Source organism: Chryseobacterium jejuense (assembly GCF_900100075.1).
Taxonomy (GTDB): Bacteria; Bacteroidota; Bacteroidia; order Flavobacteriales; family Weeksellaceae; genus Chryseobacterium; species Chryseobacterium jejuense.
Genome location: NZ_FNEG01000004.1, coordinates 403,700 through 461,370 on the forward strand (window position 1 = coordinate 403,700; position 57,671 = coordinate 461,370).

Below are 57,671 nucleotides of genomic sequence, written 5' to 3' on the forward strand. Positions count from 1 at the left end.
TGGTTTGGATTGTTGTGGGGAATAATATTCTATTTCAGAAAAAGGACAATACCTTCGAAAATAAAATAGATAAGATGTAATATGATTGTAGTCATTCCCGTAACACTGTCGCAAAGATATGTCAGGAGTAGTCTTACAAAAAACAATAGGTTATCCATTTTCGTGAAAATGGCAAGACAGAATATGAAAAGCTATACCTCTTTAACTATTTTCGCGAAAATGAACATTTTTATCTAGTTGATTTTCAGCATCAAGATGTTTAATATAGGCTGATGGTGAAAAATCGGTAACCGCTTTGAATACTGCAGCAAATTTACTGTGTGAAGAAAAGCCACATTCATCCGCAAGGATACTGATCTTATATTGTCTGTACTTCTCATCATTGATAAGCTTATCTACAATATAGTTGATTCTTAGTCGGTTGACATAAGTTTTAAAGTCTGAACTTTTATGTTGATTGATAACATATGAAAGGTACTTGGTATTGGTATTCAATTCCCCTGCTAAAAATGAAAGAGACATGCCCTTATTGTTGTAAAGATCACCTTTTTCAAACTCATCAAGAAGTTCGAGCAGTTTAGTTTCAGTTTCGGAAGTCATTAAAGAGTCATTTCTCTTTCGGTCTGCTTCAGAATCTTTCTCGTCTATTTCTTCTACTGATATATTTGAAAATTCAGAATTTACAGGTTGTCTTACCAAAGATCCTTTGTAGCTGTTAGCCACATTCATTTGAGTTCTTATTATATTTCTCAGCTTTGTAAACTGTCTTTTCTGTCTTGTTTTGAAAAAAATAATTAAACCTACCAGTGAAACAAACAAAATAATAATAGCGGCATTCTTGGCTACATTCATTTGTCCGTTTCCTTTGTTAGTTTTAGTTACTATATCTTTAGTTTTTCCGGAAAACCCTTGATTACGGGCTGCAATACTGTCATAGGCTCTCACATATTTTACCGCATATAAAGAAGCTTTAAAATTATCTCCTATTCCTTCATAATAGTCATTGATATTGGAATAAACGGCTTTCTTCAATTTCAGACTTCGGGAAGTATCAGCAATTTTTTCGGCTTTTTTCAGATATACTTCAGCATCTTTCCAGTTCTTTTGTTTTACACGAATTCCTCCCAGTCCGTTATAAATTAATCCAAGAGTACAGCTTCCGGTTTTTAACAAACTCTCTGCTTTTCTATAATAATCTTCAGAAACAGTGTAATCATTAAGTTTAAAATAAACATCTCCCAATAATTGATAAGAAGTCGCCTCAGTTCTATCTTCGTCGTGGCTGTTTATATTTTCAAAGTTCTTAAGAGAAAATTCAATGTATTGTATTGCGTTTACATAATTTCCAACTTCCATTTCATAAAAAGCCATTTCCTGATTCAGTATTCCTTCTGCTTCATTACTTTCCTGAAAATCAGAAATTTGTTTGGAGGCCTCCAGTCCTTTTGTAATATATTTTTTAGCTCTTTCGTATAACCCTACCTGTCTATATTGTTTCGCTAGTAATTTGCATACACGGGCCATCCATTCTTTATCATCCGCCAGTTCCACTAGTGAATGGGCATTTTCACTATAGCAAATTGCTTTTTTAAGATCTCCCCCATGATGATAAAGTTCTGAAGAAATCATGAGGCTTTTCACCTTTTCCAGCGGTTTGTGAGTCGACAAATAAAGAGAATCAGCAGTATTGATTGCTTTGGGTAAATCTTTATACGCTGTGATAGAGGAAATCCTTTCGCATGCTTGATCGAAATCGTTTTTTTTCTGGGCAGATATGGAGATTGCTGTGGCCAGCAAGAGCAAAAGTTTCAATAGATTATTAGACATAAAAAAACAAATTATTATTCTTATAATAATTCATCATTTTCTCACGAGGTGTCTTTTTGTTTTCTACAAAATTAGTAATATTTTACTTTTAATTAAAATATTCTATTGAAATTTAATCATTTAACTAAAACAATCATTTACATTAATTTTAACAATAAGTCTAAAACAATAGATGTTTTTCTTTCATATAAGCCTATACCTATATTAAAAATAAAGTTCTTCAATAATTATTTTCAATGTGAATAACTTAAATGTCATCATATTTATTACATTTGCAGGAAACAAAACGTTTTTTATGAAAAAGATAGTAATACTTTCTACTCTATTTATAGGTGCATTGGCATGGGCACAGGGCATCAAATTTGAGGATGGTAATTTTGCCTCTATCCTTGCCAAAGCTAAAAAAGAAAACAAACTGATCTTTGTAGACGCTTATGCATCATGGTGCGGACCATGTAAACTGATGGTAAAAAATATTTTCCCTTTGAAAAATGTAGGTGATTATTATAACTCTCATTTTATCAATGCTAAAATTGATATGGAAAAGGGTGAAGGAATTGAACTTGCCAAAAAATACAATGTAAAGGCCTTTCCTACCTATTTATTTATTGACGGAAATGGGGAAGCTATACACAGAACCTTGGGATATGTTGAAGAAAAAGACTTCATCCAGTTTGCAATGGATGCCAACGACCCAAGTAAAAGACTTACTTCTTTAAAACAACAATTTGAAAAAGGAGAAAAGGATCCTTCATTTCTAAAAAACCTGGCAGAACTTACCATCTATAATGATGCAGAGTTTGCTGAAAAAGTGCTGAATCGTTATTTTCAGGTAAAGCCTACGATGGATGCAGAAGATGCTCAATTGCTTATTTCCGGTATACAAACTACGGAAAGTCCTTTATACAAGATCTTTCAGGATAAAAAAACAGAGATTGTAAAGCTTTTTCCTGATGACAGGTATGAAAAATTTAATCAGAACTTCCAAATGAGTACGATTACTAAAAAGGCTTATAATCCTGATACTAAAACTTGGGATGACCAATACTTTATTACAGAAGCTCAGAAATTTGTAAGCAAAGAAAATGCTGAGAAATTATTAAAAAAACTAAAAGCCAGCAGAGCTTTAAAAAACAAAGATATTGCGCTTTTTGAAAAACTGACTTTAGAAGTATATCAAGATTACTCTAAGGCAGGTTCTAATGAATTAAATTCAGCAGCTTGGAACTTTTTTGAGAACATAACTAATAAAACCTCTTTGGAAAAAGCGGTAGCATGGGCACAGGATTCTGTAAAGAAGAAAGAAAGCTTTGCCAATGCAGATACGCTTGCTAATCTTTACAATAAGATTGGAGATAAGAAAAATGCAAAAATGTGGGCTGAAAAATCCATTGAGCTTGCAAAAGCTGAAGGGCAAGACTCTTCTGATACTGAAAAGCTGCTAAAAAGCCTTTAATGTATAAGCAGAAATATAAAATAAAAACCGCAGAATGTTCTGCGGTTTTTTATGTGTATTGGATGTGTATTGTATAAACCACCCCATCAAAAATTCTTACAGAAGAGAGGAATGATTACGCCTTCAATAATATACGTCATTAGTATTCAAAAAGAACACTTCCCCAGGTGAATCCGCTTCCGAAAGCTGAAAGAAGTACTAAATCTCCTCTCTTGATTTTCCCTTGTTCAACTGCTTCACTTAAAGCAATTGGAATAGAAGCAGCCGTTGTATTTCCATATTTCTGAATGTTATTGAAAATCTTCTCATCCGGCAATCCGAATTTCTGCTGTACAAACTGAGCAATTCTAAGGTTCGCCTGGTGAGGAATAAACATATCAAGATCTTCCACTGTTTTTCCAGCTTTGTTTAAAGCTTCCATCATCGTTTCCGGGAATCTTGTTACCGCATGCTTGAATACAAAGTTTCCGTTCATGATAGGATACACTTCTTTATTCGTTACATTTTCCGGTTCTTTTCTCATTCTGTCACTCCATCCAAACTTAGAACCTGGGAACTGTGTACACAATTCATCTGCATATTTCCCTTCAGAATGCATATTTACAGCTAAAATATCTCCTGCGTTTTCATCTTCTGTTGCTGAAAGCACAACTGCTCCTGCCCCATCTCCGAAAATCACAGAAACCCCTCTACCTTCATCAGAAAAATCCAACCCAAAAGAATGAACTTCTGCTCCTACCACAAGGATATTCTTATACATTTCTGACTTAATGAAAGCATTGGCAACACTCATAGAATATACAAACCCTGAACACTGGTTTCTTACATCTAGTGCTCCGATGGTATCACATCCAAGCATATCCTGAAGCAAAACTCCACATCCTGGAAAATAATAATCCGGAGAAAGGGTTGCAAACACAATATAGTCGATATCTTTAGCTGTTAAACCCGCTTTCTCAATAGCCTTTTCAGAGGCTTTAAATCCTAAGTAAGCAGCAGTTTCCTGAGAATCATTTCTGTTTTTTCTATGTCTTCGCTCCTTGATGCCTGTTCTTTCCGTAATCCATTCATCATTGGTAGTCATTAGTTTGGCTAGATCATCATTTGTAACAACGTTATCTGGAACATAAAATCCCACACCTTTTATTGTACTTTTAATCATATAGTTTTATAATTTTGGCAAAGATAAAACTTATTTAACACATAGTTTTTCAAAATATTAGTATTTTTACTTTATGCCAATTGATACGATATACAGAAGCTCCCAATGCGAATGGGTAGATGTAGAGGCTCCTACTGCAGAAGACCTGAAATTCCTTCATGAACGATACGAAATCAACAACCTTCTTCTGGAAGATACCATGGATCCCAATCACCTTCCCAAATATGAGGAAGACGGGAATGTAAAATTCTTTCTTCTCCGTGAAAGTACAGAACTGGAAAGAAAGAACCTGAATACCATCAGTGATATCAGCACAAAAATTGCGATTTTCATCCTGGATAAAACCATTATCACTATCCACAGAATGAAAACCAGAAGCATTTCTGAAACCAAGAAAAAGCTAACGCTCACCCAGGAAGAAGTAACGCCTCAGAAAACAGCTTTAATGATCGCGATATTGATTATGAAAAGTTTTGATGATGAATCGATAAGCTTACTGGAAACCATGGACAATATTGAAAATGAAATCTTCCTTAAGAATACCAATCATACCAGCCAGATCCGAAGGCTATACAAACTGAAAAGAAAATCCGGACTGAATTCAAGGGTTTTGGTTATTTCCACAGATGCTATAGATAAATTCAAGCTATTGAACCTGCAGGATTCTGAAATTGTGGATTTAAAGGATAAGCATAAGGATGTAGTAGCTGATTTTGACCATCTGAATATTCAGATTACCAACCTTATCTCTATGTTCTTGGCTCTTTCGGATCAGAAAGCCAATCAGGTGATGAAGGTTTTAGCAATCTATTCGGTGTATTTCTTACCGATTACCTTTATTGCCGGAGTTTACGGGATGAATTTTGATAATATGCCGGAACTTCATCACAAATATGGCTATTATTTTACGATAGGAGGTATGGCTTTGGTTGTCATCAGTACGTTTATCTATGTGAGACGGAGACAATGGTAGATAGATGTTGCTGAATTTTATTTCCCACAGAGGTCACGGATTATACAGATGGCTATGTATATCTGCTTAATCCGTAAAATCTGCGAGAACCTCATCTCATAATATCCTTATGAAGGCCCTCAAACGTTTTTGGCTTTGCTATCAAATCAATGCTATCAATCTTTACTATAAAACAGTCTTACGGTTTCCAAATAAGTAGTAATTTAGAGATTGCTTCACCTACAGTTCGCAATGACAAAAACCTGAGACTATGAAAACTGAAGATCTTAATACCATTCTGCAAGATGATTCCCTTTCTCAGGCATCTAAAGATAAGCTTGTGGCTTTACATGGGTATATTTCTCCTAAGGAATTTTCTGATCTTTTAGATACAAAAGGTAATCAGTATATAGAGTTTGTACAGGAAGGCGGTGGTGTTTGGGGAAGTGCTTTGGTGGGTTATCTTTATGGATTGGAAATCTTCGGCATCCGATTTCTGAAAGTAGCAGGAACGAGTGCCGGAGCTATCAACACCATGCTTATTGCAGCCTGCAAAACAAAGGAAGAACCGAAAAGTAAGCTTATTAACGATATCTTGTTCAGCTGGAATTTTGCTGATTTTATGGATGGGAAAACGTATGTAAAGACAACCCTGCACGGAATGTTGAACAATAAAAATTTCTTTAAGATTAATGCTGTAATTGCTGCTATTTTTTTCATTATTCTTGTCAGTATTCCTTTTGCCACTCCTTCAGGAAGTATTCTGAGTGCCAAACTGATGTTTTTAATTCCATTGATTCCTGCGGTTATTCTTTTTTTCTGTGTTAAAAAATTATACAACAACTTCAGAAAAGAAAACAGCGGACTTAATCCTGGAAATGTTTTCCTGAATACGATGAAAACAGCTTTGGATAGCTTTGGAATTAAAACAGTAGCAGACCTCAATGAGAAATTCATACAAAAAGAACAGGACCTGAACCTCAACTACCGCTATGGAAACGGGCAGGAATATTATAACATCACTTTAGCAGGTATTGAAAAAATCAGGGTTAAAAATCTGGAACATATCGACCAGACAAGGTATAAAATCTATTATGACAGTGCTGTTAATAATGATTATTATAAAAACAACCCGTTTTATCTTCTCCGATCTGAATATGTTGTGATTACCACAGATATCAATGCCAAAATAAAAGTAGAACTGCCTACTATGGCTAATTTATATTGGTCTGAGGAAGAACTGAAGCATATCAGCCCGGCAGAGTTCGTGAGAGCCTCCATGTCTGTTCCTTTTTTCTTTGAACCTTTTCAGAAGAGAATTAATAAGGATGACAGTTCTGTAAAGTATGCCTGGAAATTCTGGATGAATACCAAGCAGGAAGATATAAACCCTGTTGGAGTTTTTATTGATGGCGGCAGTATTTCCAATTTCCCTATTGATCTGTTTCATGCAGACGAAGTTTTTTATCCGAGAATGCCTCTTTTCGGGGTACAGCTGACCAGTGATTCTGATCTTCTTTCTGAAAAGGGAAAAACCAGTGAGGAAATTCTCAAAACGCCCTTCAGCTATGCAGGAAACATCATCAGTACTTTACAGGGATTCAATGACAAAGTGTTTCTTACCAAACATAGTTTCTACCGTCTTTACAGTATCCAAACCGTTAACTGTGGTACCAGCAGCTGGCTCAATTTCTTTATGAAAAAGGAAGAAAAAGAGGATCTTTTCAACAGAGGTTTTCAGGCAGCCCTTGATTTTCTGAACCAATTTGATTGGGAGAAATACAAGTATGAACGTATGATGCTTACCATGAAGGAGAAAAAAATACTGAAGGAAGAGGATACGCCGACAGTGGGGTAAGGATTTTTTAAGTATTTTAGCTGGAAAGCAAAATGAACCATGAAATACATCTGTGAATGCTGTGGCGAGGAAAAAGAAGACTGGCCTGCATTAGCCTACAATTCCCCTTATTTTTATTCCTGCTTATCTGAGGAAGAACAGGAAAATGCTGAGCTTACTTCAGATCTATGTGTAGTTAAAGCACCAGAAGATACTCATCGATTTATCCGAACTGTTTTAGTACAGGAAGTCACTGATGACTGCAGAGACCTTGAATATGGAATCTGGGTTTCTTTAAGTGAAAAGAACTTCAATGAATATGTAGAAAATTACGACAATAAAGAATTTAAAGCAGAATATTTCGGATGGCTTTCCACTTACTTACCCGATTATGATTTTCAGGAAAGTGTTCCTACCACAGTGGTTGTTGACAATTCTATTGGACGTCCATTTGTTTTTCCACATCAAAGTTATGAGCATCCTTTTGTAAATGACTTTTATACTGGAATTACGAAGGAAGAAGCTGAAAAGAGAATCAATAGGGTTTTAAATAGTAAAATATGACCCGTTTTTATAAATATATTTTATTAATAGGATTTTCGATGATTTTCCTATCCATCATCATGTTTTTATTATCTGTAGGGATGTTTGCTGCAAGAGGTAACTATTCACAGTTTATGATCAAACTAAGCGAAATATCTTTTGTTTTCTGGTTTCCTTTTTTAATTATAGGAATACTTTTGACTGTATTAGGAATAGGAATCTATCTGAAAAAGACCTCCAAATAGACTCCCATTATTTTTATAGATTATCCAAAAAATCAAGATATGTTGGAACACTTCTCTCAATCCATTCATCTGAAGAATCTCTTTCTATTCCATAATAAACGAAAGGTTCTTCATATTGTGCTTTTATATAATCAAAAGTAAGTTCATAAGGACGGAACAGTTCCTTCATAGTGTATTTGTATTCTCCGGTCGCACTATAACCTTCTTCATCAATTCCCGCAGTAACGGCTAATGACATTTTCTTTCCTGCCAGTTTATAACCACTGTTGCTTCCATAGGCCCAACCATATAAAACCACCTCATCCAGCCATTGCTTCAAAAGTGGCGGACTGCTGAACCAGTAAAATGGAAATTGGAATACAATATTGTCATAAGATTCCATGAGCTCCTGTTCTTTGGATACATTAATTTTACCATCAGGATAAGCTTTATATAATTGATGAACAGTATATTTTTCCGGGTGTTTTTCTAATTCTTCAATCCATCTTTTATTGATGACAGATTTTTCAATTTCAGGGTGTGTAACAATAATTAAGGTCTTCATTATGTTTAAATTTCTATCGCAAAATTACGATAAGCAACTTACATTTCGTACATTAGCAACCAATTGTAGGGTACTATAAAAAATGTAAGTAATGACTAAAATAAAGGAAACCTCAACCAATTTCGCCAATAAAAAAGCCCTTGCAGACGAATGTCCCGAGGTTTATGCATCAAATATTATCGGTGGGCAATGGGCACTCGCCATCTGTTGCTATCTTATCAATGGCAAAATGAGATTTGGTGAGCTTAAGAAACGGCTTCAGAACATCACAGAACGCATGTTAACCCTCCAACTTCGTAGATTGGAAGAAGATAAAATCATTACGAGAACTGTATATGCTGAAGTTCCGCCGCGGGTAGAATATGAACTGACTGAAATTGGCAATAAGCTGAAACCTATTATCCTTGAGTTTGAAAAATGGGGAATAGAACACAAACAGTTAATCGAAAAAACCTCTGAAAATAAATAAAATAAATTCAACAAGAACAACAATTAAAAAGTAAATTATACTTCATTTTATTATTTTATGTAAATTTAATAACCAATTCACACACAAAATAATATCATGAAAAATCTAACATTCTTACTCTCCCTCGCAGCAGTAATTCTTTGCTACACTTCTGTACATGCACAAAAGATTTCTGATGGTCAAACCTTAGAAGTTAATGGCATGGATGTTACCTTCAATATTCTCAATAAAGAAAGTGTTGAATCTGGTGGCAAGCAATATGACCGCTATAAAGTTTCAGCATCTGTAAAAAATAAATCGGATAAAGCTTACAATATCAGACTATCTGCTTTTCCACAGATTGTAAGCAATATTGGTCTTGTAGAACTGGATTGTATGAATGCTACCGGAGCAAGGCTTACCTCTAAAAAGATTGAACTGAAAATGAAGGCCCAAATGATCAATGTAACGTATTCTGCTTATGACAAATCCGGAAAATTTACCACCAGCACGATTCCTGTTACCGGAAGTTATTATTTTGATCCCGGAGATACCATTAGTGACAATGCTATTTTTATTGTCCCACAAGGTGAAAAACCTGATGTTACTGTGAGAGGTTTAAGATAAGAATGCTTTGACAGAAGCATTTTGAACCTATTTTCTATGTACCTATGTGGTAATTATTTTTTTCACCACATAGATCCATAGATATTTTGTCAAGAAATCATTCGTCTATTCGTGACCTATAAAAATGAGAGTACAAGCGTATTGATGTTGTACATTCTACTTCTCTTTCCACAAAGGTTTTTGCTCTAATACTTTTGCATGAATCGGACAAGTCTCATGATGAGCTCCTTTCAGGTATCCTGTGCTCATCAGGAATTCATTTACAATCTCACCGCCTGTAAATTTGAATGTTTTCTTAAACAGTTTCATCCATTCCGGTAATGTTTTAGGATAATGATGCTCTATCCACTTTTCAAATGAACCGAATTCTTTTTGCAACTCAATGATTGTTTTTGCATTTTCAATAGCAGCATTCACTTTAAGTTTATTTCTAACAATACCGCTGTCATTCAAAAGTCTTTCGCGGTCTTCTTCCGTATACGCTGCTATTTTTTTAATATCAAAATTATCATAGGCTTTTCTGAAACTTTCTTCTTTCTTTAAAACCATCTCCCAACTTAAACCGGCCTGATTAATCTCGAGAATTAGCCTTCCAAACAATTCATTATCATCATGAATCGGAAACCCATAATAATTGTCGTGATAATTTTTGTGCAGTTCTTTTCTGCTTTCAGGCTGCATTCCTTCTATTGCTAAACAATAACTCATTTAAATATATTTTCTGTTTTAGTTAAGAATTTTTCCAAAGCTTCTTTAAGATCAATTCCTGTACGGTCTGCCAGGACGATCAGCCACCAGATATTTTCTGCTAATTTATGCTCCAATTCTTCTTCAGCATCTTTTTTTAACCATGTTTTCTGATGAGACATCACATTTCTCCCTATTAATCCTGCATCGGTAAGGTAAGCAAGTGCATCCTCCTCTAAGGTCCATTCTGTTCCGTTGCTTTTTATTTCCAGCTGATGATACATTTCCCTGATATCTAGGGAACGTTTTATGATTTTGTCAAAGTTATTTGTATCCATATTTTCCTATTTTATATAAAAAATTTCCAGAGGGTAAAGATAAATCAGGATGGTGACAACTGTCCGTCAGTAGTGTTTTTTAATTTTTAAATTTAATAATAATTCAAATCACTTTTATTTCCTTCTTATCAGAGAATGTTTAGTAATTTAGGCGGCTCAAAATGTCAACTATGAAATCATTTCTATCACTTCTGTTTTCCTTATTCTTAATTTCTGTACATGCTCAGAATATCTATTCAAAAGTGTATGGAAACCAACAAAATCCTGCTGTTATTTTTATTCATGGCGGACCCAGTGGAAATGCTACTCTATTTGAAGGAACAACAGCTCAAAAACTGGCTGATAAAGGCTTTTATGTGATTGTATATGACAGACGTGGTGAAGGCCGATCTAAAGATGAAAATGCCACCATGACTTTCAAAGAAAGTTTTCAAGATCTGAATCAGCTGTACAACACTTATCATATCAAAAAAGCACATATTGTTGCCCATAGTTTCGGAGGAATCATCGGCACTTTGTTTACTAATCAATTTTCGGAAAAGGTACAGACTCTTACCCTTGCAGGAGCATTATTTACCCAGCAGGAAACCTATAATCATATTTTAAAACAAGCCAAAGAACATTTTAAAAATGATAAGGCTCAGCTACAGGAGATTTCTGAAATAGAAAATCTGGATAAAAATTCTGCCGCTTATCGAAAAAGATGCTACGAAATTGCCAGTAAACTTAATTTCTTCAATATGCCCGATCCTACTTCGGAAAGTAAAAGCCTGAGAACGGAATATGAAGCCAGTGAATTCTATAGAAATAATATCAGAAACCACAATTCTCCTATCAAATTCTACCATAATGAACCTTTGAATAACCTTGATAATACAACCATTTTAAAGGGGATCAAAAGAAAAGGCATTCCTCTTTTTGCAGTGTATGGAAAAAATGACGGCATATTTTCCGAAAAACAGCTCAACCATCTTACAAATATTGTAGGAAAGAAAAATTTTAAGCTTATTGATAACTGTTCCCACTATTTATTTGTAGATCAGCAGGATGAATTTTTAAAATTTATTGAGCTAAAATTAAAATAAAGTGTAGTTTTGCAGGAATGTCGAACACCAGAATCCATATCAGAACTTATAAAGCAGTCATTACGATGCTTATTTTGGTGTTTTCGTTATCACCATGTTCTGTGAAGAGAGATGTTCTTGATATTTTTGACATTCAATACATCAGCGGTTTAAATAAGGTAAAAACAACATCCGGACTTTCCTCAAACTGCGATATATCTTCTACTTCCTCAAGAATTTCCATTTCCAAAGCAGATGCTAAGGTTAAACAAAAAGGATCTTTTCTGAATTTTAATGTAAGTGCAAAAAATGCAGGGGAAGAAAATTTTAATTTCAATAAATACTCAGGCCGTACTACAGGAAACAGCCCACCGAAGTATATTTTATTTAAAAGACTGAAATTAAATCTGGTTTAAAACTTTTTAATCCAGGACAATCAGTTTTTTATAATACAATATACCTTTAATGAAACAAACTACAAACAGCCAGTCTTATGATCTGGCCGGATTATACACTTTATCCCTTCGAATGGTGATCGGATGGACTTACTTTTCAGCCTTCTGGCGCAGACTTATCCTTGAAAACAAGCTTATTCCTGATGAAAAGGGATATATCGGGGAAAAATTCAATCATTTTTTACCGAATGCTCTGGGTATTAAACCCATTATAGAATATCTGGTTACGCATCCGGATGCTTTACAAAGATCTATGATGATTTTTACAATTATTGAAGCAATCGTAGGATTATTTATCATTCTGGGGCTCTTTACCCGACTGATGAGTATAGGAATTTTCAGCCTTGCCTTAGGAATTTTATTAGGTTCCGGATGGCTGGGAACAACCTGTCTGGATGAATGGCAAATTGGTGTTCTGGGAGTTGCGGGAGGCTTCGTCTTGTTTCTTTCAGGAAGTAGCTCCTATTCTCTGGATAATTATTTAATAAAGAAAAACAAAGCTTTTACTCAGAAAAAATGGTTTCAATGGCTGGGTTCCGGAGTTCTGCCTATTTACAGACCTAAAGTTTTTGTACTCACAGGTTCTCTACTGATTTTCGGACTTACGCTTTACACCAATCAATATTTTCATGGTGGTGTTTGGGGAACTCTGCATAATAAGTCGGTAAAACCCAAGCTTGAAATTTCCAATATTTCTCATAATAATTCAGATTTAAAATTTGAGGTTTACAGAACGGAAGGTGCCGATGTGTATGGCTCTTTCCTCATTGGAATTCATATTCTGGATAAAAACGGAAATATTTTAAAGGAAATGGATCATAAAGAGCTTTCAAAGTTCTCCAAAGACCATATCAAAAACCATTATGTAGCCAAAGTAAAGCCAGGGAAACACAGTCTTGTTATTCCATTGGGTGCTAAAGCAGATATGAATATTGGGATTGATGATATTCTTCAAAAAGACGCGATCCATACTTTAAAACTGATTGACATCAGCGGGATTGAATGGACTGAACATATAAAATAAATAAATCAGTTAAGAATATCGAAGTGAAGTCATTTACCATTTCTCTATAAGCCTAGGTTTTATTTTTTACCACATAGTCACATAGAATATTGTGGTAAAAATAATATGAAATATTTCTTTTCTATTGAAAATTTATAGAGGTATAATTGAATGGATAATTTCAGACTTATTTTAGGTTTTGGCTAAAGCCAGATGAATGGGTATTTATAATGAGAGCGGGCTAAAGCCCGCTCCTATTGATATGGATATTGTATGGATATTTGACGTTTGATAAAAGGTAAAGCTCGCCCCTATTAAGGTTGATATCCGTGTGGATATATAAAGTGAAAAATAGTTGTTTAACGACAAGATCTTTTATCTTTTATCTTTTATCTTTTATCTTTTATCTTTTATCTTTTATCTTTTATCTTTTATCTTTTATCTTTTATCTTTTATCTTTTATCTTTTAAACAAAATCTATTTCTTCGCCACAATCACCTCATACACACATGAGCTGTCCGGGTCAAGTTTCAGAACTTTCACTTCAAATAAAACATCCAGTCCCATAGTATCGCATACTCCCTGTATAAAAGGTTCTATAACCGGCCACTTCAGCAGTCCTGCGATATGGAGACTTTGTGTGATTTTGTGGTAGCGGTCTACTCCTTTAATCAGTAGTTCAACTCTGTGGTCATTTAATTCTTTGAAATCAAAATTATATTCGGGACTGGATGTAAAAATTGCACCTATCAAGATTTTTGCGACTGCCGGAATTCCTGGCTGCAAATTAGATTTAGTTTCAAAATTTCTTAAAGTCATTCGTGATCCAAGATCATACATAAAGGACGTGGAAAGTTCATTCACTGCTTCTTCCCCGTAAAGTTTCCCTGCCTGTTTCAATAATCCACCATAAAAGGCTCCAGTAATATCTGAAAGGCGTTGGGTTAATTCTGTAAATGTTGCAGGAAAAAAGTCTGAGATGATCTGATCCTGATCCATTTCAGAATGGTAAACATCATATTTCCTGAAATCTGATAATGCCATAAAGGTTTCCGGCAATTGTATCTGGTTCATATAAACGTTAAGTTTTAAGGTTATTAGTTAGTGAATATGGGATACATTATAGTGTAATAAGATTTTGTGATTAAAAAGCATTGTCTAAAAAGTATATCACAAGGAATCAATCACATCTTCGGCATCAACTTCTCGAAAGCAAAAAGTATTGTCTCTATTGCAAAAAGACATCAAAACTTCATAAAGATGTAGTGAAACAGATCGGTGTACATCAGGAAATAGTACTCCGGATATTACCTCCTGAAGAGGAGTTCTTGAGGTGAGGGAATGTATTCATATTTTTTTCATTTGGTATTGTAAAGCTAAAAAAAATAAACAAATTCTCCAATAAGTGATTTTATTTTTAACAAAAAGAAATAATGAACTTATGAGATAGAAAACAGAAGACTGGAAAATGGAAGGGATTAGCCAAAGAAACACCCATCAATTGTATTGTCTTTTACATCGTCTTTTAAACAAAAAAAAACCTCCGAAAAATCCGAAGGTTTTAATTAAAATTTAGTGCATGGCTTCACTCAAATCTATTTTTTCTTTACTCTTTCTTTCTTTTACGAGTAAGATAAACGGAATACATATCAGGAATACGATTCCAAGGTAGAGAAATACATCCATATAAGATAGTACAGTGGCTTGTTTGGTTACTGACATATCAAGCATCTTATAGGCTGCATTCATTGCTGCATCAGGAGTCATCCCTTTTGCAATGAAACTAGCCTTCAATGCTGCCAGTCTTTGCTGAACATCAAAACTGTTTACATCTAAATGGGAAATCAGATTATTTCTGTAGGTCTGACCTGCATTCGCAATGAAAGTGGTAATAGCCGCAATCCCAAAGGATCCTCCCAGCTGTCTCATCATCCCCGTAAAGGCTGCTCCCTGACCAATCTCCTGTCCTTTCAAAGTACTTAATGACAAAGAGGTGATTGGGATAAACAATAGTCCTAAACCTGCTCCTCTTACAATCAACATCCAGAAAAATGCTTCTTTGCTGGTATCCGGTGTCAGAATTTTGTATCCCCAGAAACTATAAACAAAGAAAATAAAGAGTCCTAATGATACCAAAATCTGCTGTTTTGCTCCTTTTGCCAATAGTCTACCAATAATAGGCATCATAAAGGCTGTTGTTAATGCAGCCGGAATCATCAATGCTCCAGACTGAAGTGCCGTCCAGCCCAAAATACTCTGAGTATACAACGGAACAATGAATGTGGAGCCATAAAGCCCAAATCCAAGTACAAAAGACATCATGGTACCAATTCTTAAATTACTATTTTTAAGTACCCTGAGCTCAACGATTGGATATTTAAAGGTAAGTTCCCTCCAAAGAAATAAGATAAATCCTAAAACAGCAGCTACTGTAAACGCTACAATCATTCCGCTGGCAAACCAGTCTTCTTCATGCCCTCTCTCAAGAATGAATTGTAATGAACCTACTGTTACTGCCAGTAATGCAATTCCTATCCAGTCAACATCCGAGACTTTACGTTTTTCCGCATATTTTGGACTTCTTACAAACTGCAGCGTCATCAAGGTTGCTGCAATTCCAATCGGAATATTAATATAGAAAATATATGGCCAGCTGAAATTATCAACGATATATCCTCCAAGAGGTGGACCTAATGTAGGACCGATAATTACTCCCAGACCATAAATAGCCTGAGCCATACTTCTTTTTTCAATCGGATAAGATTCCGTAATAATCGTTTGTGAAGTTACCAATAAGGCTCCTCCACCGATTCCCTGCATCAATCTGAAGAACACGAGTTCCCAGATATTGGTCGCATTTCCACATAAAAATGAAAATATGGTAAATATAATGATGGATGCCGCAAAGTAATTTCTACGCCCAAACTGCTGGGAAAGCCAGCTCGTCATTGGTACTATAATTACGTTACCAATGGCATAAGCCGTAATTACCCATCCCACTTCAGAAAGTGTAGATCCAAGATTCCCCTTCATTTCATTCAAGGCAACATTAACAATCGTGGAGTCTACAATTTCAAGAAGGGCACAAAGTATAGCAGTAATCGTAATGATCACTCTCCGCGCTCCATATTCTACTAATGAATCTTGCATAAGTTTTTTACGATGTTAAAAGTCAATGGTCAATTTTGTTTCATTATTTGATAAAGCAATTCTTGACTCTTAACAATTTTAAGTGTTATTTCAATGAAACCTCAGCCTTCACATTCATCCCTGTTCTTAATCTTTTTGCAATATTCTTATCAAGATTTACAAAATCGATTTTTACAGGAAGTCTCTGCACTACTTTTACGAAGTTTCCACTTGCGTTATCCGGAGGAAGAATAGAGAATGTTGCACCAGTAGCCGGAGAGAATGAGCTTACTACCCCATCAAATTCTTTATCAGGGAAAGCATCAATTTCAATTTTTACTTTCTGTCCTTCTACCATTTTGTCTACCTGCGTTTCTTTGAAGTTCGCCACTACCCATTTCTGGTCGTTTTTAACCAAAGAAAATAACTGAGCACCTGCCTGAAGATATTGGCCAGCCTGTGTAGATACTTTACCTACATGTCCGTCTTCAGAAGCAAGAATGACGGTATATGACAAGTTTAATTTTGCATTTTCAACATCTACTTCTCTTTGTTTTGCCACAGAGCCTGCAACACTGATTTGTTGAGAACTTGCAGCTGTTTGAGAAGAAGCAATAGTGGTTTGCTGAGCAATCTGATTTCTCTGATCAACTAAAACCTGTAACTGTTTATCCGCAGATTGTTTTGCTGCTAAAGCCTGCTCATATTGTTGTTCTGTAATAGAATGATCTTTTACAAGATTAGCATACCTCTTCAGATCCTGAGAAGTTTTCCAGACATTTACTTTCGCTGCTTCAATTTGTGCATTGGCAGTTACTACAGCAGCTTCAGAAGAACTGATATTTTTTGAAGTGGCATTCGTAGTAGCTTCTGCATTTGAAATATTGCTTTTCGCTGTAGATAAAGCAGCCTGAGCCTGCTCAAGTGCCATCTTCTGATCTCTGTTATCTAAAATAACCAAAGTATCTCCTTTCTTTACAAACTGATTGTCTTTTACTTTTACTTCAGCTACATATCCGGAAATTTTAGAAATTACAGGTGACATGTTTGAAGTGATTTGAGCATCATCAGTTTCTTCATGATACTGTCCGTAGCTATAGGCTCTGTAACCGTAGATTCCTCCTCCGATTACTACGGCTGCTAAGATGATAGGAAAAACTAAACTTTTTTTCTTTTTAGTTTCAACTGCCTGTGTATTATTATTTTCCATTTTGGTTTCGATCTGATTATTTAATTGTTAAAGTTCCTGTTGTTTGCAATAGTTTTCTGTATGCTAAAGCAGCGTCTGCCTTGGCATTGATTACGCCAACGTTAGCAGCAATCTGAGCAGCGTCTGCATCCAATAATTCCGTCATGGTTGCAAGGCCGTTGTCATATTTATTTTTTGTAATTCTGTAGTTTTCATTAGCCTGTTCAGCAGATTTTTCGAAAACAACAATTCTCTTTTTAGAAAAGTCTGTATTCTGATATTCTCTGTTCACATCAAGCTTAATGTTATCATTCAGTAATTCATCTGTAGCAGCCAACTGCTTTTCTCTCGCCTGAGACTGTCTTAGTGATGAATTTTCTTTCCAGATATTGGATAAATTATAAGAAATCCCAACTCCTACATTAATCGCATTGTATACGGTAAGAAACTTAGGAATATCCGCGGCCACATATCCTCCCGTGAATGCCAGAGAAGGAAGATTTTCTGCCTTAGCAGCCTTCGTTCCCAACTCTGCTGCTTTTCTCTGTTGAACTAAAGCCTGAAGGTCCTTACGGTTTTCTCTGGCTTCGTTTACATAAAAATCAACCGTTTTTACTTCTGAACCTTCTTCAATATAGTTCTGGTCTATTTCAAGTTCTGTAGTTTCAGGAAGTCCTAATAACAAGTCCATATTGATGTTAGCAATATTGTAATTGTTTTTAGCTTCCAGCAGTTGAAGTTCAATATTGGAAGTCTGAAGGTTTGCTTTCAATCTGTCATTTCTGGCGATCAGTCCATTATTTTCCATTTTAAGGAAAGTTTCATCTCTCTTTTGAGAAGCAGTAAGATTTTCTTCAAAAACCTTGATGGACTGATTGGCTTTAAACAGGTTGTTATAAGCCTGGGCAACATTATAAGCAATGGCAGTTTTGTCATTTTCAGTACTTAATTTTGATGCTTCAACCAGATATTTTGCCGACTGAATTCCGTATTTAATTCTTCCACCACTGTAAATAGGTACGCTAAGGTTAGCGGAACCATACACTACCTGATGAATTTCCGGGCCTCCTGCTCCTCCTGACATACCAGGAAGTTTGATGTCCACATTCGGTTTTATTGGAAGATACATATAGCTTCCTGAAATCTTCAATTCAGGAAGCTGTCTGTTTTTAGCTTCCAAAAGATCAGCGGTAGCCTCCTCGATCTTGGCTGCATCGATCTTGAGATTCTTGCTGTTCTGGATTCCCAGCTGCACAGCTTCGTCAAGAGAAAGGGTCTTTTTCTCCTGAGCATTTGCATTTGCTATTCCTACGAATAGTGATAATGCAATCACTGAGTTATTTATTCTCTTCATAACCTAAAAGGTCTTTTAGTAAATGTTTTATGTGTCTATTAAGTTCTGTATAAAATTTTTCGTCAAAAACATCCTCATCATCCGTATCATTCAGGAATTCCTTATACATTTCCTTGGCATTGAATGCATAAAATAAGGTTCCGCTTATGGTGGAATGAAGCAGATAAATAGGAGGATTTTTTGTAAAAACGCCACTCTTCAGTCCGCTTTCCAGTATTCGGGAGTACATCGAGAGGAATGACATTTTGGTTTCTTTTAAAAACTCTACGATCTGCGGATTACTGGTATGAAGCTGTTCCCGCTGCATAATTCTGTAAAAGCATTTCTGAGTTCTTATTCTGTTAGAAAACTGATCTATTATTTTTTCAATCTTCTGCCACTCATTAAGGTCTGTTCTTTCTACAATATCTCTTGAGAAAAACTGTCCTTCATTCATTCTGTATTCAACCAATTTCTCATAAAGCTTTTCTTTCGATCCAAAATAGTAAGAGATCATCGAGATATTCACATTTGCAGCCTTGGAAATTTCACGGGTTGAAGTTCCATCGAAACCCTTTTCAGCAAAGAGTTTTTCAGCAGCAAATAATATATTTTCTTCTTTTGAAATCATATCACTTCCATTTTTTCAGGGGGCAAATTTACATAAGTTTTTCATAAAATCAAACGATTGATTGATTTTTTTAATGTAGATTTAATTTATATTTACAAAAAACTAAATGTATGGGCCTATTTGATTTCCTCTTTAAGTGGATGAAGAAAAAAAATAAGACAAATGAAGAAACTGTTAAAAATGAGTCTCCGGTTGAAGAAACAATAGCTCCAATTCATGAAGAGACATCCACTCCAATAGAAGAAAACATTTCCTTAATACCTCAGGAAACAGACATTATACTAGAGGAAGAGACACCTGTTGTAATAGAGGAAACTACCGCCCCGTCCATCAATGAAGACGGTAATCGTTTCGATCTTGAAGTTGTTGAAGCCCTCAGAAGATTTCATTCTGATCCGAGTCTTGATATTGACATTGAAATCAAAGATAATATTCAAAACGCTCACCAGACTCATAGAGATCTTTTCAGAGAATGGGCAGATATTCAGTCGAAATGGGATCGCATCTCTTTATTATATCGTTTCTGGGATCAGTCTCAGCTTGAAAAACTTGAAGACTGGCAAGTGATTGAAAGGTATGTAAAAGACCGTTATCCGAAAAAGGCACTTCAATATTTTGAAAAAAATATGTCAGACAAAAGGCATTTTACCAAGGAAGAACTGGTTTCTCTTTCAAAGCTTCACCGCGTATTGCTGGATAATCCTACGGCAAAGGAATATATTGAAACTGCCTATCACAATCACCCTGAAGATGATGCTGTAAAAGTAGAATATGCAACAGTTCTCCATATCATAGGAAATCACTCTGAAAAAGAGCTTTCTCATCAGTTGTTTCATGATGTACTAGATAAAAAGATCCAAAAGAATGATACGGAATCTGTTTTTGATTGCTTCAAATTTTCTGAAGGCTATACTGATTCTTCCATTTTTGCCATGCTTTATCTGATAAATACGGAAGCTGATATTGATACCTGGGATTATGTTGCTGAAGAATATTATTACTGTCCTGTTTTCAGATATGAACATGCCGTACAATTAGCGCAAACAGAAAATCCTATGAGAGCCTTGGCAAAGCTTACTTCTTTAAGCCAGGAATTCCCATGGTTCAGAATCGCTCTTGAAAGTACCATCGGTAATATTAAATCGATGCGAAAACAGCTCAACAATCCTGAATTTATGGAACAGGAACTCCAGGAATTCCAGACATCATTAAAAAAATTATAGGATAAGCGTAAAAGTATTACATTTAGCCACTTAACAATTTTAGATCATGAAAAAACTCATTTCAATTCTTGCCATCGGTTTATTTACATTCAGCTATGCTCAGGAAAAACCTAAAGAAGGTGGCTGCTGTGCTGGGAAAGATAAAAAAGAATGTTCTGTAAAGGATAAAAAAGCTTGTTCAGATGCTCATCACAAAGGATGTGATACAAAGGCAAAAACAGCAGAGAATACGCCTAAAGATAAAAAGGCTGCCAAAGAAAAAAAGACAGCGTAAATCAAACTACTGCTAAAAACAAAAACTCCGGAAAATTTCCGGAGTTTTATTTTATGTACTTTTATGAATATATCTTGATAATTTGATCCCAAGATCTGTCCACACAATTTTAGGATTCCCGTTTCTGGTAAGGTGAAGATCTGCGGTACTGATCTCTTCCAGAATACTTTCAATATTGGCACCACTGATAAACTTTGAAAAACCTGCCCAGTTAAAACCATTGGCATCAATCTTTTTATACACCAGATTTTCTGACTGGTAATTCTGAAGAAGAGCTAATCTAAAAATCTCAGAACAGTAATTTAAAAAATTCTTCTGTTTTTCTCTGTTCCAGCCGGCAATTTCTCTTGCCCAGGAAATGATACTTCTTAGATATTCAGGTTTCTTCTTTACCATAAAGGCGTCACGAACCCATTGCACGAAGAGTTTTTCAAATTCATTGCTTTTGTCTCCAGAGTTCAGCAGTTTTATCGCTTCATTAAGATTTCCTTGTGCCTCATGAACAATTTCTCTTACTTTTTCATCAGTAACAGAGAAATTCTTCTTTAAATAGGCTTCAATGTCTTCATCATGAACTCTTGGAATTTCTACGACCTGGGTACGGGAAAGTATTGTTGGTAAAATATCATTGGTACTTTCTGCGGTAAGGAGAATAATGGTTTTTGCCGGTGGTTCTTCAAGAAATTTCAAAAATTTGTTGGAGGCGGCTATATTCATTTTATCGGCTCTCCAAACAATCAGAATTTTGGTTCCGCCTTCAAAACTTTTTAAAGAAAACTTCTGATTTTGATCATCAACTTCATCTGCAGAAATAAAAAGCTGTTTGTTTTCTGATTCTAAAAAAGCAGTCCAGTCATCATAACTTGCATACGGAGAAGCCTGAATCATTTCTCTGAACTCTTCGAATTTATTCTTGCTTAAAGAGTTTCTATTATCTGTAAATACGGGAAAACTAAAGTGCAGGTCTAAGTGATTAAGGTGTTCTACTTTTGAAGCAGCATGCTCATTTTCCTGCCTTAAAATCTCCTTAGCATACGCCAACACCATGGGTAATGTTCCGTAACCTTCCTTTCCTACGAAAAGCTGGGCATGGCTCACTCTGTTTTCAGCAATGCTTTCTCTAAGAAGTTTTTTAAGATTTTCCTGTCCGGCGATGTTCTCCCAATTCATGTTTCAAAGATAAAAAAACTGAAGAAGAATTCAGAGTTAAATTTATAGAATGATGAATTTTTGCCTCAACAAAGTGGATAAAGAATGGAGGAATAAAATAAATTAGCAATGAAGCAAACTGACAGTTTTACTTTAACTTAAGTTTCTTGGATGGTCAATTCTTCCTTCACAAAATGAATGATGAATACATGATAAAGGAAATTCATGAACAAAGTTGATTGACTTATTATCATTTCTATCTATACAAATAGTGAATTATAACATTAAATTATACAAATAGAAAACAAAGTAAACTCATGATTCACAATTGACACCAATAATATATAAAGATTAAAAATTCCCCATTATACAGCCCTTAACAAACTTTAACCACATATAATTTTTACAATTCATTAATATTTAAGATATTTGCGCATTATTTTAAAAATAAAGAATGAAAAAAATCTTTGTAGTATCATTCATATCAGTTGGATATTTTCTGAATGCACAGAGTCTAGGTAACTCTCCGTATGCAAAATATGGAATTGGGGATGTAAAATATGATAATACGATCGAAACGGCATCCATGGGAGGTATCTCTACTGCTTTTATAAGTGATTTCACCAGTAATTTCAACTTTGCCAACCCTGCAAACAATGCTAATTTCGAACTTACTAGTATCAAACTAGAAGCTACTAACGAAAACAACTATTTCAAATCGAATTTTAACGATATGAAATCTACAAAGCATTCTACGTATCTTTCTAATATTTCATTGGCATTTCCTATTTCCTCAAAAGTAAAAATGGGAATTAGCTATCAGCCATATAGCTCTAAAAACTATGATATTCTTAGTCAGCGTGAAGTAGGTGGTACTGTTGTTGACCAAAACCAATTTAAAGGTAATGGTACTTTAAACACAGCAGCTGTGGCTTTATCTTATAAGATCAACCAGGAATTCTCTGTAGGAGCAAGAGCTAATTTATATTTTGGAGACCTTACTGATCTTACTGAGTTCAGTGCAGCAAATACAGAATACATTGCTGGATATGAAACCAAAAACAGAATCAGAAACTTCAACTTTACTTTAGGTACAAGCTATCAGAAGTTGAATACCCGTACTGACAAGAAATTAACGATTGGAGCAACAGCAACTTTCGGGAATACCGGTAATATGACGACTGAGTATACCAACAGTACTTACAGATATGCTGATGCAGCAGGTACTAAAATGGATGTTACTACAATTGACTACAAAGAAACCAAATCTAAAAACCTTCTTCCGCTTCAGGCGTCTGTAGGGGTTGGATATGGAAGTGAAAACCATTGGTTCCTTTCTGGGCAGCTTGATTATAAAAAAGGGGAAGATATTTCTTATTTCGGAAATACTTTCAGCTTACAGGATACTTACAGAATTTCTGCCGGTGGATGGTACTTACCTAACTATAACAACTTCAGAAGCTACTTCTCAAGGGTAGTCTACAGATATGGTGCCTTCTATGAAAGAGGAAACCTTAAACTGGAAGGAAACAGCATCAATAAATTCGGTATTTCTGCCGGAGTAATGCTTCCGTTCAAAAACAGCAGTATTACAAGAATGAGTGGCTTAGAGATTGGTGTAGAAGTGGGCAAGAGAGGTACTCTTCAGAACAACCTTATCAACCAGAACTTTATCAACCTGAAACTCGGCTTCAATTTTGCTGATAAATGGTTCAGAAAGGCTCTTTATAACTAGAATGAATTTTTCAAGAAAAATAGTATATAAAAATATAGCATACCTTTTTAGTTGTGCTATATTTTTTATATTCACATCCTGTGAAGAAGATCTTACCAAAAAGAATGGAAATAACAGCAAAAACTTTCCTTCACAGGTCATTAATAACGCGAATATCGTACAACGTGATTCCGGATTTATCATCCTTAAGGCTAAAGCAGCTATTATTGAAAAATATGAACTGATTGACAGTCCTTATACGGTAGCCAGAAAAGGTATTGATATTGAGTTTTTTGATAAGAAAAAACCAAAAATACCGGGAACAATTAAGGCTAAATATGCCAAGTTTTATGATTACAAAAAGTTTTACGAAGCAAAAGGTAATGTAAGGATTACGACCAACGAAGGACAGAAATTTGCGATGCAGAGTGTGTATTGGGATCAGCTTAAAAAAAGAATCTATACCAAAGACACAGTGTACGTAACCATGGAAGACGGCTCTACATTGGTAGGTGCCAATGGAATGACTGCCAAGGATGATTTTTCGGAATATACTTTCTATAACAATTCAGGAGACTTTAGTTCTAAAAGGCTTTCTGAAAATAAAAAATAGCTTCTGTTACCATGAAAACGCTTGCCATTGGACTCATGTCCGGAACAAGTTTAGACGGGTTGGATATCTGTCTTGCTGAATTTGAAAAAAAGGACAAATGGCATTTTCAGATCCTGAAAGCAGAAACCCTTCCCTATTCTACTGATTGGGAAAATAAACTCAGAAATTCTATTCATCTTTCAGCAACGGATCTTTTAGAATTGCATTCCGATTATGGGTTTTATCTGGGGCAAAAAGTTAAAGAATTTATAGAACAACATCAGCTTGAAAATATTGATCTGATCGCCTCTCATGGTCATACGGTTTTTCATCAGCCTCAAAGAAAATTTACCTTGCAGATTGGAGATGGCAGAGCCATTAAAATGGAAACCAAAATACCGGTTCTCTATGATTTCAGAAGTCAGGATGTCCTGATGAAAGGAAATGGAGCTCCCCTGGTTCCTATAGGTGATGAACTTCTTTTTTCACAATATGATGCCTGTCTTAATCTGGGCGGATTCTCAAATATTTCCTTGACGTCAGAAGGTAAAAGAATTGCCTTTGATATAGCTCCTGTCAATATTGTCCTGAATTATTTGGCTCAACAACTGAATGAAAGCTTTGATGAAAATGGTGATCTGGCGAGAAAAGGAAAAATAAATGAAACTTTACTTGACGAACTTAATTCCTTAGGTTTCTACCAACAACTTCATCCCAAATCATTGGGTGTAGAATGGTGCAACCACCATGTATTTCCGAAACTTGAAGGTATAGCTCCAGTTGAGGCCCTTGCTACCTTTTCAGAACATATTGCCCAGCAGATTTCCAAGGTTATCAATGAAAAGAATATAAAGAACATACTGATAACCGGAGGAGGTGCTTATAACAGTTTTATAATAGAGAAAATAAAAGCAAAAACAGATGCTGAGGTAATTATCCCTGAAAAGAAAATTATCGAATATAAGGAAGCTTTAATCTTTGCATTTATGGGGGTTTTAAAAATGAACAATGAAATCAATGTTCTATCCTCTGCTACCGGAAGTACTGCCGATCATTGTTCTGGAGTAATTGCGTAGATAGAATTCATTAATCTTTTACCTTAACAGTTTCTTCTTTAATCCTGAATTGGTATTCATCATTATAAGTGAATTGCTTTGCATTCTCAATACTATAGCTAACTGAAATGTTGTATTTTTAACTCATCTTTAGAATGAGAAAAAATGGCATCAGCAGCAAAAATTAAAACATATCATTTTCTCCCACATAAATATGGCTTGGAGCTGCTATTGGATATCGGACGTATCGAAACGCTGAATCATTATGTATTAGATAAGACACTGCATCAGCTCAGCTTCTATGAAATTATTTTTATCGAAGAAGGAACGGGAACTTTTACATTGGACGAAAATAGAATCCCAATAACTCCACAAACTGTTATTTTTACAAGCCCCGGACAAATACGTTGCTGGGAAATTGAGAAGAAAGTAAAAGGCTATACCCTATTCTTTGACAAAGACTTTCTGCATCTTTTTTTCTCGGACGAATTATTCCTGCATCGCTTTCAGTACTTTCATCAATATTCACGCCCCACAGGTATGGAAATATCAGAGGAATCATTTGGAAAATGTTTGAATCTTTTACATGGAATAGAACAGGAATTCGGGCAGCTTCAGAATGACAGTAATCATTTAATCCGGTCATTTTTATATCAATTGCTGGTCATTCTCAACCGATTTTATGCTAATGTTTATAATGTTCAGAGAGATACTCATGTGCACTCAGACTTTTATAGATTCCGATCTTTATTGGAAAAGAAATTTGTGGATGACAGAAGTGTTGAAGCTTATTCAAAAATGCTTACCATCAGCCCAGGATTTCTTAATAAAATCTGTAAGCAGTTCAGCGGATTATCAGCTCAGCAAATGATCCATTATAAGTTAATTTCAGAAATAAAGAAACAGCTTTATCAAAATAAATCAGCAAAAGAAATTTGCTACGAATTCGGCTTTTCAGATCCATCTAATTTCAATCGCTTTTTTAAAAAGTTTACCGGTATTACTCCTCAGCAATACCGGAAGAATATATAAAAGACCTTTTTAAAAACAAAATGACCTTTTCATTATATAAGACTGTTCTTAATTTTACAAAAAAAGGAAATGATAAAACATACATTTAGCTTTCTATTGTTACTACTAGGCATAGCTTTAGGACAGGCAGAACAATTATATGTTAATCCAAAGACAGGTAACGATACAAATTCCGGGACAAAAACACAGCCGTTAAAAACCCTTCTGGAAGCTGCAAAACGTGTGAATGTAAACAAAGAACCGGAAGCAACCACAATTTTTCTCTCGGAAGGTGTACATCTATTGACTCAGACAGTTGTATTCACCAATGATAAATATACCTCTGCAAACCGTCTTGTTATTCGTGCCGATGTAATGCCTGATGAAGCACAGTGGACTCCTCAAAAAATGCCAACGGTAGTAACAGCAGTTCCGCCAGAGCCAGGCATAGGTGGAGAAGAAGCAAAGGGTATACAACCAGAAGTCAGCCATGTAACGATTGAAGGCTTGCGCTTTACCGGCAGTCCAGATTATTCCTATATAGACGGTAATAATCTGCGTCGTTCTTATCCTATCTGGCGGGATGGAAAAAGCCTGGACGACCTGCTTGTAACCCAATGTGTGTTTACCGGAAATGTAGATGTATTGCCACTACATGTGGGAGTTATTGCTAATGGCTACGGACTTGTGATTGACCATTGCATTTTCTTCAACTGCAAAAACCCGGTTGTTTTCTGGAAAAACGATAGAAAAACAGGCAGCCGTAATGCCATGCAGTATTCGTTGGTATATGGCAGCTATTTTAGCGGTGTTTGGACAACAAAGGATACGGATGGAGATCGTTTTGATTTTCATCATAACATCATAGCCAATGCCAGTACAATTTGGATCAGAGAAAAAGGAAGCACACGCCGATATAAAGCCTCCGATTGTCTTTTTGCAGACTATACCAATCTGGCAGGATTCGGAAGCGGTCCGTTAAGTGGAAATAATGCCACTTCCACTGATTTTCTGGAAATGAAAAATGTACAGACTACCGGAACAGTAACCATTGAAAAAGATCAGAGCAAACGCAATTACCTACAATTGGCGGAAGGTTCAGCCGGTTTAAATTTAAAGGCTGGGCTTTTTAAAAAGAATCAGTAATGTGTTAATAAAAAAAACCTTCATTTCTGAAGGTTTTTTATGTATTATTTATAGGCTTCGATCTTATCTGTCAATGTATTGATAAAGTTCTGTAATGGCTTTTCTACCATCATTTTGATGAACGGATTGAATTTTCCTTCAAACAACATCTGAACTTCTGTCTGATTCTCATTGATCGGATTTAAAGTAGCCGTTAAAGAGAAATCTAAGCTTGAGCTTGCAGATTTCAATACTGCTTTCTGATCGTCTACCTCATCTATTTTCAATGCAATTTCAGGCATTCCCTGTAATCCGAATTTGAACCCATTATCTCTCGTTTCAAATTTCTGAAGACCGTCCGGCATGAAATCTTTGTAATTTTCAGGAGTTTTCAATAACTCGCTTAATTCTTTGGATGATTTATTGACAATAATTTTTCGTCCTTCTAAATTCATTTTTTTATTTTGTATTTAAATTCTTATAAAGATAAGGTTCTTTACATTTATGATAACAACAAAATTATAAAAAAAATCTACAAAGACGTTATCCAAAGCATACTTTTAAAGGCTGAATCCTTTTACTGATGGGAATTCATGATGAATCAATTTTATAGTAATATCAATTTTATGATTAAACCGGTTAAAATATTCAATAGTATAAGTTTTGAAATCAGAAATAAAATGGAATATACCTATTATACTTATTTTAGTGGAAAGAATCTTATCCTAAGTAAACCAAACAATTGTTCTCATTAAGAAAAATAAAGCTCATCAATTGACTTATTTTCTTGCTATAATTTGATATATTTGCGTATAAATTGTGGTAAAAAGCGTAGTTAAAACAATCTGTTCACTCCTCTTTCAAAACCATTACCCTCTAAGGATCAATACTAACTATAAATATCTGAGATGTATAAAGTTTTTGTGAACGAAAAAAAATTATTGATATCTAAACATCCCGAAGGACTTGAAAAAAAATTGGGGTATGAAAGTTTCACGACTTTAGAGATCGCATTAGATCTTTTAGAGAACACTTCTGTAAACGAACTTAATGTATATGGTGAGAATATTGATGAGATCTGGCAGGAGTTCCAAAAGCTGTTCAGAATTATAGAAGCTGCCGGAGGACTGGTGATTAAACCTGAAGGAGAAATGCTTTTCATCAGAAGATTGGGTAAATGGGATCTTCCAAAGGGAAAAATGGAAAAAGGAGAATCCAGGGAAGAGTCTGCAGTTAGGGAAATTGAAGAAGAAACCGGATTAAGAGATGTAGAATTGGTACAGTTCATTAATACCACTTATCATATCTATATCGAAAGAAATGGTGAAAAAATCCTGAAATGCACCCATTGGTTTGAAATGAACTTCAATGGTGAAGATACTTCAAAGCCACAAATTGAGGAAGGAATTACTGAAGTTGCCTGGAAAAACACCACTCAGATTGAAGAAGAAGTTTTCCCAAGCACATTCAAGAATATTAAACTTATCGTAAAAGAATTCTGGGCTTTAAAGGCTAAATAAAATCAATAACCTTTTCCAGCGCTATTCCTCTTGATCCTTTCAACAGTATATTTTCTGACTGAATTTTATGCTGCTGTAAATATTCTGTAAGTTCAGCTGTATTTTCAAAAGCAAGATCTGATGAATTTACACCTTTAAAGTGTTTTCCAACTGTGATGATGGTATCAAAACCAAGTGTTTTGGCTAATTCTAAGATGTTTTGATGCTCTTTTTCACTTTCAGCACCCAATTCCAACATATCACCAATAATAATGGTTTTACGGCCTTCAAACGTGATAAAATTATTTAATGAAGCCGTCATCGAACTTGGGTTGGCATTATAAGTATCCAGCACCAATGTTCTGTTTTCTTTTTTCACCACTTGTGAACGCATATTGGTAGGAGTATACTGCTCCACTGCATGCTTGATTTTTTCAAAGCTGATTCCAAAGTGGAGTCCAAGGCTCGCCGCAGCACAAAGATTCGTAAAATTGTAAGCTCCTGTCAGTTTAGACACTGTTTTTTCTCCCTGGTAGATTAATCCTACAAAATGATCTTCTGAGAAAGGTTCAAAATTGTAATCTGACTCTACTTTTCCAAAAGTAATTTTAGGTGAATAGTTTTCCGTCTTTTCAACTTGAATAGGATCATTTTCATTAACAATGATGGTCTGTTGATTTTCTTTAAGATAATCGTAAAGTTCAGACTTCCCTTTAATCACGCCTTCAAAACCACCGAAACCTTCCAGGTGTGCTTTTCCAAAATTGGTAATATATCCTAAATCCGGTTGTGCAATGGTACAAAGGTGTTCTATTTCTTTCTGATGATTGGCTCCCATTTCAATCACAGCCATTTCATGCTCAGGTTTAATGGAAAGAATGGTCAACGGAACTCCGATGTGGTTATTCAGATTACCATAAGTATACTGAACATTGAATTTTTCTGAAAGCACAGCATGAATCAACTCCTTTGTTGTTGTTTTCCCGTTACTTCCCGTAAGTCCGATAAAAGGAATGGTAAGCTGGCTTCTATGGTAGACTGCCAACTGTTGCAGGAATTCAAGAGTAGAGGGAACATAGAAAATATTCCTATCCTTATTCTCAAATTCAGGCTGCTCAACAATAACAGCTAAAGCTCCGTCTTCTATGGCTTTTTCCGCCAGCGTTGCTGCATTAAAATTATCACCGGAAAAGGCAAAAAAGATATCATTTCTGGCTATTTTTCGGCTATCGATCGTTACTTTGTCGGCCTGTAAAAACAAAGGGTAAAACTGTTCTATATTCATGTGGAAATATATGTATTTTCTAATAGTAACCGCTACATCTGTATCAATATTCTTGAGTTTTTCAGCTAAGCGATTTCACTGTTCAAAAATAAAAAAACCTTCCGGATTTTCGGAAGGTTTTTTTAAAAGTATTTTTTGATAAATATTATCTTCTAGTTCTGTTCTTATCGTTAGTTCTAGCATCCTGTGCAACACGGAAACCAATCCAACCATAAGCTCTACCTTGATTTTTATATCTTCTTTGTCCCGGATCAAGCCAGTATGCTGTATCTTGCCAAGAACCACCTTTTACTACTCTAACATCGTTAGAAATTCCAGATGTTCTGTCTTTGGTATCTTTCAGCATTTTAACTCTACCGCTTGCATCTACAACAAAACTCTTTTTAGGTGCATTATACATATCGAATCCTGCAGCTGAGTCTGATTCACTTCTGTATTCTAAAGAAGATTGTCTGTCACCATCTCTGTAGTTTCTGTAATCACCAATCGTTTCTCTTTCGAATTGTCCAGGTAATCCTTTATATACTAATCTACCATCAGCTAGAGTATCATACTTAATAGTACCTTCGTCTATCATTTTATAAGTTCCGTCACCGTTTCTTACGATAGCCTGAGGCATATTTCCTCTGTAGTAGTTGAAGTCGTTGTAATCTTCATCAATGATAGGTCTGTAAACATCAGCAGTCCATTCTGAAACGTTACCATACATACCATAAATTCCAAGGTCGTTAGACGGATATTGTCTTACATCTGAAGTTTGTGCAGATCCATCGTTTTTCCATCCAGCGATACCAGAGTAATCTCCTTTACCCATTTTAAAGTTTTCAAGGAACATACCTCTTGTTTTTCCTTTAGTTCCTCTTAATCTTTCGATTTCAGGTTTTTTACCAAGGTATTGGTTATATTCTCTGTTTTTCGCCATTCCTAAAGCTGCATATTCCCATTCAACTTCAGTAGGAAGTCTGAATTTCTGAACCATTGCACCATTAGGAGCTCTGTTTGCAGATAATAATCTCTGGTTAGTAGTTTTCATACCAGATTTCTGCTGCATTCTTTTTTCGTTGATATACCCTTGCATTTCAGGATCATTCGCTTTGAATTTATCCATGTTAAATGCTGTCCCTCCCTGGTTGTTAGATTCGTTGATATACAAATCTTTAGCAATAACACCTGCTTGCATCAAAGCTTTTTCATTTGCTCTGTCTGTCAACCATTCACAGTATCTGTTTGCTTGTGTCCAGGAAACACCTACTACCGGATAGTAATCAAATTCCGGAGAACGTAGATAGGTCTCATTATAATCGTTTCTAGATAATTTGTTGTCCCATAATAAGGTATCCGGTAAAGCACCGTTATAGATTTCCTTAAAGCTAGGATCACTTGGTGGGAATACATACTTCAACCATGTAAGGTATTCGCGGTATTCATAGTTAGTAATTTCTGTTTCTCCGATAAAGAATGAACTCACCTGCATTCTGCGTGGTGTGTTATTCCAATCGTGCATAACATCATCTTTCACTAATCCCATTGTAAAAGTTCCACCTTCTACATATACCATTCCCGGCCAACCCTTCTGCTTCTGTTGCTTTCCTGCAAAAAACCAACCCTGTTTTTCGTTTGGTTTCCAACCCGTTTTACTGACAAATTTTTTGGTACCGCCACCTTTGCTGGTTCCTGATCCGCCACAGCTGGTTAATGCAAGTGTAGAACTTAATGCTATTAATGAAAACAACTTTAGTTTTTTCATAGTCGATATAAATATTTTCAAGAGTACAAAGAAAAAATAAATTATTCAATAAATCAAATAAAGATTTGATTTTTTTGAACAACGATAACAAATTAATTTTATTGTATTACAATTTAATTCTAAAATTTTCATTTATTTTGTAATTTAGCAATTTCAATAATAAACATGAGACGAAAAATCACGCTTTTATCTTTAATCGCTTTTGCATCAACACTTTACGCCCAAAAAAACACCATAGAATGGAATGGTTCTAAAATTCAGGATTTTGGTGATTCAAAATTAAATCTTCCAAATTTTAAAAATGAAGGTTTTTCTTTCAACCAAAGTAACGTTTTTATAGTAACAAAGCAAAAAATCGGAGAAAAGGAGCTAAAAATTTCTGACCTTGCCTGGGATGGAGTTTCTAACCAGGATTTATTCGAATTAGATAAAGGCGGATTACCTGATCGTGATATTGCAGAAGTTACCTATTATACATTAGATGGGGAAAGATATGCAAGCATTAGTGTAGGCTTGTTCAAAAAAACAAAAGGAGGTGTTCTGAGATTATCCTCGTTTAATGTTTCTGAAGCCTCTACCCCAATTAATACCTTTGGAGGTGTTAATAAAATAGGAACTAACGACAACCCTCTTGCCAGTGGAAACTTTTACAAAATAAAAGTTGACAAGTCCGGAGTATTTAAAATCACTTCACAATTTTTAAGAGATAGTGGAATTAATCCTTCTTCCGTAAATCCAAGAAATCTTAGAGTTTATGGAAATGGAGGAATTATGCTTCCTGAGTTCAACCAGGATCCCCGATATAATTCTTTACAGGAAAATGCCATTCAGGTAGTGGGTGAAGATGACGGAGTATGGAATGATAATGACTATGCCTTATTCTATGCACAGGGTCCAAATGGATACAACCTTTATGATACCAACAACGGGCAAGGATTTAAAAGAAGAGAGACAAGAACAGATGCCAGCAATAATCTCAAAAATATATATGATGACTTTTCCTATTATTATATCAACTTTGATAAAGGTGCAGGAAAAAGAGTTGCTACTATAGACGGGAACTTACCTGCTCAAATGATTAGCAGGTATGATAGCTACCAGGTTATCAATAATGATCAGGCCAATTTATTGAAAGTAGGAAGAATATGGGTAGAAGATGCTCCTTTCTCTACCGAAAAGACGATCACTCTTACCACTAACTCTCCTATTCAGCCTACAGATATTATAAAATACAGGTCACAAGTAATAGGATACAGATCACAACAGAATGTTATTGATATTAAAATCAATAATCTTAATCCGTATCATGATAAGGTTCCTACTGATGACCCTACCTATTCATATATGTTCTATCCTATGAGGTATAACGGAAGTATTACCAATCAGACAGGAAATCAGATCACATTAAAATACAATCCGGACATTTCCGCCAATCCTAACGGAACTTTCTACTTTGATTATCTTGAAGTACAATACAAAGAAAATCTGGCGTTCAATGGTTCGCAGATGAATTTCAGAGACTATTCTATTGTAAGCGGAAGTAATACAAATTATGGATTCAGTATTTCCAATGCTACAGGTGTAGAACAAGTATGGGACGTTACAGACATCACGAATGCCAACAGAAGGGTGAATAAGGCAGGAGCCGGTTCATTCAATTTTGCTTATACAGCTGCTGACCAGAATTTCAATAATGAATTTGTGGCTTTCCGTGCTGATGCCGCCTTCACTCCGCAGTTTGTAGGAAGAATTGCTAATCAGAATCTCTCTGAGATCAGCAATATAGATTATTTAATTCTTACTGTACCTGAACTGATGGGGCAGGCACAAAGACTGGCTAACTATCATCAGACAAAAAATAATTATAAGGTAGAAATTGTAGATGTTAATAAGGTCTATGAAGAATTTGGAAACGGAAGTAAAGATATTACAGCAGTAAGAGATTTCGTTACAAAATTAAATACACCTGAAGGAAGACTTAAATATGTATTTATTCTTGGAGATGCTTCTTATGATTATAAGAACAGGGTTTCCAATAATAACAATATCGTTTCTGCTTATCAAAGTGAACATTCTTCAGATTATGTACAGTCATTCGTTACGGATGACTATATTGTGATGACCCAGCCTCAGACCGGATCTAGTATACTGTACAATCTACCCAACCTTCCTGTAGGAAGAATTCCGGCTGCCAATAATACAGAGGCTGCCAATATGATTGATAAAACTCTGGCTTATTATAATGCACTCCCGGGACAATCCAGTCCTTTTGGAGATTGGAGAATGAAGCTTGATTTTGTTGTAGATGATAACGAAGAAGGTGGAAGTCCTTTTCATAATGTAATGAACAATGCACTGGTAAATATATTTGAACAACCTGGCGTACCGACATTGAAAGAATACAATGTAAAAAAACTGTATCAGGATGCTTTTACCATGCAAAGTACTGCGGGAGGGCCAAGATATCCACAGGTGAACCAGGCTATCTCTAACAGTATAGGAAACAGTCTATATTTATTCTATTTTGGTCATGGAGGAATTAATGGCTGGGCTCAGGAAAGAGTATTAACCAGTACCGAGATACAGAATTCTAATAATTTTTCCAGTGTATATAGCAGATTTCCATTAGTATCTACCATAACCTGTGAATTTACATTATGGGATGAACCATCTACCAATTCTGCCGGTGAGCAGTTTATGAAATTAAAGCAAGGAGGCCCCGCTACAATGATTACCTCCAGCCGTGCTATAGCCATCGATTATGGACGAAGCTTCACAGATACTTTCACGAAGCATATTTTTAAATTAACAAATGATGACTTTAATACTTTAGGATACGCTCATTTAAATGCAAAAAAGGAAACAGGAATTAACTCTAATCACCTTAGAGTAAATGTATTGGGTGATCCTGCTATGAAATTAAGCAGACCTCAAAGGTTATTGGCTATTGATGATATTGAAACACCTGTTCCAGGATTGATAAGAGGACTTGACTTTGTTAAAGTAAAAGGTCATATCAACAACCCTAACGGAACTGTGAATACAACCTTCAACGGAAGAGTTGCCATCAATATTTTTGATAAAAGACTGAATAAAAAAACACTAAACAACAATAACTGGGGACATGCTATATTAAATTATACCGAAGAAGGAAGCGCCATTGTAAAAGCTTCCGGATTGGCTGTAAACGGTGTATTTACTGCAGAATTCTATGTTCCTAAAGATATCAATTATGCCGTAGGTGAAGGAAGGATATTAGGATATGCTGATAATAAGGTAACTGATGTATTCAATAATCAGTCTGTTCAGGTGGGAGACATCAATCCTAATGGAATTAATGATAACCAGCCACCAAAAGTAAAACTGTATATGAACAACACCAACTTTGCCGATGGTGGAATTACCAATCAGAATCCAATGCTTCTGGCTTGTCTTACTGATGACACGGGAATTAATTCTACAGGATCAGGGGTAGGCCACGATATTACCGTCTATTTGGATGGCCAGGTTATCAATACAGTTATCCTGAACGACTTCTACTCTCCGGGAGAAGGAAACGGATGCTTAAATCCAAGTCTTGCTGAGTATCAAAAAGGAAATGTAAGCTATCCTTTCAGAAATCTTCCCGTTGGGCAACACCAATTAACATTTAAAGTTTGGGATATAAACAATAATTCGACAACTACAACGTTAAATTTTGAGGTTAAAGATGAAGCTGACCAACATCTGACGATCAACCGTCCGTTGAACTGGCCAAATCCATTCACCAATAAAACATATATTCAGTTTGAACACAATTGTGATGATATCTTGAATGTGAATGTACAGATTTATACAATAACCGGAAGATTGGTAAGAACTTTATCTCAGCCGGTAGTTGCAGAACCGTTCCTTCAGGGCTTTAGAACCCCTCGTCAAGCTATAGAATGGGACGGAAGAGATGATTTTGGGGCTACTGTTGCAAAAGGTACATATATTTTTAAGATATTTGCAAAAAGTCAAAACCAAGAAAAATGCAAAGGAAGTGCCACAGCTGTAGAAAAAATGGTACTTTTGAAATAATTGAATAACACATAGACAATAAAAATTATAAAAAACTGATAATATATAAAAGACAACATATGAATTTAACTACTAAACTGCTTTTAGGACTTGGGTTAAGTGCTGGTTTTCTGGGCTATTCACAATCAAACCCTGTACTTACCGGAGCTCCCTTCCTGAGAATTGCGCCAGACGCAAGATCGGGAGGTATGGGAGATCAAGGGGTAGTAACTTCTCCTGATGCATTTTCACAATTCTGGAATGCAGCTAAATATCCTTTTAGCAGAACAAGTTCTTCCGTAGGTCTTACCTATACACCCTATATGGGAAAACTTACCAATGATGTATTCTTATTATACGGAGCATTTCATAAATTCCTTGGGCAGGATGAAAGGTCTACTATTTCCGCGAGTATCTATTATTTCAACATGGGAGAAGTAGAGCTTACTCAATTAGTAGGTAATGATGTTACTTCAAACGGGGTATCAAAACCTAATGAATTTTCCATTGACGTAGCTTATGGTCTGAAACTTTCAGACTCCTACTCCATGGCTGTAACTGGTAGATTTATCCGTTCAGACTTAGCCGGAGGATTCAACACAGATAATACACTTAAAGCAGCAAACTCTTTTGCTGTAGATATTTCAGCATACTATACTTCTGAAAGATTTTCAAGTTTCGGAGGATATGACGGTAAATTAAATGCAGGTTTGGCTATACAAAACCTAGGTCCAAAGCTGGATTATACCGGAAATGAAGAATCAAGATCTTATCTTCCTACCATGGCAAGATTAGGGATTGGATATGATATGTACCTGGATGATCTGAACAGAATTGGACTTTCTGTGGAAGGTTCAAAACTTTTGGTACCAGGATCTGAATATGTAGGAGTAGATGCTTACAGAAGACCTAAATATGAAATTCCAAATGTAGGTCCAATGGCCGGTATCGGAAAATCATTCAAAAACCCAAACAGTATCATGTATAGTGGTGCTTTAGAATATTCATATGACAATGCTTTCTCAGTAAGAGGAGGTTATTTCCATGAAAGTGAAGAACAAGGAGCAAGACAATTCGCTACTGCCGGTATCGGATTAAAATACCGTTCTTTCGGACTTGATCTTTCTTACCTAATCAATATGTCTAAAGTGAATACAGCATTGGACAACACTCTTCGTTTCGGACTTACCTGGAACATTGGTGAAGAAACATCCAACAACGATCGTTAATACATTTTCAGCAATTATACAAAGCCTCATCTATTTTGCATGAGGCTTTTTTTATTCAATACGGTTCACACAGTCGTCATCCCCCTTCCGTTTATCAATTTTTATTATCCAAAAATTAATCTTTCACTCTGCGAAGTAAAAATTCACCTTTCATCATACAGCCTGTTCCCACTATTAAAAAAATATAACATTTAAGTTTACAAAAGTCTATCCTTTATGGCGATTTTGTTAAATTCAATAGCTATTTTTGTAGTATGAACTATTCGGCGGAGCTAAAAAAATTTGTAACCAGTCAGTATCTGTATTCTGCAATCAGAATTACATTAGCTACTGTTCTCCCTTGTTTAGTTCTTGCCCATTTCGGGATTTTAAAAGAATATTTCCTCTTTCCTCTCGGAACCAGTTTTGTAGCCCTTACCGATCAACCCGGACCTTTTATCAGAAGAAGAAATGCACTGGCATTTGCCATTTGCTGTTTTGTGTTTGTGGCATTGATTGCCAGTCTGGTGATGGATTTTAAGATACTGGTACTCCTTGAGATTATTGTCTTCGGAATGTTCTTCTCCTTAATTGGAGTGTATGGCCAGCGATTGGCCGCAGTAGGTTCATTATCTCTGGTAGTACTTGCCATCTTTATTGACGGCCATCTTACCGGAGCTAATATTTTTAAAAGCTTGCTGATATTCACTTGTGGCTGTATCTGGTTTTTGCTGATATTCCTTGTGGTTACTACTATCCGTCCTTACAAACTGGCGGGTCAGATGATTGGTGAAAACTACCTTCAATTGGCTGAGTTTTTAAAGATCAAAGCCAATTATTATCAGAAGAATCCTGATTTCGATAAGTTAACCACTCAGGTTATTGCGAAACAGATTGAAATAAAAAACCTTCAGGAAGATACCAGAGAAACGGTTTTCAAAACCAGAACGATCGTTAACGAATCTACCACAACCAGCCGTTTGCTGATGCTGATGTTCCTAAACTCCATGGACCTTCATGAAAAGCTGATGACTTCTGAAAGTGATTATCAGAAGCTGCAGCAAAGCTTTGAAGACAGCATGATCCTGGTTAACATTCATGATTATCTTAACCTTTTGGCTGAAGAGATCACCAATATCGGAATTGCCCTCCAAAGTGGAACACGGGCAAAGCCACTGTTTAACCTTGAACTGGAATTAAAGAATCTCAACTTTAATTATTTTGAACTTAGAAATAAACAGCTGTCTCCCGATAGTTTGGAAAACTTCATGGTTTTGCGTCAGATTCTGATGCGTATTAATGAAATCACCAAAGAGATCAATGAAATTTATAAAGTATTTTCACAGGATGTAAAGCTGGCAAAAAGTTTATCTACCGGATTAGACTTAAAAAAGTTCATGCCTAATGAGCCGAAACTGAACTTTAAGGTTTTAAGAAATAATATTTCACTATCCTCTTCTCAATTCCGTCATGCAATAAGAATTACAACAGCTCTGTTGTTGGGATATCTCTTTTCCATGTTTGATTTTCTGGGATTGGGACATACCTATTGGATATTAATTACCATTACCGCGATTCTAAAACCAGCCTACTCCATCACCAAGCAACGAAACCTCCTACGTCTCTACGGAACGGTTACCGGAGCCACAATTGCTTATATCATCCTGCATTTTATACACATCAATAGTGTTTTGTTTGCCATTCTACTCATTAGCATGATTATGTGTTTCAGTTTCTTGAAGGGACGATATTTTTGGGCCGTACTTTTCATGACAATCTATGTTTTCCTGAGTTTTAATTTTTTAAATCCAGGAAAAGTCAATATCATTTTCAAAGACAGAGTATTCGATACAGCCATTGCCGGAATTATAGCGTTTGCCGTATCTTATATTGTATTGCCGGTTTGGGAACATACCCAAAACCTGGATCTGATGAAAAAATCTGCAGCAGATAACCTCATCTATTTTCAGAGTGTGATGTCTAAATTTTTGCAGGGAAATTTTGATATTGAAGATTATAAGGTAAAGCGGAAAAACGCCATCATTTCATTGGCCAATCTCTCTGATAATTTCCAGAGAATGATTTCAGACCCTAAAAATCAGCAGAAAAAACTGGAAGTAGTTCATCAGTTTGTGGCAACCTCACATCTTGTCACAGCCTATACGGCATCGCTTTCTCAATACTCTAAAAGCAATGAGCAATATCCTGAAATAGATGCTGAAAGCTGGAGCAGAAAAATTGAAGCAGAAATGCAGCAAACCTCAACCTTACTGAATGGTGATGATATCACTGAGGCGCTTAGAATGGAAAGCCGTCTGGAGCCGGAAGATTCATCTATTGAAGACATGCTTTTGAAGAGAAAAACAGAGATTGAGGAGAATGAAATTATAGACCGAAGAGATCCAGATAAAATCTCACATTTAACGGAGCTCAAAAACATTCATGATATTCTGGAACTGATCTATGATGTTGCCAAAGAACAACGAAAAGTGATTGAAAAATACAGAAGTGAGAAACACGCTACTCCTACTCCTCCACAATCGTAAAGCAGTAGTCATCAAAAAACTCAACTCTTGCTTTAAACTCATCTGAAAACTGCTCGTCATACACACGGCAGCTGATCTTATGAAGGTGTTTTAACTCAAACGGCTTTACTTCATAATTTTTCTTCAGAGACCAATATTTGGAATGGTGAATCTTATACATGCTTTCCTTTACACTCCAGATAATGGTATAAAAAGTATCGGCTTTATCTTCAGGAATAAAACCTCTTTCATTTTCATAGGTGAATTTATCAATCACCCTTAAAATCTTGGGATTGAATTTTTCAACATCTATTCCTATTTTGTTTTTAGAAATAGCAATGGCTGCAAAAGGATAAGAATGAGTAATGGAAATTTCCGCATCATTGGGAGAAAGAAAAGGTTCTCTTTCTTTGTATAGAATCTTGGAATCTGGCTTTAAACCTTTCAACAGTTTACGAACCATCAGTACCTCCAATAGTTTTTTAGGATGGTAATCCTTTACTTTTTCAGCATTTTCCGGTTCCAGTAATTCGTTGATATCAAGTGTTTCACTTTCATCGTACTTCCAAACCAGAATCGTGGCATTATCATCTGAAAAATCTCTGTAAAGGGGCATTCTTTTTTTATTGGGTAAAAATAGTGAAAAGAAGCGGAAATAGAAATAGGTGCAAACCAGAAGATAAAGAATCAAAGTTATTACAAATTGCTCCCAAAATTTACCGCAAAAGCATCAGGAAGATGAATCTTATAAAAAACACCTGCTTTTCTACTATTGATTCCCAAACTAAAAGTGGTAAATTTGTTCTTATTCTTAAAAGTATAATTTTGGAAAAAATTGCTGTTATCGGAGGACTTGGCACTTTGTCGGGAGGTGACTTATTTTTTAAATTACTTAAAAACCAACGGGTATTAAAAAATCAATTACAGTATCACTTTGTATTTGAACAGCAACCTTATAGCCAAATCAATCTACCTTTATACCATGAAGAAGATATAAAGTCTAGAAAGTATTACACCTATAATGTCTGCAAAAAATTTGAAGCCCAGTCTTTAACCAAAGTACTTCTTCCCTGTTTTGCCAGCCATTCATTTTTAGAAGAACTTCAAAAAGAAATCTCTATTCCGATTGTTAATATTTTCAAAGCATTAGCAGAATATATCAACTCAAGGTTTAAAACTCCAGTAAAAATTGGAGTTTTAACATCTGATTATGTCAAAGAAAGCAATATGCTGAGTCAATATATTCCGGATCATGAATTAATATTCCCTTCCCATCAGCAAAGGTTAATGGAAGCTATTTATGGAGATCAGGGCATCAAAAATGGTTATTTTGACGGGCTCTCTTTAGAATATATCTACCAAGCTTGTACCGAACTCAATAGCAATGGCTGTGACATTATCCTGCCAGGAATCACAGAGCTTTCTCTGATTGTAGAACAGCTATGGAAGCGGGGAATATCCATTCTTGATGTAAACCAGATCTATGCTGATTACGCTTTAGAACATGATAGCAATATAACCGCAAAACCATTTAAACTTGGCATATTGGGAGGTGTAGGTCCTTCAGCTACCGTAGATTTCATGAACAAGATTATCAAGAATACACCTGCACAAAAGGATCAGGACCATATTAAGATGGTTGTTGAGCAAAACCCTCAGATTCCCGATAGAACAGCCCATCTGATCTATCATGAAACAGATCCGAGTATAGCCCTGTTTTCCACTTGCAGACGTTTGGAAGCCGAAGGAGTTGACGCCATTGCTATTCCTTGTAATACTGCCCATGCTTTTGTACAAGATATTCAGGAACATTTAAGTATTCCGATCATCAATATGCTGACAACAACGGCTGAATACATTCGTGAAAGCTTTGGACAATCAGTAAAAGTAGGATTACTGGCTACCAGTGGAACTATTGAAAGCAAAGTCTACCATAATATCCTGGAAGAATTTGGATTTGATGTTGTTATTCCCGATCAGGAACATCAAAATAATGTCATGGAAAGTATCTATGGTAAATTTGGAGTAAAGGCAGGGTTTACTGATGGCCTTTGTAAAGAAAACCTTCTTAAAGCAGCAGATTTTGTCATCAATAGTGATGCCGAGGTTATTATACTCGGTTGTACAGAACTCCCTCTCCTATTTCCTATAGAAACTGAGATTGTCAAAAACGGAAAAAGCATTGCTTTGATTGACCCAACCTTAATTCTTGCAAAAAAAATAGTCCTGATTACAAAAAATGAAAGCAGCAGCAGATAGAGAAAAAGTTGAAAGCTGGAAGTTTCTATTGGTTGATAAAACAAAGGCAAACTTATGTAGAAAATCCATGAAAAAAAATACCCTTGGCAAGGTTTCAACACTTGCCAAGGGTAATCAAATTTCATCTTCCAGCTCCCTTCTTATTTATTTAGACTGATGGTTCACATCATTTCTATGCTCAATAATTTCCAGATTGGAATCTACAAAGTAAGCACTTCCAAATCCGTTTACATAAGATCCTTTTACAGGTTGTAAAACAATCAAAATAAAGTCGCCCATTTCAGAAATGACATCTACAACTTTTCCGTGAGCTTCTTTCAATTTTGTAACTACGTTATTCCATATTTCAGAGTCTCTTTCAATCTGAGAGGTTGCAGCTTCAATGGTAAGGCGTTCTCTTGCATAAATCTGTTTAGTGGCAGACTCATCTTCTATAAACATGATTGACGTTTTTCTTCCTTCCGAAAGGTTTTTAGTATGTCTTGCCATAAAAGAAACCAGAATATAAAAGGTGTTGTCAACCTGTACAAAAGGAGCGTAACTGGAGTTTGGATTCCCTTCTGCATCTACAGTTGCCAGGATTACACTTTTTGATCTTTCAATCAGTTCTTTTACTTTAGGAGCAACAGGTTTTGCTTTTTTCTCTGTATGGGTAGTATTCATAATATAGTATTTGTCAGATAAAAGTAGTTATTTATATTAAGACTAAATAATTTTAAGCCATGTTTAATCTCATGAAACTGAAATTGATCTGTCGTTTTTTTATCTTAATTATAAATTGTAATTTTGCTCTTCGTTATCAACTGAATTTAAATTTATTCATTACATATGAGTACAACAACACAATACGTTCCTTATAAAGTTAAGGATATCTCCCTTGCAGAATGGGGAAGAAAAGAAATTACCCTTGCAGAAGCAGAAATGCCAGGTTTGATGTCTATCCGTGAAGAGTACGGACCATCTCAACCGCTTAAAGGAGCAAGAATCGCTGGATGTCTTCACATGACAATCCAAACGGCTGTGCTTATCGAGACATTGGTAGCTTTAGGAGCTGAAGTTACTTGGTCATCTTGTAATATTTTCTCTACACAGGATCACGCTGCGGCTGCTATTGCTGCTGCTGGAATTCCGGTTTATGCTTGGAAAGGTTTAAATGCTGAAGACTTTGACTGGTGTATTGAGCAAACTTTATTCTTTGGTGAAGACAGAAAACCATTGAACATGATCCTGGATGATGGTGGAGATTTAACAAACATGGTTTTTGATAAATACCCTGAGTTCACAAAAGATATCAAAGGTCTTTCTGAAGAAACAACTACCGGAGTTCACAGATTATATGAAAGAATGAAGAACGGAACTTTGGTAATGCCGGCTATCAACGTAAACGACTCTGTAACTAAATCTAAATTCGACAACAAATACGGATGTAAAGAATCTGCAGTAGATGCTGTAAGAAGAGCTACTGATGTAATGTTGGCAGGAAAAAGAGTGGTAGTTTGCGGATACGGAGACGTAGGTAAAGGTACTGCTGCTTCTTTCAGAGGAGCAGGTTCTATTGTAACAGTTACTGAAATTGACCCAATCTGTGCGCTTCAGGCTGCTATGGACGGTTATGAAGTGAAAAGACTAGATACTGTAGTAGATAACGCAGATATCATCATTACTACAACTGGTAACTTCAACATCGTAAGAGGAGAACACTTCCTTAAGATGAAAGATAAGGCTATCGTTTGTAACATTGGTCACTTCGATAACGAAATCGATATGGCTTGGTTAAATGGAAACTATGGTCAGACTAAATCTGAAGTGAAGCCTCAGGTAGATATCTACACTGTAGAAGGAAAAGAAATCATCATCCTTGCAGAAGGAAGATTGGTAAACCTTGGATGTGCAACAGGTCACCCAAGTTTTGTAATGTCTAACTCTTTCTCTAATCAGACTTTGGCTCAGATTGAGTTATGGAACAACTCTGCAGCTTACGGAAACGAAGTATATATGCTTCCTAAGCACTTAGATGAAAAAGTAGCTGCTTTACACCTTAAGAAATTAAGCGTAGAGCTTGAAACGCTTTCTACTGAGCAGGCTGAATATATCGGAGTAGATGTAAAAGGGCCATTCAAGCCTGAATACTACAGATATTAAGAATTTTAATTTTTATAAAAAATTCCTTTGCAAGTTATTGTAAAGGAATTTTTTTTCACCATATTTATCGAAAATTTAATTAATGAGCATAGATAGCTACCTCTTTATATTAATTTGTTACTCATCAATATTTATTTCTGGATTTTTTATTTCTAGGATTGTTAATTTTAAGACTGCAACCAATCGTTTTGAAAGTATTGATGGTTTTAGAGGACTTCTAGCAACCGGCGTTTTTATTCACCATTCTATCATTTGGAAAAATTATCTCAACACTAATCTATGGGAATTACCTAAAAATCATCTTGCGATACATCTTGGTGAAAGTTCTGTAGCATTTTTCTTTATGATTACCAGCTTTCTATTCACTAATAAACTTTTAAAATCGGGAAATCAGAATTTAACTTTTTGGAGAAACTTATTATATTCAAGGATTTTCAGACTGTTCCCTTTATATTTCTTTGTTGTCACCATTTGTATATTTTTCGCTTTAGTTATAGATCATTTTGTTTTAAATTCAACTCTATATGTTTTTTTAGCACAGTGCATAAAGTGGTACATGTTCAACATTAAAGGGAAAGTAATTATTGGACACACTTACAATATTGATTTTATGTTAGCTGGTGTGGTTTGGTCATTACCCTATGAATGGTTATTCTATTTTACCCTTCCAATTATTGGAACTTTTATGGTAAAGAACAAAAATGTTATATCTATCATTGTATCTATACTATTTATTTTAGTATATGTAAATTATAATACAATTAGACTAACGCATATTATTTCATTCTTAGGAGGTATGGTTCCAGCAATAATTCATTATTTTTATCCTCAAATAAAATTAAGTAATAAACTCTATTCACTTTTAGCAATTTCTTGTTTAATTATAGGTTTGTCTTTTGATTCAAGCAGCCGTAATTATTTTTCTAAAACTTTTCTAATTATAGCATTTACTATTATTGCTTTAGGTAATAATTTATTTGGCTTTTTAAAGATCAATTTTTTAAAATTTTTAGGAGAGATTTCATATAGCACTTACCTAGTTCATGGGATTTTATTATTCACAACTTTTTACTTTATTGGTTTTGATACTATAAAAAATATGAATGGAAACACCTATATGTTTTTGATATTTATAATTGCAATTTTTCTAAATATAATTTGCTCATTTACATTTTATTTAATTGAGAAACCATTTATAAACCTATACTACAAAATAATAAGTAAAAAGCAAGTATAATATCTCAAAAAGAACAGCTTTTATTTAAAATATATAAGCCTTTAAGGATGAGAAAAACAATATCGGAGTAGATGTAGATGGACTATTCAAGCCTAAGAACTACAGATAGGAAGATTCATAAAAATATGATAAGCTCCCAATATTTTGAAATAGTGGGAGTTTTTATTTCCAAAACTCAACATATTTTTTATTTTTGAAAATAAAAATAACATGAAAAACTACTTATTTCTGGGTATGATGAGTGCTGTTGTATTCTTTAACAGCTGCAGCAGTAATGATGATAATGAAGGACCTAATATTTCTTCTGAACAACCTCAGCTACTACTGAGTAAGGTCACAACTGTTTATTACGATAATCCTTCCGAGCCTGAAACCACTGTTTCAACTTTGAGTTATAACAATCAGAGACAATTAATCAAAACTATTTCAGAAGGCAGAGCTTCAACTTTTGAATATGATAATACCGGAAAGCCTTCAAAAACGATTTACTATAATCCGGATGGTACGGTAGATTATTATTCATCCTATACTTACAACGGAGACCAGCTTACAAATATTAAAGCAATCTACGCTAACTCTGATTCCAACAGAACGGTTACTTATAATTATAATGCTAACGGACAGATGACCTCCTCCACACTCTGCCAGAATCCAGAATGTTCTAGCCCTGCAACTGATACGTATGTTTATAATGGAAATAATATTTCCTCTGAAACCTCAACATGGGGAGGGTTTATGACTTACAGCAATAAAAGAGACTTTTCTTATGATGACAAACTCAACCCTTACACGAATATCAATAAATATCTTAAAATTATGATGGGTAGTGCATACAATTTAAGTAAAAACAACTATCTCGTAGAGAAAATAAGCTCTAAAGATAACGGAGTATGGCAGCAAAACCAGACTATAACTTACTCCATACAATATAACAGCTCTCAACTGCCCGTTCAGGTTATCGGAACAGAAGCCAATGGAAGAAAATATGTTCAATATAATTACGAATATATTACTCAATAAAAACGACTATAAAGCTCTCCTCTATTGGAGAGTTTTTTGTTTTAGAAGCTCATTCCCGCTATACGCTCATACTCCTCACGCCCCAACTGTTTCCTTCCTGTTCCGGGGTAACCGCTGCTATCGGGGCTAGATCTGTCATTGTACAAAAATCTTTATCAGAACATCATAAGTTCCGGGATTTAAAATATGATTTAATCCCAGTATTTGGAAATAATAGTGTTTTTATCTCTAAAAAATCAACACATTCTCTATTTTTGAAAAATTTTTAGAAAAAACATGAAAAACTACTTATTTCTTGGGATGATGGGAGCTGCTCTATTCTTTAACAGCTGCAGCAATAATGATGATAATATTAATGAAGCAACAGAAACCAAATTATTCCTGAAAAAAGCCGTCATCAACTATTATGACAGTCCTTATGAACCCGAAAGTATTACAGACGAATTTGAATACAATACTAAAGGAGAACTTGTAAAAATGTGGACTAATGGAAAGCTCAGTACTATTGAATACAACAATGACAGACCTACAAAAGTAAATTATTACACTAATGAAAATAAGCTGGAATATTATTCTAATTTATACTATACAGGAAATCAGCTAAACCAGGTCAAAAGTATGTATGTAAATATGCATCCCATTGGAACTTTAAATTATGCCTATAATTCCGAAGGACAGCTCATATCTTCCACCAATTGTCAGTCAGTAGAGTGTACAAAACCAGATACAGAAACCCTTACTTATAAAGGAGATAATGTTTCTACACACATCATGGCAATCACAAGTGGTATCAACTTCAGCATAAAAAGTGAATATTCTTATGATAATAAGCTAAACCCATATACTAATATCAACAAATATCTGAAAATTATGATGGGGGATGTAAACCCTTTAAACAAAAACAATTATACTGTCATTAAAAACAGCAACAAATGGAATAATGGAAATTGGGAATTAAGTGAAAATACTACCTATACTTACGAATACAATTCTTCAGGATTCCCCGTTAAGGTAGTGGGAACAAATAGTAAAGGAAATATTGCCGTACAGTATAATTACGAATATATTACTTTATAAAATGCAATATATAAGCTCTCCAGTTTTGGGGAGTTTTTTGTTTTAGAAGCTTATTCCCGCTATACGCTCATACTCCTCACGCCCAAACTATTCCCTCCCTATTCCGGGGTAACCGCTGCTATCGGGGCTAGGGTGATGATTCTAAAAAGAATATTTTGTCAGAACATCATAAGTTCCGGAATTTAAAATATGATTTAATCCCAATATTTGGAAATAATAGTGTTTTTATCTCTAAAAAATCAACGCATTCTCTATTTTTGAAAAATTTTTAAAAACATGAAAAACTACTTATTTCTGGGAATGATGGGAGCTGCATTATTATGTAACAGCTGCAGCGGGAATGATGATAATGATACAATTAATAATCCTGAACCTAAAAGATTGTTAAGCAAAGTTACAAGTGTCTATTATTCTAATCCTACTCAGCCAAATACAAGTGTAGTAACTTATAATTATAACAGCCAGAGACAATTAATCAACGTTTTATCACAAGGCAGAACAACAAGTTTTGAATATGATACTACCGGAAAACTTTCAAAAACAAATTACTATAATACGGATGGAACAATTGCTTATTATACGATATGGACTTATAATGGAAGTCAGCTAACTACAATTAAATCAATCTATCCCGACTCTAATAATAATACAACAAAGGTTTACACCTATAACAACGATAAAGTCACCGCTACTTCCCTTTGTTTTTCATCAAATTGTACAATTCCATCTACATCTTCGTATACTTACAATGGTGATAATGTTTCAACAGAAATCTTATTCAGTGATAATATAGGTGGTGCATCTACTATTAAAAGAGAATTTTCTTACGATAACAAGATAAATCCTTATTCTCTGACCAATACATACTTTAGAACTTATTTAGCTGGTACCCAATTTTTAAGTCAAAATAATTATACGTCAGAAAAAATAAGCCGTAAAGATAGTGAAGGAAATTGGGTGCAGATCCAACATATAACCTACGAAATTCAGTACAATAACGCTCAATTACCCTCTAAGGTCATAGGAAAAGACGCTAATGGCAATACTCTTATAGAGTATAATTACGAATATATTACTTTGCAAAAACAATATACAACCTTTCCAGGTTAGAAAAGTTTTATTTTTTTAAAGCTGATTTCTAACTTACATAGAAGTGAGACGGAAGATGAAGATCATAGTTCCATCATTCCGTATTTTACCCATATTTTCTCATAGTGGTGATAATGTTAACAAAAAATGAATATATTTAGCTTTTTAAACAAAACATTAAATTCATGAAAAAACAAAGAGTATCAAATGCATTTGTCGCAGCCTCTTGGGTCGCATTGGGAGCAGGAATGATTGGTTATATTGTAGGGCTTGCAAGAGCAGAAATGCTGCTGAATGAGAAAGGTTACTATTTTACGATCTTATTATATGGTTTATTTGCCGTTGTTTCTTTACAGAAAGCTGTTCGTGATAAATTGGAAAACATCCAGGTAACAGATATTTATTACGGCATTTGTTGGTTTGCCACCCTATCTTCCATCGTATTGCTGGCGATCGGGCTTTGGAACGCCACCATACTTCCAAGCGAAAAAGGATTCTACGCTTTTGCTTTTCTTCTGGCACTTTTTGGCGCTATTGCCGTTCAGAAGAATACCAGAGACAATATGCTTCAGGAATAATAAAAAAACTCTCCCAATCCGGGAGAGTTTTTTATTTTAAATCCTTTTATTCACAAAAACATATCAAATCATCATTAATAGTTAATAAAATAAACATTTAATTTATTTTTATTACATTTATTTCACAAAATATTGATATGCACAAAAAACTTTTACCATTTATTCTTTTTATTGTATTCTTTCAGATAACAAAAGCTCAAAATGAGTTTATCACAGTCTGGAAGCCAAGTCTTCCCTCCTCCTCTTCTGTAGGCATTCCATACAATTCTAATGAAAATCAGATTTGGTTTCCAGGAAAAGGAACAGATTACAATATCTATTGGGAAGAAATAGGGTATCCTTCCCACAATGCTACTCTATCTAATGTATCTTCAGATTATCAAATACTTATTGATTTTGGACATCCACTTAATCCTCTTTCTTCCGATGCTATGTACCGGGTAAAGATAAGTAAAGGAAATGGGGACTTCAATCAGATACAATTTATGAATTCTCAAATAATCATTGGAAACCAACCCTCTAACATGGTAGGTGATTCCTATAAAATAGTAAACGTTGAACAATGGGGAAATATAAAATGGATTTCTATGAAACAGGCATTTTTATCTTGTGAGAATTTGGATGTAGCTGCCACTGATATTCCTGACCTTTCTGAGGTAACTGATATGTCTTATATGTTTTCAAACTGTAAAAACTTTATTTCAAATCCAACCATCGATAACTGGAATATATCCAATATTAACAACTTAGAAGGAATCTTTGACAACTGTTATTTATTTAACCAACCTGTAGGGAACTGGAACACATCCAACGTTACCAATTTGAAGAGAGCTTTTGCAGGATGCTTCTTATTCAACCAGCCTATCGGAAACTGGAATATATCCAATGTTACCAACTTATCAGAAACCTTTCTCACTTGCTATGAATTCGATCAGCCTTTAGAAAGCTGGAATACCTCTAATGTTACTTCAATGGCAGTCATGTTCATGTCTGCAAGAAAATTCAATCAGCCATTAGCCAGCTGGAATACTTCCAAAGTAACCTCTACCGCCTCTATGTTTCTGAATGCTTCCAAATTTAATCAGCCTATAGAAAGTTGGGATATGTCTCGTAACATTGAATCTAAATTTATGTTTTTTAATGCCACTCAATTTAACCAGCCCTTAGGAAATTGGAATACCTCACAGATTAATGACATGATGTCAATGTTCAGCAATGCGAAAAACTTCAATCAGGATATTAGTAGCTGGGATACAGGTAATGTACAAAATATGAATAGTATGTTTTCTTTGGCTGAGCAATTCAATGGTGATGTCTCCAACTGGAATGTAAGTAAGGTAAAAGATATGTCCTTCATGTTTAACGGAGCCAAAAAATTCAATCAAAATTTAGGAAAATGGAGACTTAATTCTTTACAATTGGCCAGTAATATTCTTAAAAATACAGCGCTAACCTGTGAAAATTATGATAACACTCTTTATGGCTGGAGCCAGAACACCTCCCTGCCTAGTAACATTAATATTTCATCAGTCTCCCCTCTTGTTTATTCACATTCAGGAGCGGTAACCGCAAGAAATTATCTGATAAACAATAAAGGCTGGACCATCACCGGAGATATCTATGATGGAGAATGTGCATCCCAACTTGGAACTTCCGATATAAAAACAGATAACAAAATAAGTATCTATCCTAATCCTGCAAAAGATATTATCTATATTAAAAACACCAATGCAGATCAGTATAAAATTCTCGACCTAGCTGGACGAATTATTGTACAGGGAACTCCAGAGAATGAACAAATCTATATACGGACTTTAATTCCCGGAAATTATATATTACAACTTTATGTAAAAGAAGGGATTCAAAATTTAAAATTCATAAAAAAATAAATGTAAGGCATTCTTTATTTATATTCACTACACAAAATATTAATATGCATAAAAGACTTTTACCATTTATTCTTTTCATTGTATTCTTTCAGATCACAAGAGCTCAAAATGAGTTTATCACGGTCTGGAAGCCAAGTCTTCCTTCCTCCTCTTCTGTAGGCATTCCATACAATTCTAATGAAAATCAGATTTGGTTTCCAGGAAAAGGAACAGATTACAATATCTATTGGGAAGAAATAGGGTATCCTTCCCACAATGCTACTCTATCTAATGTATCTTCAGATTATCAAATACTTATTGATTTTGGACATCCACTTAATCCTATTTCTTCCGATGCTACGTACCGGGTAAAGATAAGTAAAGGAAATGGGGACTTCAATCAGATTCAATTTATGAATTCTCAAATAATCATTGGAAACCAACCCTCTGACATGGTAGGTGATTCCCATAAAATAGTAAACGTTGAACAATGGGGAAATATAAAATGGATTTCTATGAAACAGGCATTTCACCGCTGTGAAAATATGGATATTACAGCAAATGATATTCCTGACCTTTCTGAAGTAACCGATATGTCTAATATGTTTTACAGCTGCCATAGCCTGGTTGGGAACCCTACCATCAATAACTGGGATATCTCCAATGTTACCTCTTTAGTAGGAACTTTTAATACATGTTATCTATTCAACCAACCTCTCGGGAATTGGAATACCTCCAACGTTACTTCAATGGCGGCAACATTCCTCATGGCACAAGAGTTCAATCAGCCCATAGGAAACTGGAATACCTCTAAAGTGGAAACTACAACTTCAATGTTTTTTTATGCTTCTAAATTTAATCAGCCTATTGGCAATTGGAATATGTCTAATAATCTTCAGATGGAACTGATGTTTGTGAATGCCGCAAAATTCAATCAACCCATAGGAAGCTGGAATACATCAAAAGTCATCGATATGCATTCTATGTTTCAATTTGCAACAGATTTCAATCAGGATATCAGTGCCTGGAATACAGGTAATGTAAAATTGATGAGAAATATGTTTTTTATGGCTGAGCAGTTCAACAGTAATATTTCAAACTGGAATGTAAATAAAGTAAACGATATGTCCTACATGTTCAGTCAAACTAAAAAATTTAATCAAAATATTGGTGCCTGGGATGTAAGTTCAGTAACCAGCATGCTCAGTATGCTCAGTAATGCAGAAGCTTTTAATCAAGATTTAGGAAACTGGAAGCTCAACTCATTACAAATAGCAAACAATCTTATTGAAAATACTGCTATAAGCTGCCAAAACTACAACAGTACTCTTTATGGATGGAGCCAAAATCAATCAATATCTAATAATATCAATATATCGCCGGTTTCCTCCCTTGCTTATTCAACACCTCAAGCAGCAACAGCAAGGGATTACCTGATGAACTATAAAGGCTGGACCATCACCGGAGATATCTATAATCCGGAATGCGCACCCCAACTTGGAACTTCCGATATAAAAATGGATAACAAAATAAGTATCTATCCCAATCCTGCAAAAGACACTATTTACCTTAAAAACATCCTAAATCCTGAAAGCTATACCATTCATGATATAAGTGGAAGAATGATTACAAAAGACTTTTTACATAGAAATACAATCTCAATTGAATCTTTACCTTCAGGAAATTATATATTACGCATTATTACACAAGACAAAACCCATACTTTTAAGTTTATAAAAAAATAAAATAAGAAAGCCTCACTGAAGTAGCGAGGCTTTATATTGATGTAAGTTTAAAACTATTTGTCGAAATGATTAGGATGCTGTGCTTTGATATCTTCCACAGTTCCCAATACCTTATCTTTTAAAGAATCCTGGTATTTCTGAAGTTTCCCTGCAACTTCTTCATTACCGCTTCCAATGATTTTAGCAGCTAAAATACCTGCATTCAATGCCCCATTTAATGCTACGGTTGCCACCGGAATACCACCCGGCATCTGAAGAATTGAAAGAACAGAATCCCACCCATCAATAGAATTACTGGACAAGATTGGAACTCCAATTACAGGAAGTGTTGTGCAGCTAGCCACCATTCCTGGAAGATGTGCTGCTCCTCCTGCTCCGGCAACAATCACTTTAAGACCTCTCTCCTGAGCAGTCTTTGCATAATCAAACATTCTTTCCGGAGTTCTGTGCGCTGAAACTACTGTCAATTCATAAGGAATATCCAGACTTTTAAGGAAATTTGCAGCCTGTTCCATGATCGGAAGATCACTTTGACTGCCCATAATAATACCTACCATCTTCAATTTTTATTAGATGTTCAAAGATAAAAAATAAAAATGTAAAGCTGGAAGTTAGGAGGCTGGAAGCTGGAAGTTTATTTCCGAACAACATAATATCCATTCATTTCATACTGCAATCTGTATAAAGGCTGCCATAACTTTCCTCTTGCAGCTTCTGTCTTCCCTTCTTATCTGTATCAGAGAAAATCACCTCAACTGTACCCATCAGAGTCACAAAAAAACTACTACATTTGTTTGTTACACTCCATTTACTTTGAAAGATTATAAACTTATTTTCGCTGTTCTCACCGTTGCTTTTGTTTGGGGAACCACATTTTTAGCCATCCGGGTGGCTGTAGAAACCATTCCCGCCTGGTTTGTAGCAGGCATCCGTCAGTTTCTGGCATCCATCATTATGCTCATTATTCTTCTTTCAAGAAAGGAGTTCAAATGGATTGGCTGGAAAAGTCTGGGTTATCAGATTGTTTTTTCCATCTTGATGTTGGTTATAGCCAACGGCATGACTACTGTTGCTGAAGAAACCGTATCCAGCAGTCTGGCATCGCTCATTAGTGCCTGCTCGCCTATTCTTGTTTTTTTGGGCAGCGTGGCTGTAGGGTTACAGAAGTTCAGTATCCGAGCCTTTCTCGGTGTTTTGATGTGTTTCAGCGGCATTCTGTTTATATTCTGGGATGGCCTTCAAGATCTTGCTAATCCGGACTACAGAATGGGAATGATCTTTATGTTTTTTGCTATTACAGGATGGGCCTCAGGAACTATCTTCACTAAAAAACTGAATATTCAAAGTGGAAATATCACCCTGAATTTATTTTACCAGTTCCTGTTTGCAGGTATTGTTCAGATTATTCTTGCTTTTCTATTTTCAGAGAACTATAATTTTGGAAACTGGACTTTCAAAAGTATTTCTGCGATGTTATATCTGTCTGTTTTTGGTTCTGTAGCGGCCTTTTTTGCATTCCACTATGCTTTAACCAAAATTTCTCCGGTGCAGGTTTCCATATTGGCCTACATCAATACCATCATTGCCATATTTCTGGGCTGGTTGATTATGAATGAACAGATTTCAATGAAGTTTATTCTTGCGGCTGCATTAATTATTTGTGGAGTGTTTATCATTAATTACAAACCAGAAATGTTCAGAAGGCAGAAAGTTGAATAATTTATTTTAATGTTGCATAACGCAAAGACGCAAATAAGATTTCCTGCAGAATATTTTAAGGCGCAAGGATTTTATCTGCGATAAAATTGTATACAGCTAAATAATGGCCACGAATTCACTAATATTTTTCATCACATTGAAACATAGTAAAAATATGAAAATGAAATTGTAAAAATATTCATGAATTCATAAATAAAAGTCAGCAACTCTCTAAGATTCATACAATGGTAGTTTGCCTCGTTTTTATTTTTTTCCTATATTGTATACTCAACCTATACAACATGCTTAAAAACACATTTTTCGTACTTCTTGCGGTCTCTTTTATCCTGGTAAGCTGTGATTACAAGGAAAAGGAGAAGAACCTTACGGACAGAGAAAAACAATTATTAGAAAAGGAAAAAACATTCGCTAAAAAAGAATCTGAATACCAGTCGCTTTTAAAAATGAGAGACAGTATTTTTGCTAAAAAAGATTCAGTAGTCATTGCCACATGGCCCGCAGAAATCTCCGGCCCGTGGAACGGAAAAGTAATTTGTATAGAATCCAATTGCAGTGATTATGCTGTAGGCGATCAGCGTACGGATATCTGGGAATTTGATAATGATTCTACCCAACCAATCACCAAGATCATTAATAACAATAATCTGGTAAGGCTTTATTCCGGTAAATTTGAAAACAATGAGATCAAGCTTTCCTTCAAAACAGATTCTACAGCTAAAAAGAATGTAGAAATGAGCGTTCTGCTTAACGATATTTCGGACAACAAAATCAAGGGAACAAGATCCATTACTTCGGATGGCTGTTCAGCCAAGTTTTCTGTTGAATTAGTACGTTCCACCAAATAAACACATATGATTTTACTGAGTATACACAACCTGAGCCTTCCCATAGAAGATCCGGTACTAAAATTCCTATTGGTACTGATCATCATCCTTGCGGCTCCATTATTATTAAATAAAATTAAAGTTCCCCACCTTCTGGGTCTTATCATCGCAGGAGCTATTATAGGTCCCAATGGATTTAATGTATTATCCAGAGACAGCAGTATTGTAGTAACCGGAACCACCGGGCTCCTTTATATCATGTTTCTGGCAGGACTGGAAATCGACATGGGAGATTTTAAGAAAAACAAATGGAAAAGTCTCACCTTTGGGCTTTATACCTTTATTGTTCCTTTTGTATTGGGATATTTGGGTGGATATTACATCCTTCACTTCTCAATGCTTACCTCCATCTTATTTGCCAGTCTTTTTTCATCCCACACTCTTATTGCCTATCCATTGGTAAGCAAGCTGGGAATGGCTAAAAATAAGGCTGTTAATATTACCGTTGGTGGAACAATGATTACAGATATTCTTGCATTATTGGTTCTTGCCGTAATTGTTGGAATGTCACAAGGTGACGTAGGAACAGAGTTCTGGGTAAAATTATCCGTTTCATTCATTGTTTTTGCATTAATTGTACTTATCGTCTTCCCTATCATAGGACGCTGGTTCTTCAAAAGAGTTGATGATAAAATATCACAATATATTTTTGTCTTAGTGATGATTTATCTGGCGGCGATGCTTGCTGAACTTGCCGGAGTGGAAGCCATCATCGGAGCATTCTTTGCCGGATTGGCATTGAACAGACTTATCCCACATACCTCTTCCCTAATGAACAGAGTAGAATTTGTAGGGAATGCCATCTTTATTCCTTTCTTCCTGATTAGTGTAGGGATGTTGATCGACTTTAAAGTCTTTTTCAAAAGCTGGGAAACACTTGAAGTAGCAGCAATCATGCTTGTTGCGTCCATTGGAGGGAAGTATCTTTCTGCTGTAGTGACTCAAAAGACTTTCAGACTGACAAAAGAAGAGGGAAAACTGATCTTTGGATTGAGCTCTGCCTCTGCAGCGGCAACCCTGGCCTCTGTAATGGTAGGTTATAACATTATTCTTTCCGAAACTGAAACGGGAGAACCTGTAAGATTATTAAACGAACACGTTCTTAACGGAAGTATTTTATTGATCCTTATTTCCTGTACCATTTCATCCTTTATCTCTATGGCAAGTGCCCAAAAGATTGCAGAAAGCGATAATGAAGATACGGTTTCCGGAACCAGCCATGAGGAAGAAAATATTCTATTGGCCATTAATCACGAAGAAACTGTAGAGAGAATGGTGAATTTGGGAATTCTCATTAAAGCACATTCCAATACTGAAGATTTATTCGCGCTGAATGTCATCAATGAAGATAAAAATGAATCTTCTGTAAAAAATGCCGAAAAACTTCTTCACCAGGCAGCTGATACGGCGGCGGCGGCTGATGTCAAATTACAGGCTCTCAAAAGATATGACAACGATGTTATTAATGGGGTGAACAACGTTATCAAGGAACAAAAAATCACGGATCTAATTATTGGCTTAGAAGATGAGAAAGGTTTTTCGCCATCATTTGTCTATAATCTTTATAACGGCTATCTTCAGAATGATGATGTAAACGTATTGGTTTACCATGCTGCCCAGCCGCTTTCTACTATTAAGAAATATGCTGTGATGATTCCTGAAAACGCTCATAAAGAAGCGGGCTTCTTCCATGCACTTTTAAGGGTTTGGAATATAGCAAGAAATTCTGGAGCTACGGTTGCTTTTTATGCCCCTGAAAACATCATTGATATTCTTCAGAAGATCATTAAAAAAGCCAATATAGAAGCTGAATTCATTATTATGAACACGTGGCAGGATGGTGAAAAAACAGCCGCTCAGCTGAAAGAAAATGAAGCTCTGATTATTTTAATGGCCAAACGCGGAATGCAGTCCTATATTCCCCGTATGAGACTTATTCCTGAGCTATTGAACAAATATCTGAATGACAATAATTATCTCTTAATTTTCCCATTCTCCGAATATGATAAAAACAGCCCGGAAATACGTTCTGTAGGTAATCATGGAGATTTTATGGAAATCGGAAATGTGATTCAGAAAATATTTAAGTAAGGAAGAATGAAAGCTGGAGGCTGGAAATTATTGAGTATGAAAAA

The 57,671-nt window shown here is 35.3% G+C and carries 51 protein-coding genes; 34 read left to right on the top strand and 17 right to left on the bottom strand.

Features of this window, described 5'->3' with window-relative positions; translation table 11 throughout:
* Positions 1-201: 201 nt before the first annotated feature.
* Positions 202-1,827 carry a tetratricopeptide repeat protein gene (locus BLS98_RS14090; RefSeq protein WP_089737139.1) on the bottom strand — a complete coding sequence of 542 codons (1,626 nt, stop codon included), beginning with the start codon at positions 1,825-1,827 and terminating at the stop codon, positions 202-204.
* Positions 1,828-2,122: 295 nt separating this feature from the next.
* Here BLS98_RS14090 and BLS98_RS14095 point away from each other — a divergent pair, with 295 nt between their 5' ends.
* Positions 2,123-3,283, top strand: coding sequence for a thioredoxin family protein (locus BLS98_RS14095; RefSeq protein ID WP_089737140.1), 1,161 nt, complete (start codon positions 2,123-2,125; stop codon positions 3,281-3,283).
* Positions 3,284-3,422: 139 nt separating this feature from the next.
* Here the strand turns inward: BLS98_RS14095 and BLS98_RS14100 are convergent, their stop codons facing one another.
* A complete protein-coding gene (locus BLS98_RS14100; protein WP_089737141.1) occupies positions 3,423-4,445 on the bottom strand; it encodes a 3-oxoacyl-ACP synthase III family protein in 1,023 nt (340 codons plus the stop codon).
* Between the two features lie 73 nt (positions 4,446-4,518).
* Between BLS98_RS14100 and BLS98_RS14105 the strand changes: the two genes are divergently transcribed.
* The 4 genes from BLS98_RS14105 to BLS98_RS14120 all read left to right on the top strand — a co-directional run bounded on the left by BLS98_RS14105 (position 4,519) and on the right by BLS98_RS14120 (position 8,022).
* Positions 4,519-5,418, top strand: coding sequence for a magnesium transporter CorA family protein (locus BLS98_RS14105; protein WP_089737142.1), 900 nt, complete (start codon positions 4,519-4,521; stop codon positions 5,416-5,418).
* A gap of 250 nt (positions 5,419-5,668) precedes the next feature.
* Positions 5,669-7,255, top strand: coding sequence for a patatin-like phospholipase family protein (locus BLS98_RS14110; protein WP_089737143.1), 1,587 nt, complete (start codon positions 5,669-5,671; stop codon positions 7,253-7,255).
* Between the two features lie 39 nt (positions 7,256-7,294).
* Positions 7,295-7,798, top strand: a complete 504-nt coding sequence (locus BLS98_RS14115) for a DUF2199 domain-containing protein (RefSeq protein WP_089737144.1) — start codon at positions 7,295-7,297, stop codon at positions 7,796-7,798.
* Entirely contained in the window at positions 7,795-8,022 is a 228-nt protein-coding gene (locus BLS98_RS14120; RefSeq protein WP_089737145.1) for a hypothetical protein, read from the top strand. The genes BLS98_RS14115 and BLS98_RS14120 overlap by 4 nt, the downstream gene beginning before the upstream one ends.
* A 13-nt stretch (positions 8,023-8,035) precedes the next feature.
* Here the strand turns inward: BLS98_RS14120 and BLS98_RS14125 are convergent, their stop codons facing one another.
* Entirely contained in the window at positions 8,036-8,566 is a 531-nt protein-coding gene (locus tag BLS98_RS14125) for an NAD(P)H-dependent oxidoreductase (protein ID WP_089737146.1), read from the bottom strand.
* 91 nt (positions 8,567-8,657) lie between these two features.
* On the opposite strand from BLS98_RS14125, the gene BLS98_RS14130 reads away from it, so the two are divergent.
* Together BLS98_RS14130 and BLS98_RS14135 are read left to right on the top strand one after the other, a co-directional pair.
* The gene (locus BLS98_RS14130; protein ID WP_089737147.1) at positions 8,658-9,035 is read left to right on the top strand and encodes a winged helix-turn-helix transcriptional regulator; all 378 of its coding nucleotides are present in this window, start codon (positions 8,658-8,660) and stop codon (positions 9,033-9,035) included.
* A gap of 96 nt (positions 9,036-9,131) precedes the next feature.
* Positions 9,132-9,641, top strand: a complete 510-nt coding sequence (locus tag BLS98_RS14135; RefSeq protein WP_089737148.1) for a hypothetical protein — start codon at positions 9,132-9,134, stop codon at positions 9,639-9,641.
* A 156-nt stretch (positions 9,642-9,797) separates the two neighbouring features.
* Here the strand turns inward: BLS98_RS14135 and BLS98_RS14140 are convergent, their stop codons facing one another.
* Together BLS98_RS14140 and BLS98_RS14145 are read right to left on the bottom strand one after the other, a co-directional pair.
* Positions 9,798-10,349 carry a DNA-3-methyladenine glycosylase I gene (locus BLS98_RS14140; RefSeq protein ID WP_089737149.1) on the bottom strand — a complete coding sequence of 184 codons (552 nt, stop codon included), beginning with the start codon at positions 10,347-10,349 and terminating at the stop codon, positions 9,798-9,800.
* Positions 10,346-10,666, bottom strand: a complete 321-nt coding sequence (locus BLS98_RS14145) for a nucleoside triphosphate pyrophosphohydrolase family protein (protein WP_089737150.1) — start codon at positions 10,664-10,666, stop codon at positions 10,346-10,348. Before BLS98_RS14145 ends, BLS98_RS14140 begins: the two co-directional genes overlap by 4 nt.
* Before the next feature lie 170 nt (positions 10,667-10,836).
* Here BLS98_RS14145 and BLS98_RS14150 point away from each other — a divergent pair, with 170 nt between their 5' ends.
* Genes BLS98_RS14150 through BLS98_RS14160 form a run of 3 tightly spaced genes read left to right on the top strand, consistent with a single transcriptional unit; the run spans position 10,837 to position 13,209 of the window.
* The gene (locus BLS98_RS14150) at positions 10,837-11,751 is read left to right on the top strand and encodes an alpha/beta fold hydrolase (protein ID WP_089737151.1); all 915 of its coding nucleotides are present in this window, start codon (positions 10,837-10,839) and stop codon (positions 11,749-11,751) included.
* A 17-nt stretch (positions 11,752-11,768) separates the two neighbouring features.
* Positions 11,769-12,146 carry a hypothetical protein gene (locus tag BLS98_RS14155; protein ID WP_089737152.1) on the top strand — a complete coding sequence of 126 codons (378 nt, stop codon included), beginning with the start codon at positions 11,769-11,771 and terminating at the stop codon, positions 12,144-12,146.
* 49 nt (positions 12,147-12,195) lie between these two features.
* On the top strand, positions 12,196-13,209 hold the full coding sequence (locus BLS98_RS14160; protein WP_089737153.1) for a TQO small subunit DoxD: 1,014 nt from the start codon (positions 12,196-12,198) through the stop codon (positions 13,207-13,209).
* A gap of 456 nt (positions 13,210-13,665) precedes the next feature.
* Here the strand turns inward: BLS98_RS14160 and BLS98_RS14165 are convergent, their stop codons facing one another.
* The 5 genes from BLS98_RS14165 to BLS98_RS14185 all read right to left on the bottom strand — a co-directional run bounded on the left by BLS98_RS14165 (position 13,666) and on the right by BLS98_RS14185 (position 19,470).
* Positions 13,666-14,262, bottom strand: a complete 597-nt coding sequence (locus BLS98_RS14165) for a hypothetical protein (RefSeq protein ID WP_089737154.1) — start codon at positions 14,260-14,262, stop codon at positions 13,666-13,668.
* A 498-nt stretch (positions 14,263-14,760) separates the two neighbouring features.
* Positions 14,761-16,338, bottom strand: a complete 1,578-nt coding sequence (locus BLS98_RS14170) for a DHA2 family efflux MFS transporter permease subunit (protein WP_089737155.1) — start codon at positions 16,336-16,338, stop codon at positions 14,761-14,763.
* An 85-nt stretch (positions 16,339-16,423) separates the two neighbouring features.
* Positions 16,424-17,527, bottom strand: a complete 1,104-nt coding sequence (locus BLS98_RS14175) for an HlyD family secretion protein (protein WP_089737156.1) — start codon at positions 17,525-17,527, stop codon at positions 16,424-16,426.
* A 16-nt stretch (positions 17,528-17,543) separates the two neighbouring features.
* The gene (locus BLS98_RS14180; protein WP_089737157.1) at positions 17,544-18,860 is read right to left on the bottom strand and encodes a TolC family protein; all 1,317 of its coding nucleotides are present in this window, start codon (positions 18,858-18,860) and stop codon (positions 17,544-17,546) included.
* On the bottom strand, positions 18,844-19,470 hold the full coding sequence (locus BLS98_RS14185) for a TetR/AcrR family transcriptional regulator (protein WP_089737158.1): 627 nt from the start codon (positions 19,468-19,470) through the stop codon (positions 18,844-18,846). Before BLS98_RS14185 ends, BLS98_RS14180 begins: the two co-directional genes overlap by 17 nt.
* A gap of 110 nt (positions 19,471-19,580) precedes the next feature.
* Here BLS98_RS14185 and BLS98_RS14190 point away from each other — a divergent pair, with 110 nt between their 5' ends.
* Both BLS98_RS14190 and BLS98_RS14195 read left to right on the top strand, forming a co-directional pair.
* Entirely contained in the window at positions 19,581-20,693 is a 1,113-nt protein-coding gene (locus BLS98_RS14190) for a hypothetical protein (RefSeq protein WP_139166126.1), read from the top strand.
* A gap of 46 nt (positions 20,694-20,739) precedes the next feature.
* The gene (locus tag BLS98_RS14195) at positions 20,740-20,967 is read left to right on the top strand and encodes a hypothetical protein (protein WP_089737160.1); all 228 of its coding nucleotides are present in this window, start codon (positions 20,740-20,742) and stop codon (positions 20,965-20,967) included.
* Between the two features lie 51 nt (positions 20,968-21,018).
* On the opposite strand, the gene BLS98_RS14200 is transcribed toward BLS98_RS14195, so the two are convergent.
* Complete coding sequence (locus BLS98_RS14200) at positions 21,019-22,137, bottom strand: DNA polymerase III subunit (protein WP_089737161.1); 1,119 nt, start codon at positions 22,135-22,137, stop codon at positions 21,019-21,021.
* Positions 22,138-22,570: 433 nt separating this feature from the next.
* On the opposite strand from BLS98_RS14200, the gene BLS98_RS14205 reads away from it, so the two are divergent.
* The 5 genes from BLS98_RS14205 (at position 22,571) to BLS98_RS14225 (ending at position 27,634) form a co-directional block, all read left to right on the top strand.
* Positions 22,571-23,851 carry a hypothetical protein gene (locus BLS98_RS14205; RefSeq protein ID WP_089737162.1) on the top strand — a complete coding sequence of 427 codons (1,281 nt, stop codon included), beginning with the start codon at positions 22,571-22,573 and terminating at the stop codon, positions 23,849-23,851.
* A 1-nt stretch (position 23,852) separates the two neighbouring features.
* Positions 23,853-24,443 (top strand): LPS export ABC transporter periplasmic protein LptC, encoded by a 591-nt coding sequence (gene lptC, locus BLS98_RS14210; protein WP_089737163.1) that lies wholly within the window; start codon positions 23,853-23,855, stop codon positions 24,441-24,443.
* An 11-nt stretch (positions 24,444-24,454) separates the two neighbouring features.
* Positions 24,455-25,498: an anhydro-N-acetylmuramic acid kinase gene (locus tag BLS98_RS14215; protein ID WP_089737164.1), complete on the top strand. Its 1,044-nt coding sequence runs from the start codon at positions 24,455-24,457 to the stop codon at positions 25,496-25,498.
* Positions 25,499-25,642: 144 nt separating this feature from the next.
* The gene (locus BLS98_RS14220; protein ID WP_089737165.1) at positions 25,643-26,509 is read left to right on the top strand and encodes an AraC family transcriptional regulator; all 867 of its coding nucleotides are present in this window, start codon (positions 25,643-25,645) and stop codon (positions 26,507-26,509) included.
* Between the two features lie 69 nt (positions 26,510-26,578).
* The gene (locus tag BLS98_RS14225; RefSeq protein ID WP_111994771.1) at positions 26,579-27,634 is read left to right on the top strand and encodes a hypothetical protein; all 1,056 of its coding nucleotides are present in this window, start codon (positions 26,579-26,581) and stop codon (positions 27,632-27,634) included.
* A 44-nt stretch (positions 27,635-27,678) separates the two neighbouring features.
* Here the strand turns inward: BLS98_RS14225 and BLS98_RS14230 are convergent, their stop codons facing one another.
* A complete protein-coding gene (locus BLS98_RS14230) occupies positions 27,679-28,068 on the bottom strand; it encodes a hypothetical protein (protein ID WP_045499550.1) in 390 nt (129 codons plus the stop codon).
* Positions 28,069-28,521: 453 nt separating this feature from the next.
* On the opposite strand from BLS98_RS14230, the gene BLS98_RS14235 reads away from it, so the two are divergent.
* The gene (locus BLS98_RS14235) at positions 28,522-29,133 is read left to right on the top strand and encodes an NUDIX hydrolase (RefSeq protein ID WP_089737166.1); all 612 of its coding nucleotides are present in this window, start codon (positions 28,522-28,524) and stop codon (positions 29,131-29,133) included.
* On the opposite strand, the gene BLS98_RS14240 is transcribed toward BLS98_RS14235, so the two are convergent.
* A complete protein-coding gene (locus BLS98_RS14240; RefSeq protein ID WP_089737167.1) occupies positions 29,126-30,397 on the bottom strand; it encodes a UDP-N-acetylmuramoyl-tripeptide--D-alanyl-D-alanine ligase in 1,272 nt (423 codons plus the stop codon). The two genes, BLS98_RS14235 and BLS98_RS14240, sit on opposite strands and share 8 nt — an antisense overlap.
* A gap of 145 nt (positions 30,398-30,542) precedes the next feature.
* Complete coding sequence (gldJ, locus tag BLS98_RS14245) at positions 30,543-32,144, bottom strand: gliding motility lipoprotein GldJ (RefSeq protein WP_089737168.1); 1,602 nt, start codon at positions 32,142-32,144, stop codon at positions 30,543-30,545.
* Between the two features lie 165 nt (positions 32,145-32,309).
* Between gldJ and porU the strand changes: the two genes are divergently transcribed.
* The 3 genes from porU to BLS98_RS14260 all read left to right on the top strand — a co-directional run bounded on the left by porU (position 32,310) and on the right by BLS98_RS14260 (position 39,939).
* The gene (porU, locus tag BLS98_RS14250; RefSeq protein WP_089737169.1) at positions 32,310-36,206 is read left to right on the top strand and encodes a type IX secretion system sortase PorU; all 3,897 of its coding nucleotides are present in this window, start codon (positions 32,310-32,312) and stop codon (positions 36,204-36,206) included.
* 59 nt (positions 36,207-36,265) lie between these two features.
* A complete protein-coding gene (porV, locus tag BLS98_RS14255; RefSeq protein WP_089737170.1) occupies positions 36,266-37,414 on the top strand; it encodes a type IX secretion system outer membrane channel protein PorV in 1,149 nt (382 codons plus the stop codon).
* A 254-nt stretch (positions 37,415-37,668) separates the two neighbouring features.
* Positions 37,669-39,939, top strand: coding sequence for an FUSC family membrane protein (locus tag BLS98_RS14260; protein ID WP_089737171.1), 2,271 nt, complete (start codon positions 37,669-37,671; stop codon positions 39,937-39,939).
* On the opposite strand, the gene BLS98_RS14265 is transcribed toward BLS98_RS14260, so the two are convergent.
* Positions 39,920-40,534, bottom strand: coding sequence for a 4'-phosphopantetheinyl transferase family protein (locus BLS98_RS14265; RefSeq protein ID WP_089737172.1), 615 nt, complete (start codon positions 40,532-40,534; stop codon positions 39,920-39,922). The two genes, BLS98_RS14260 and BLS98_RS14265, sit on opposite strands and share 20 nt — an antisense overlap.
* 122 nt (positions 40,535-40,656) lie before the next feature.
* On the opposite strand from BLS98_RS14265, the gene BLS98_RS14270 reads away from it, so the two are divergent.
* Positions 40,657-42,177, top strand: a complete 1,521-nt coding sequence (locus BLS98_RS14270; RefSeq protein ID WP_089737345.1) for a cysteate racemase — start codon at positions 40,657-40,659, stop codon at positions 42,175-42,177.
* The gene (locus tag BLS98_RS23365; RefSeq protein ID WP_167356234.1) at positions 42,158-42,334 is read left to right on the top strand and encodes a hypothetical protein; all 177 of its coding nucleotides are present in this window, start codon (positions 42,158-42,160) and stop codon (positions 42,332-42,334) included. Before BLS98_RS14270 ends, BLS98_RS23365 begins: the two co-directional genes overlap by 20 nt.
* On the opposite strand, the gene BLS98_RS14275 is transcribed toward BLS98_RS23365, so the two are convergent.
* Positions 42,322-42,840: a pyridoxamine 5'-phosphate oxidase family protein gene (locus tag BLS98_RS14275; protein ID WP_089737173.1), complete on the bottom strand. Its 519-nt coding sequence runs from the start codon at positions 42,838-42,840 to the stop codon at positions 42,322-42,324. The genes BLS98_RS23365 and BLS98_RS14275 overlap by 13 nt on opposite strands.
* A gap of 165 nt (positions 42,841-43,005) precedes the next feature.
* On the opposite strand from BLS98_RS14275, the gene ahcY reads away from it, so the two are divergent.
* From ahcY to BLS98_RS14315, 8 genes are all read left to right on the top strand, one after another.
* Positions 43,006-44,319 carry an adenosylhomocysteinase gene (ahcY, locus tag BLS98_RS14280; RefSeq protein WP_089737174.1) on the top strand — a complete coding sequence of 438 codons (1,314 nt, stop codon included), beginning with the start codon at positions 43,006-43,008 and terminating at the stop codon, positions 44,317-44,319.
* Between the two features lie 82 nt (positions 44,320-44,401).
* Positions 44,402-45,556 (top strand): acyltransferase family protein, encoded by a 1,155-nt coding sequence (locus tag BLS98_RS14285; RefSeq protein ID WP_089737175.1) that lies wholly within the window; start codon positions 44,402-44,404, stop codon positions 45,554-45,556.
* Positions 45,557-45,766: 210 nt separating this feature from the next.
* Positions 45,767-46,576: a hypothetical protein gene (locus tag BLS98_RS14290; RefSeq protein ID WP_089737176.1), complete on the top strand. Its 810-nt coding sequence runs from the start codon at positions 45,767-45,769 to the stop codon at positions 46,574-46,576.
* A gap of 276 nt (positions 46,577-46,852) precedes the next feature.
* Positions 46,853-47,653, top strand: coding sequence for a hypothetical protein (locus BLS98_RS14295; RefSeq protein WP_089737177.1), 801 nt, complete (start codon positions 46,853-46,855; stop codon positions 47,651-47,653).
* A 276-nt stretch (positions 47,654-47,929) separates the two neighbouring features.
* Positions 47,930-48,763 carry a hypothetical protein gene (locus tag BLS98_RS14300; RefSeq protein ID WP_089737178.1) on the top strand — a complete coding sequence of 278 codons (834 nt, stop codon included), beginning with the start codon at positions 47,930-47,932 and terminating at the stop codon, positions 48,761-48,763.
* A 164-nt stretch (positions 48,764-48,927) separates the two neighbouring features.
* Positions 48,928-49,320, top strand: coding sequence for an inner membrane protein YiaA (gene yiaA, locus BLS98_RS14305; protein WP_089737179.1), 393 nt, complete (start codon positions 48,928-48,930; stop codon positions 49,318-49,320).
* 137 nt (positions 49,321-49,457) lie between these two features.
* Positions 49,458-51,209 (top strand): BspA family leucine-rich repeat surface protein, encoded by a 1,752-nt coding sequence (locus BLS98_RS14310; RefSeq protein WP_089737180.1) that lies wholly within the window; start codon positions 49,458-49,460, stop codon positions 51,207-51,209.
* Between the two features lie 44 nt (positions 51,210-51,253).
* The gene (locus tag BLS98_RS14315; RefSeq protein WP_089737181.1) at positions 51,254-52,933 is read left to right on the top strand and encodes a BspA family leucine-rich repeat surface protein; all 1,680 of its coding nucleotides are present in this window, start codon (positions 51,254-51,256) and stop codon (positions 52,931-52,933) included.
* Positions 52,934-52,986: 53 nt separating this feature from the next.
* Here the strand turns inward: BLS98_RS14315 and purE are convergent, their stop codons facing one another.
* Positions 52,987-53,490, bottom strand: a complete 504-nt coding sequence (gene purE / locus BLS98_RS14320) for a 5-(carboxyamino)imidazole ribonucleotide mutase (protein WP_089737182.1) — start codon at positions 53,488-53,490, stop codon at positions 52,987-52,989.
* 256 nt (positions 53,491-53,746) lie between these two features.
* Here purE and BLS98_RS14325 point away from each other — a divergent pair, with 256 nt between their 5' ends.
* From BLS98_RS14325 to BLS98_RS14335, 3 genes are all read left to right on the top strand, one after another.
* Complete coding sequence (locus BLS98_RS14325; RefSeq protein ID WP_089737183.1) at positions 53,747-54,652, top strand: DMT family transporter; 906 nt, start codon at positions 53,747-53,749, stop codon at positions 54,650-54,652.
* A 281-nt stretch (positions 54,653-54,933) separates the two neighbouring features.
* The gene (locus BLS98_RS14330) at positions 54,934-55,497 is read left to right on the top strand and encodes a hypothetical protein (protein WP_089737184.1); all 564 of its coding nucleotides are present in this window, start codon (positions 54,934-54,936) and stop codon (positions 55,495-55,497) included.
* 6 nt (positions 55,498-55,503) lie between these two features.
* On the top strand, positions 55,504-57,627 hold the full coding sequence (locus tag BLS98_RS14335) for a cation:proton antiporter (RefSeq protein ID WP_089737185.1): 2,124 nt from the start codon (positions 55,504-55,506) through the stop codon (positions 57,625-57,627).
* The last annotated feature ends 44 nt before the right edge of the window (positions 57,628-57,671 follow it).

What these genes read in the sequence shown, in the direction of transcription:
- BLS98_RS14270 (WP_089737345.1), top strand. Translation starts at nt 40,657, where the DNA reads ATGAATCTTATAAAAAACACCTGCTTTTCTACTATTGATTCCCAAACT.
- BLS98_RS14165 (WP_089737154.1), bottom strand. Translation starts at nt 14,262, where the DNA reads ATGAACCAGATACAATTGCCGGAAACCTTTATGGCATTATCAGATTTC.
- BLS98_RS14095 (WP_089737140.1), top strand. Translation starts at nt 2,123, where the DNA reads ATGAAAAAGATAGTAATACTTTCTACTCTATTTATAGGTGCATTGGCA.
- BLS98_RS23365 (WP_167356234.1), top strand. Translation starts at nt 42,158, where the DNA reads ATGAAAGCAGCAGCAGATAGAGAAAAAGTTGAAAGCTGGAAGTTTCTA.
- BLS98_RS14310 (WP_089737180.1), top strand. Translation starts at nt 49,458, where the DNA reads ATGCACAAAAAACTTTTACCATTTATTCTTTTTATTGTATTCTTTCAG.
- purE (WP_089737182.1), bottom strand. Translation starts at nt 53,490, where the DNA reads ATGGTAGGTATTATTATGGGCAGTCAAAGTGATCTTCCGATCATGGAA.
- BLS98_RS14170 (WP_089737155.1), bottom strand. Translation starts at nt 16,338, where the DNA reads ATGCAAGATTCATTAGTAGAATATGGAGCGCGGAGAGTGATCATTACG.
- BLS98_RS14155 (WP_089737152.1), top strand. Translation starts at nt 11,769, where the DNA reads ATGTCGAACACCAGAATCCATATCAGAACTTATAAAGCAGTCATTACG.
- BLS98_RS14200 (WP_089737161.1), bottom strand. Translation starts at nt 22,137, where the DNA reads ATGAATTGGGAGAACATCGCCGGACAGGAAAATCTTAAAAAACTTCTT.
- BLS98_RS14195 (WP_089737160.1), top strand. Translation starts at nt 20,740, where the DNA reads ATGAAAAAACTCATTTCAATTCTTGCCATCGGTTTATTTACATTCAGC.
- BLS98_RS14285 (WP_089737175.1), top strand. Translation starts at nt 44,402, where the DNA reads ATGAGCATAGATAGCTACCTCTTTATATTAATTTGTTACTCATCAATA.
- gldJ (WP_089737168.1), bottom strand. Translation starts at nt 32,144, where the DNA reads ATGAAAAAACTAAAGTTGTTTTCATTAATAGCATTAAGTTCTACACTT.
- BLS98_RS14295 (WP_089737177.1), top strand. Translation starts at nt 46,853, where the DNA reads ATGAAAAACTACTTATTTCTTGGGATGATGGGAGCTGCTCTATTCTTT.
- BLS98_RS14335 (WP_089737185.1), top strand. Translation starts at nt 55,504, where the DNA reads ATGATTTTACTGAGTATACACAACCTGAGCCTTCCCATAGAAGATCCG.
- BLS98_RS14110 (WP_089737143.1), top strand. Translation starts at nt 5,669, where the DNA reads ATGAAAACTGAAGATCTTAATACCATTCTGCAAGATGATTCCCTTTCT.
- porV (WP_089737170.1), top strand. Translation starts at nt 36,266, where the DNA reads ATGAATTTAACTACTAAACTGCTTTTAGGACTTGGGTTAAGTGCTGGT.
- ahcY (WP_089737174.1), top strand. Translation starts at nt 43,006, where the DNA reads ATGAGTACAACAACACAATACGTTCCTTATAAAGTTAAGGATATCTCC.
- BLS98_RS14220 (WP_089737165.1), top strand. Translation starts at nt 25,643, where the DNA reads ATGGCATCAGCAGCAAAAATTAAAACATATCATTTTCTCCCACATAAA.
- BLS98_RS14145 (WP_089737150.1), bottom strand. Translation starts at nt 10,666, where the DNA reads ATGGATACAAATAACTTTGACAAAATCATAAAACGTTCCCTAGATATC.
- BLS98_RS14215 (WP_089737164.1), top strand. Translation starts at nt 24,455, where the DNA reads ATGAAAACGCTTGCCATTGGACTCATGTCCGGAACAAGTTTAGACGGG.
- BLS98_RS14150 (WP_089737151.1), top strand. Translation starts at nt 10,837, where the DNA reads ATGAAATCATTTCTATCACTTCTGTTTTCCTTATTCTTAATTTCTGTA.
- porU (WP_089737169.1), top strand. Translation starts at nt 32,310, where the DNA reads ATGAGACGAAAAATCACGCTTTTATCTTTAATCGCTTTTGCATCAACA.
- BLS98_RS14090 (WP_089737139.1), bottom strand. Translation starts at nt 1,827, where the DNA reads ATGTCTAATAATCTATTGAAACTTTTGCTCTTGCTGGCCACAGCAATC.
- BLS98_RS14235 (WP_089737166.1), top strand. Translation starts at nt 28,522, where the DNA reads ATGTATAAAGTTTTTGTGAACGAAAAAAAATTATTGATATCTAAACAT.
- BLS98_RS14100 (WP_089737141.1), bottom strand. Translation starts at nt 4,445, where the DNA reads ATGATTAAAAGTACAATAAAAGGTGTGGGATTTTATGTTCCAGATAAC.
- BLS98_RS14120 (WP_089737145.1), top strand. Translation starts at nt 7,795, where the DNA reads ATGACCCGTTTTTATAAATATATTTTATTAATAGGATTTTCGATGATT.
- BLS98_RS14225 (WP_111994771.1), top strand. Translation starts at nt 26,579, where the DNA reads ATGATAAAACATACATTTAGCTTTCTATTGTTACTACTAGGCATAGCT.
- BLS98_RS14190 (WP_139166126.1), top strand. Translation starts at nt 19,581, where the DNA reads ATGGGCCTATTTGATTTCCTCTTTAAGTGGATGAAGAAAAAAAATAAG.
- BLS98_RS14180 (WP_089737157.1), bottom strand. Translation starts at nt 18,860, where the DNA reads ATGAAGAGAATAAATAACTCAGTGATTGCATTATCACTATTCGTAGGA.
- BLS98_RS14205 (WP_089737162.1), top strand. Translation starts at nt 22,571, where the DNA reads ATGAAAAAAATCTTTGTAGTATCATTCATATCAGTTGGATATTTTCTG.
- BLS98_RS14230 (WP_045499550.1), bottom strand. Translation starts at nt 28,068, where the DNA reads ATGAATTTAGAAGGACGAAAAATTATTGTCAATAAATCATCCAAAGAA.
- BLS98_RS14140 (WP_089737149.1), bottom strand. Translation starts at nt 10,349, where the DNA reads ATGAGTTATTGTTTAGCAATAGAAGGAATGCAGCCTGAAAGCAGAAAA.
- yiaA (WP_089737179.1), top strand. Translation starts at nt 48,928, where the DNA reads ATGAAAAAACAAAGAGTATCAAATGCATTTGTCGCAGCCTCTTGGGTC.
- BLS98_RS14175 (WP_089737156.1), bottom strand. Translation starts at nt 17,527, where the DNA reads ATGGAAAATAATAATACACAGGCAGTTGAAACTAAAAAGAAAAAAAGT.
- BLS98_RS14240 (WP_089737167.1), bottom strand. Translation starts at nt 30,397, where the DNA reads ATGAATATAGAACAGTTTTACCCTTTGTTTTTACAGGCCGACAAAGTA.
- BLS98_RS14125 (WP_089737146.1), bottom strand. Translation starts at nt 8,566, where the DNA reads ATGAAGACCTTAATTATTGTTACACACCCTGAAATTGAAAAATCTGTC.
- BLS98_RS14130 (WP_089737147.1), top strand. Translation starts at nt 8,658, where the DNA reads ATGACTAAAATAAAGGAAACCTCAACCAATTTCGCCAATAAAAAAGCC.
- BLS98_RS14260 (WP_089737171.1), top strand. Translation starts at nt 37,669, where the DNA reads ATGAACTATTCGGCGGAGCTAAAAAAATTTGTAACCAGTCAGTATCTG.
- BLS98_RS14265 (WP_089737172.1), bottom strand. Translation starts at nt 40,534, where the DNA reads ATGCCCCTTTACAGAGATTTTTCAGATGATAATGCCACGATTCTGGTT.
- BLS98_RS14105 (WP_089737142.1), top strand. Translation starts at nt 4,519, where the DNA reads ATGCCAATTGATACGATATACAGAAGCTCCCAATGCGAATGGGTAGAT.
- BLS98_RS14115 (WP_089737144.1), top strand. Translation starts at nt 7,295, where the DNA reads ATGAAATACATCTGTGAATGCTGTGGCGAGGAAAAAGAAGACTGGCCT.
- BLS98_RS14135 (WP_089737148.1), top strand. Translation starts at nt 9,132, where the DNA reads ATGAAAAATCTAACATTCTTACTCTCCCTCGCAGCAGTAATTCTTTGC.
- BLS98_RS14275 (WP_089737173.1), bottom strand. Translation starts at nt 42,840, where the DNA reads ATGAATACTACCCATACAGAGAAAAAAGCAAAACCTGTTGCTCCTAAA.
- BLS98_RS14300 (WP_089737178.1), top strand. Translation starts at nt 47,930, where the DNA reads ATGAAAAACTACTTATTTCTGGGAATGATGGGAGCTGCATTATTATGT.
- BLS98_RS14290 (WP_089737176.1), top strand. Translation starts at nt 45,767, where the DNA reads ATGAAAAACTACTTATTTCTGGGTATGATGAGTGCTGTTGTATTCTTT.
- BLS98_RS14330 (WP_089737184.1), top strand. Translation starts at nt 54,934, where the DNA reads ATGCTTAAAAACACATTTTTCGTACTTCTTGCGGTCTCTTTTATCCTG.
- BLS98_RS14160 (WP_089737153.1), top strand. Translation starts at nt 12,196, where the DNA reads ATGAAACAAACTACAAACAGCCAGTCTTATGATCTGGCCGGATTATAC.
- BLS98_RS14315 (WP_089737181.1), top strand. Translation starts at nt 51,254, where the DNA reads ATGCATAAAAGACTTTTACCATTTATTCTTTTCATTGTATTCTTTCAG.
- BLS98_RS14185 (WP_089737158.1), bottom strand. Translation starts at nt 19,470, where the DNA reads ATGATTTCAAAAGAAGAAAATATATTATTTGCTGCTGAAAAACTCTTT.
- lptC (WP_089737163.1), top strand. Translation starts at nt 23,853, where the DNA reads ATGAATTTTTCAAGAAAAATAGTATATAAAAATATAGCATACCTTTTT.